Raw genomic sequence first — 55,587 nt, 5'->3', positions numbered from 1 at the left:
ATGACGCCTATTCGTCACAACACCTCGGACAGCGATCCGGTGCTCGACGCGGTCCGCGACTGCGTCCTGGCCGTCGGTGTCCGCCGCACGACCCTGACCGACGTGGCCCGCCGCGCCGGCGTCTCCCGTATGACGCTCTACCGGCGGTGGCCCGACGTGCGCACGCTCGTCGGCGACCTGATGACCCGTGAGTGGGTCTCGGTCGCGGTGCAGGCGATGCCCGAGCGGCACGAGGGCACCAGCACCCGGACACACATGGTCGAGGGGCTGGTGGCGGGCGTGCGCGCTTTCCGCCGTCATCCGCTGTTCGTCAAGATCCTCGACGTCGACCCCGAGCTGCTGCTCCCCTATGTGCTGGACCGCCGGGGCGCGAGTCAGGACGCGCTGCTGGGGCTCATCGCCGGCGCCCTGGAGGAGGGCCACACGGACGGCTCGGTCCGCACCGGCCACATCGTCCGGCAGGCCCGCTCCGTGCTGCTGGTCGTCCAGTCGTTCACCCTCTCGCTGCGCACCATGACCGACGAGGAGGACTCCGGCCTGACCTCCGAGGCCTTCCTCGGGGAGCTGCGGGACATCCTGGAGAGGACCCTCGCCCCATGAGCCCCTCAAGCCCCATGGGCCCCTCAAGCCCCACAAGCAGCCCGGGCCCCGCACCCGCGTCCTCGCTCACCGCGGCGCGGCGCGCCCGCGAACTGGCGGGACTCGCCGCCGGCGGGCAGGTGGACGTCCTTGTCGTCGGCCTCGGCGCCACCGGTGCGGGTGCGGCTCTCGACGCGGCGTCCCGCGGGTTGTCGGTCGCCGCGATCGACGCCCACGACCTGGCCTTCGGCACCTCCCGGTGGAGCTCCAAGCTGATCCACGGGGGTCTGCGCTACCTGGCCTCCGGCCAGTTGGACGTCGCGTACGAGAGCGCGGTGGAGCGCGGCGTGCTGATGGAGCGCACCGCCCCCCATCTCGTCCGCGCCCAGCCCTTCGTGCTGCCGCTGACCCGGCTGGTCTCGCGCGGCCAGGCCGCGCTGGCCTGGTCCGGATTCCGGGCCGGCGACGCGCTGCGCCTGTCGGCGCGGACGGCACGGGCCACGCTCCCGGCACCGCGCAGGCTGTCCGCGGTGGAGACCCGCCATCTCGCGCCCGCCCTGCGCACGGCGGGGCTGCGCGGCGGCCTGTTGTCCTGGGACGGGCAACTCGCCGACGACGCCCGCCTGGTGACCGCGATCGCCCGGACCGCCGCGGCGCACGGGGCGCGTGTCCTGACGCGGGTCCGCGCGGTCTCGCTCAGCGGCTCGGGCGCCGTCGTACGCGACGAACTGACCGGCGAGGAGCACACGATCCGGGCCCGAGCGGTGGTCAACGCCTCCGGCGTGTGGGCGGGCGGCCTGGTCGACGGCGTACGGCTGCGGCCGTCCCGGGGCACGCACCTGGTCCTGCGCTCCGACGGCCTCGGCGGCCTCGGCGGCCTGCCCGCGGGCCTGCACATACCGATCCCCGGCGAATCCAACCGCTTTGTGCTCGTCCTGCCGCAGGGCGACGGACGGGTGTACGTCGGGCTGACCGACGAGCCGGTCGACGGTGCCGTCCCCGACGTGCCGGAGGCGCCCGAGACGGACATCGGCTTCCTGCTCGACGTCCTCGGCACGGCGCTCGACGTCCCCGTCCACCGAGGCGACGTGGTGGGGGCGTTCGCCGGGCTGCGCCCGCTGCTCGACACCTCCGCCGACGGCTCGGGCAGCACCGCCGACATCTCGCGCAGGCACGCGGTGCTCACCTCCCCCGAGGGGGTGGTGACCGTCGTCGGCGGCAAGCTCACCACCTACCGCCGCATGGCCCAGGACGCCGTCGACGCGGCCGTCGCGGCCCGCGGGCTCGGCGCCGGACCCTGCCGCACCACGTCGCTCCCGCTCGTGGGCGCCGCCGCGCCGCACGTGCTCAGCGGCCTGAAGGCCCCGCGCCGCCTGGTGCAGCGCTACGGCACCGAGGCCCCCGCCGTGCACGCCCTCGGTGCCGCCGACCCCGCCCTGCGGGAGCCGGTCGTGCCCGGCCACCCCGTCACGCGCGCCGAACTGGTGTGGGCCGTACACCACGAGGGGGCGCTCGACACCGGCGACCTCCTCGACCGGCGGACCCGCCTAGGGCTCGTCCCGGCCGACCGCGAGACGGCGCTGAAGGCGGCCGAGGAGGCACTGGCGGGGGCGTGAGACCCGGCCGCCAGGATCACGGGGCCACGGCGGGCCCGGGGGTGCGGTCCCCGGCGCGCCAGCCGGCTTCGAGGCGGTCGAGGAGCGTGCGGTACGCGAGGTCCGCGCGCCCCTCGTCGCCGTCGGCGAGGGACGCTACGAGCATGCCGAAAGCGCCGTCCACCAGCATGCGGGCCTCGATACGGGCACGTTCCCCGCTCATTCCGAGGCCCTCGAAGACGGGGGCGAGGAGATCGGCCCACTCGGTGATCACACCGCCCAGGTAGGGGCCGTGCCGCTCGGGCCGCAGCATGGAGGAGGCCATCGACTGGAAGTACAGCGGCAGCAGCGCACGCCGCTCGGGGGCGCGGATCTCCCGCCACAGCGCCTCCGCCAGGCGCCGCGTGCCCGTCGCGTCCCGGGGTGTGCCGACGGCGTCGACGACCTTGCGGAAGCGCAGGATGGGCCGGTCGGCGTCCCGTGCGAGCGCCTCGGCGACCAGGCGTTCCTTGGTCCCGAAGTAGTAGAGGAGCATCCGGTCGCTCGTGCCCAGAGCCCGGGCCATCGGCCGCAGGGACAGGTCCGCCAGGCCGTGCGCGACCACGTACTCCCGTACGCGGTCGAGGAGTTCCCGCCGCTTGGCGGGATCGGGCCGTCGCGACATCACGTCCTCCGATGACCGATTCGTAGGCAATTGTAAGTTTCTTTACCGTAACACCCGCTACATGTATATTCGATAGATGTAGCGAGTGCTACAGCAAAGGTGGCCGGGCTCCCGGCCCTGGCAGCGAAGGGAATGATCACCATGGCCGCCCAGGCCGTCGGCACAGACGAAGGGCGCACCCCCACGTCCTGGCTCGCCAGGCAGCTCAGACTGTGGTCCCGCACCCTGGAGCCCGTGCGCCCCCTGCACGCTCCGGCCGGACGCACCACCGCCCGGCACTCCTCCTGGCCGCTGACACACGAGCTGACCTCCGTCGGCCGCGCCCGGAGGCTGGTCACGGCCCAGGCGGGCGGCTGGGGCCTCGGCGATCTCGCCGACACCCTGGAACTGCTGGTCAGCGAGCTGGTCACCAATGCCCTGCGGCACGCGCGCGGGCCGGTCCGGCTGAACCTGCGCATCCAGGACGCCTTCCTGCGGTGCGAGGTCGAGGACATCAGCCCCCGCACCCCCGTCCGGCGCATCGCCGGCAGCGCGGCGGAGGGCGGACGCGGCATCGACATCCTCGCCCTGCTCAGCGACGCCTGGGGCACCGACCGGACGGCGACCGGCAAGACGACGTGGTTCGAGCTGACGGTGCCCGCCGCCTGACGGACCGGCCCGCCCCGGTGACACCGCACCTACTCACCAGTAGCCTCGGTTCTGTCGTCAGCGGGCGGGAGAGGAGCGGTGAGCATGCCGGACCACAGTGATGTCGAGGCCTTCTACGAGCGGGTGGCGGACGATCGCTTCGTCCCGACCGCCCGCACGCGCGGCCCCTGGGACCCGGCCTGCCAGCACGCCGGGCCGCCCGCGGCCCTGCTCGGCCGCGCGGTGCAGACGCGTCCGGGCGCCCGCGAGGACATGCGCCTGGTACGGATCACCTTCGAGATCCACAGCCCGGTACCGCTGGCCCCGCTCACCGTGACCACCCGCGTGCTGCGCGAGGGCCGCAGCGTGGAGCTGGTCGAGGCCTCCCTGGCTCCGGACGGCGGGGCGGAGATCATGCGGGCGCGGGCCCTGCGCATCCGCATCGCGCCCGGCACCGTACCCGCCGCGCTGGGCGATCCCGGTTCCGCCGCCCCGGAGCCCGCCCCTCCCGGACCCGGACAGGCCCGCCCCGAGCCGTTCTTCCCCGTACCGTGGGACACCGGCTACCACACGGCCATGGAGACCCGCTTCGCCTCCGGTTCCTTCCTCGACCGCGGGCCCGCCACCTGCTGGCTGCGGATGCGCGTCCCGCTCGTCGCGGGAGAGAAGACCGCTCCCCTGGATCGCGTGCTGGTGGCCGCGGACTCCGGCAACGGGGTGAGCAACGTCCTGGACTTCGCCACGCACCTGTTCGTCAACCCCGATCTCACCGTCCATCTCCACCGCCACCCCGTGGGCGAGTGGGTCTGCCTCGACGCCCGCACCACCGTCGACCCCGACGGGGTGGGCATGGCGGAGACCGCCCTCCACGACGAGCAGGGCCCCATCGGGCGCGGTGTGCAGAGCCTGTTCGTCGCCCCGCGCCGCTGAGCGGCGGCGAGGTGGGGCGGGGCGTCGCGGCCCGGCGCCGGCCTCAGCGCAGGAGTTCCCGGACCACCGCCGAGGCGACTGCGGCGTCGAGGGCGCCGACGCCCGTGAGGTCGGCGATCGTCACGGCGGTGTCCGTGCGGTCCGGCGGGGTGAGGAGCAGGGCCCCGAGGGGGACGTCGGCGTCCCGCGGGACCGCGCCCGCGCGGACGGCGTGCGCGAGGTCCCCGTGGTGGAGGCACTGCTCGTGGTCGTCGGTGGCGATGACGCCCGCGCGGGCGAAGAGCGCGGGCGGCAGCTCGTTCTTGTGCGGCATGTCCGCGCCGACGGCGGTGACGTGCGCGCCGGGGCGGACGGCGTCGGCGTCCAGTACCGGCCCGACGGCCGGTGTGGCGGTGACGACGATGTCGGCGCCCGCGGCCTCCGCCGCGGGGGCGGGGGCGGCGCTCAGCCCGTGCCCGGCGAGGTGGTCGCAGAGGGCGGCCGCCCGGCGTTCGTCGCGGCCGTGGACGAGGACCCGGCCGACGGGGCGCAGCATCGCCAGCCACCGCACCTGGAGCCGGGCCTGCTCGCCGGTGCCGAACACCCCGACCGTGCGGGCGTCGGGACGGGCCAGCACGTGGCCTGCGAGCGCCCCCGCGGCGGCGGTGCGCCAGGCCGTGAGGCGTCCGCCGTCGTCGAGGACGGCGCGGACCCGGCCGGTGTGCGCGCTGATGACGCAGACCAGGCCGTGGTTGACGGGTTCGCCGCACTGCGGGTTGCGGTAGAAGCCGGAGGCGATCTTCACGGTGAAGTCGTCGGATCCGTCGATCCAGCCCGTCTTCACATGGCAGTCGCCGTCCGCGGCGGGGAAGTTCAGGTGGGTCGGCGGCGGCACGGTGGTGCGGCCGGCCGCGTGGGCGATCAGCGCGGCGCGGACGGCGTCCAGCACCAGCCCGGGCCGGGCGGCGGCCTCGATCTCCGCCGGACCCAGGACGGGGACGGTCATCGGCGTGCTCGCAGCCAGCCGTCGAAGGCCTCCAGAGCGGGGGCGGGGTCGCGGCGCCCGATGCCGACGCGGAAGCGGTCGGCGGGCGTCTCGGTGAGCTCGGAACGGTAGATGCTCGCGGGCAGCAGCAGGACCCCTGCCTGCTCGACGAGTTCGGTGCAGAAGCGCTCCACGCCCTCGGCGCCGAGGTAGCGGGGGTAGGCGACGCAGCCGCCGTCCGGTGCCCGCCAGGTGAACAGGTCGCCGAACCCGGCGAAGAAGGCGTCGAAGAGCGGGAGGTTGGCGGCGATCAAGGCACGGTTGCGGTCCAGGATCCGGTCGCGGGCCTTGAGGGCGATCCGGGCGAGCACCTCGCTGGGCGCGGAGTTGCAGATGGTGGTGTAGTGCTTGGCGCGCTCCAGGCGCGAGCGCAACCGCGGGTCCCGGCAGGCGATCCAGCCGATCCGCAGCCCGGGCAGGCCGAGCGACTTGGACGTGACGTTCAGCGACAGCGCCCGTTCCGACAGGTCGGCGGCCTGCGGCAGGGTGCGGGCCGGGTCGCGTTCGAGGCCGCGGTAGACCTCGTCACTGAACAGGTGGATGCCGCGCGCGTCGCAGAGTTCGGCCAGGCGCGCGAAGTCGGCGGCGTCGATGACCTTGCCGGTCGGGTTGTTGGGGAAGTTGACGGAGACGACGCGGGTGTTCGGGCGCAACGCCGCCGCCACCCGGTCCACGTCCAGGGCCCAGTCCCGCTCGGGGTCGAGCGGCACGCCCGTCACCTCGCACAGCGAGAGCGGCACGGTCTCGGCCGCCTGGTAGTTGGGGGTGATGACGACCGCGTGGTCGCCGGGGCCGAGGAGCACCTGCATCGCCAGGTAGAGCGCCTCTTCGGCGCCGGCGAAGCAGATCACGTCGTCGGCGCCGGCGCGCTCGTAGGTCGCGGCGATCGCCTCGCGCAGCCCGGGGTCGCCGTAGGTCTGCGTGTAGCCGAGGGAGAGCGTCTCCCAGGCGTGCCGGTCCTCGGCGTCGGCGAGTTCCAGCAACTCGGGGAGGGTCATGGTCTCCGCGTCGGAGGCCGTCAGATGGTGCCGGGCGGTGAACTCCCAGCGGGAGAAGTACGTTTCCAGCCGGAAGTCGGGCAGTCGGCTCACGGGTGCTTCCTCTGTGCTTTGAGATCGGCCAGCAGGGCGTAGACGGTGGAGCGGGACGCCTGCAGGGCGCCGGCCACGACGGGCACCGCGCGGCGCATCGCGAACACCCCGGCCCGGTCGAGTTCCTCGAGGATCGCGAGCCGGTCCTCGCGGCCGAGGCGTTCCACCGGGCAGCCCCGCTCACGGGTGTAGGTGCCGACGGTCCGCTGCACGTGCTCGGTCCAGTCCTGCTCGAACAGCGGCTCGGGGCGCGGCACGGTGGGCGCGGCGAAGGCGGCGAGCACCGAGGCCGCCTGCTCCAGCGGCGTCCGGTCGAGGTTGACGCACAGCACCGCGGAGGGCTCGCCGTCGGCGTCCCGCAGGACCGCGCTGACGGACGAGAGCCTGCGCCCGTCGGCGAGCAGCTTCTCGTACGGCCCGTAGACGTCGTGCGCGGACGGGTCCAGCCCGTCGAGTTCGCCCAGCAGCGAGGGGTCGCCCGCGGTGCGCCGCGTCATCGGGTTCCAGATCCCGAGGACGCTGTCGTCGGCCACGTCGTGCAGGACCACCTCGGCGTACGGGCTCAGCAGCAGGGCCACGGCCTGGCACACCGGGGCCCACTGCCGTACCCGGGGGTCGCTCTCGTCGACTCGCGCCTTCTCCATGACTGGACTTTACGTCCAGGCTGGACGAAAAGTACAGCCCTGCCGTCTAGACTAGGCCGCGTCGAGGTCCTGGTGGATCGCGCGGGAGACGGCCTGGATGGTGGCGATGCCGGAGGCCATCGTCTTGTCGTCGTCGGTGAGGACGGTGATGGTGTAGTCGTGCCCGCCGCCGGTGAAGGCGCCCAGGCTGTGCACACGCCAGCCGTGGGTCGCGCGGGAGAGCCAGCCGTTCTTGACGTGGACGACCGCGGAGTCCGGGGCGCCCGCGGGGGTGCCCCAGCGCTGGGAGGGGACGACCTCGCTCATCAGCTTGAGGGCGTAGGCGCGCGCGTTGTCGCCGAGCACGGCGTTCGGGGTCGTGAGCAGGTCCATCAGCTTCTGCTCGTCCCCGGCGGTGATCTGGGTGAGGCCCCAGGCCCCGGCGCCGCCCGGCGCGGTGTGGTTCATCCCGGCCGCGGCCAGGAAGCCGTCGACCTTGGCGACGCCGAGCTGCTTCCACAGCGCGGTCGTGGCGTCGTTGTCCGACTTCGTGATCATGGCGGTGGCGAGTTCGGCCTCGCGGGATGTGAGGTGGCGGTGGTGCTGCTGCGCGTCCCGCAGGAGGGTCGCCAGGACGGTGACCTTGACCGTGCTGGCGGAGTCGAAGTGCTGGTCCGCGCGCAGTGTGCACGCCGTCCCGGTCGTGCGGTCGTGCAGGGAGACGGCGGTACGGGCGGTGCCGCCCGCCAGCGCCTTCGTGATGTCCCGCTGGAGCTCCGCGGCCAGACCCGGCGCCGCGGAGGCGCAGCTCACCCGGGGCGTCGCGGAGGCCGCCTCCGCCGTCGCTGCTCCCGCGGCCACGGGGACCGCCACGCCTGCGACGACCGCGGCCGCCACGGCTCGCCGGGATATTCGCGTATGACCCATGTCACTCCGTCCATCGGGTTGCTCCAGGCCGGGCTGACTGCCCAGTGTGGGCGGACGGTTGGACAGGGCGGGATGTGATGTCGGCTACGTCCGGCCGGGGCGGCGACGGCTTCGGCGGGCCCGCCGCGGCAAGGCCGGCTGCCGGTCGGAGGGGCACCCGTGCGGACCCCGGGGGCGGCCACGCGGCCGCGGCGGGAGGACGTTCCGCGCGGCCGTCGTGGCGTTCCTCCTTCCCCGATTCCGCGGATCGGAGGGGTGGTTGACGGACGGTCGGCCGCACGGAAGCGGCAGTCGCAGGAGGTTCCCGCCGTCCGTGAGGGCGAGCGCCACCCCGGCCCCCGGCAGTCGTCCCGGGCGGGTCCCCGCACAGGTCCCCGCACCCCTGTCCGAACCATGGCGATATGACCCGAATGTGATGAAGCTCGCACGCCTCCGATTACCTCCGGCGTCATCGACCGGCCCACGGGCGCCCCGGCAGGATCAAGGACGTCGGGCAGAACGGACGCCGGACACCACGACTTCCGGGGAGCAGCCATGACCGCCTACGCCGTCGCCCACCTCCGTCCCGCGCGGCCCCACGAGGAGGTCTTCACCTACATGGAGCGCATCCAGGACACCCTGGACCCCTTCGGCGGCCGCTTCGTCGTCCACGGGGCGACCGTGGAGGTCGTCGAGGGGCAGTGGCCGGGGACGATCGTCCTGATCGAGTTCCCGGACGTCGACCGGGCGCGCGCCTGGTACCGGTCGGACGCCTACCAGGAGATCCTTCCGCTGCGCACCCGCCACCTGGACGGCGAGGTCGTCCTCGTCAGCGGCGTCGGCCCCGGCTACGACGCGACCGGGACCGCCGCACGCCTCAGGGAGGAGGCCGTGCGGACGGGCGCGCTGCCGGCGTGACGGGCCGCACGCCCGCCGGGCTCAGCCGCCCGGACGGCAGCCGGCGGTGTGGGAGGCGGCTTCCCCGGTCGCCCCGGCCGCGTCGCCGGCGCGGATGGCGTCCAGCAGGCGCGCGTGGTCCATGTGGTCCCCGGGGCGCAGCACGGGGGCGCCGAAGTGCTCCTTCAGGGAGTCCCTGACGACCTGGCCCAGGTCGGCATAGAGCTCGGCCAGCACCTCGTTGTGCGAGGCGGCCACCACGGCCAGGTGGAAGGCGCTGTCCGCGTCCACGAACGCGTCCCGGTCGCCCGAGGCCCAGGCGCGTTCCCGCCGGCCCAGCAGCGCGTCGAGCCGGGCGAGGTCCTCCGCCGTGCGGCGTGTCGCGGCCAGGCCGGCCGCGGCCGACTCCAGGGCGCCGCGCACCTCGGCGACGTCCCGCCGCCCGGCCTCCTCGAAGCGGCGCTGCATCACCCCGGCGAGCTCGCTGGTGGCCGCGACGTACGTGCCCGAGCCGTGGCGTATGTCCAGCAGCCCGTTGTGGGCGAGGGCGCGCACGGCCTCACGGACGGTGTTGCGGGCCACGCCCAGCTGCCGGACGAGTTCCGGCTCCGTCGGGATGCGCGAGCCCACCGGCCAGGCCCCGGAGGTGATCTGACGGCGCAGTCCGGACACCACCTGCTCGAAGAGCCCGGAAGGACGGGACACGGGACGTAGACTCATCCCATGATTATACGCCGCAGGGTCCCGGGCCGGTCCGCGGAACGGCGCGATCCCGCCCTGCCGGGCGGCCGCGCGCGCGGCCGCGGCCTGGCGGTGGTGGCGCTGCTGCTGGTGGCGTTCAACCTCCGTCCCGCGGTCACCAGCCTCGGCCCCGTCCTGGCCGAAGCGCGCTCCGCCCTCGGGATGAGCGGTGCCGCGGCCGGGCTGCTCACCTCCGTGCCCGCGCTCTGCTTCGCCCTGGTCGGCGTGGCCGCGCCCCGGCTCTCCCGCCGGTACGGGCCCTCGGCGGTCGTCGCGGCGGGTACGGCCGTGGTCGCCGTGGGACTCGTGCTGCGGCCGCTCGCCGGCGGCACCGTGCTGTTCCTGGCGCTCAGCGCCCTCGCGCTCGCCGGGATCGCCGTGGCCAATGTGCTGCTGCCGGTGGTCGTCAAGCAGCGCTTCCCCGACCAGGTCGGCCGTATGACCGGCCTGTACTCCATGGCGCTCAACCTGGGCGCCGCGGTCGCGGCCGCCGCGACCGTACCGCTGTCCGGGGCGTTCGGCGGCGATTGGCGGTGGGGGCTGGGGGCCTGGGGCGTGGTCGCCGCGCTCGCCGTGCCCCCGTGGATCGTGCTGGCACGCATCCGTACGGCGGACGGGGCGCCGCGGTCCGCGTCCGTGCCGCCGCCCGGCCCCGCGTCGGGGCCGGGGGCCGGCGCCGGGATGACCCGCTCCCGCACCGCCTGGGCGCTCGCCGCGTACTTCGGCCTGCAGGCCGGCGCCGCCTACGTCGTCATCGGCTGGCTGCCCCAGATGTTCCGGGACGCGGGGCTGCCGGCCGGGACGGCAGGCCTCCTGTTCGCCGTCACCTCGCTCCTGGGGGTGCCGCTGTCCTTCGCGCTGTCCGCCCTCGCGGGGCGGCTGCGGCGGCAGAGCGGCATCGCGGTCGCGCTCGGTGTGTTCGGGCTGGCCGGCTACGCGGGGCTGTGGGGGGCACCGGCCGCCGCGCCCTGGGTGTGGGCGGTACTGCTCGGCGTCGCCAACTGCTCGTTCCCGCTCGCCCTGACGATGATCGGGCTGCGCGGCCGGAACAGCGCGACGGTGGTACGGCTCTCGGCCTTCGCCCAGAGCACCGGCTATCTGCTGTCGATCCCCGTCCCGTTCCTGGTCGGCGCGCTCTACGAGCGCACCGACGGCTGGCGGGTCCCCCTGGTCTTCCTGGCCGTCCTGATGGTGGCGCAGCTGGTCGCCGGCGTGCTCGCGGGGCGGGACCGGAGCGTGGGCTGACCGCGTGGGTCACCAGGGCAGAGGGCCGTCCGGACCGAAGAAGGTCCCGGTGGGACCGTCCGGGCCGAGGGTCGCCGGCCGGCGATCACCTCGGCGCCCGGCCCGGCCGTCCCGTCGCCCGGCCCGAACGCGTCCGACCCGGTCGGCCCCGTCCCCGGACGAGTGGAACGCCGGGCTGACGTTGACGATGACGGGCGCCTCGGAGACCGCGTCACCCCGCCGAGGGGGCGCTCCGGGGTACGAAGGGGAGCAGCAGGTGGGAGGGGTGGGCGGGGCCCGAGACGAGGGTGGTCGTGCCGGCGTAGACCTCGGACGGCCGGTCGTCGGGGTCGTTGTGCAGGAAGATGCCGTGCCCCTTCATCGGTACGCCGTAGGTACTGGGCCAGGGGCCGTCGCCGGGCAGTTCGAAGTCGCGTCCCGTGACGGTGAGAGCGACCCTGTGGCCGGCCGGCACCACGACGGAGGTGGGCCAGATCTCCACGTCGAGTGCCACGACCTCGCCCGGGGTGAGCGGCTGGGGCCGGTCGTGCGTGTGCCAGGGCCGGTACGGCAGGCTGCGCTCCGGGTCGGTGGCACGGTGGGAGGCCCTCAGCCAGCCCGCCCCGACCACTCCCGCGGGGTCGAGCCCGCTGACGAAGGTGACGTCCTCGCCGTCCGGGTCGAGCACCCGCAGGGTGAGGAACAGGTCCGCGTCGGTGGTCGTCGACGCGATGTGGAGGCGGGCGGCCGCGGGCCCGGTGATCTCGGCGTCCTCGGGGAACGGCTCGGTGGTGAAGGTCAGTCCGTCGCCGGCCGCGTCGAAGTCGGCGCTCCCCTCCTCGCGGACGGCCACCTCGCCCATCGTCGAGGTGCCCGGGTCCAGATGGAGTTCGGTCCACCGGGTCCTGGCGAGGGGCCACTCCCGCTCCGGGCGCCGCTCGAACGTGCCGTCCACGTGACGGACGTTGAGCTGGACGGGCGGCTGAAGGTCCCAGCCGGTGTCCTCGCCCTTGAGGAAGTGGCCGAAGAAGCGCTTCTGAAGGCCCACGCCGTAGTCGGTGTAGAACTCCGCGAAGTGCTCCAGGCCGTGCACCTCCAGCCACTTTTCCGCCGAGCCCACGCGGGCGTACCCCTCGAAGCCGCCACGGGTGTGCAGGTGGTGGGCCCAGTTGGTGGCCGAGAGGACGGGCACGGTGATCTTCTCCAGCTCCGGTGAGCGCTCCCGGTAGTACGCCTCGTCCAGCGGACGGGAGAGCAGTTCGGCGGGCGCGTCGGTACGCAGTGCCGCCAGTTCCGGTTCCGGGCGCGTGCCGGGGCCCGCCACGAACTCACCCGTGTTCGGGTTGCGCGCGCCGCGCTCGCCGACACCGTGCTGCACCGAAGCGACCTGGACCGGGTACCACACGGAGGTGAAGGTGTTGAGGATCCCCCCGTGGCGGGCGAACTCCCGGTAGAGGTCGCTGGCCCCCTCCCAGGGGCAGATGGCCGCGAGGTGCGGCGGCCGCAGCGCCGCCACCTGCCACTGGTTCACCGCGTAGTACGAGATGCCGAGCAGGCCCACCTTGCCGTTGCTCCACGGCCGGGTGCCCGCCCACTCGATGCAGGCGCGGTAGTCCTCGGTCTCGCGCGGGGAGAAGATGTCGAGCAGGCCCGGCGAGCGGCCCGCGCCGCGCGAGTCCACGCGGACGCACACATACCCTTCCGGCACCCACTTCTCGGGGTCGACGGTCTCCCAGTTCTGGTACCGGTTGGACGAACCGGCGGTCGCGTCCGGGTACTTGGCGGACAGCGGCCCCCACATGCCCGGGTAGCCCTCCTGGAAGGCCAGTCCCTTGGCGTACGGCCCATGGGTCATGATCACGGGATGGCGCCCCTCGGCCACGGGGCGGTAGACGTCCGCCCGGAGCACCACTCCGTCGTCCATCGGGATCGGCACGTCCCAGTCGATGCGCATGCCGTCCCGGACCTCGCTGCTGTGGCTTCCCATCGTGCTCTCCGTTCGTCGACCGGCGTCGGGGTCCCGTCGGCGGACCGGCCACTCCCCGGGCCGACGGGACGGCGGCGCCCACGGCCGGGTGGCGGCTACGGCAGTGCGCGGTGCGCCGCCCCCCGGGGGAGTCAGCGCGACCGTAACACAAGTTCATGCGCAGGCAAACAGTTTCGGACGTGCGTCCGCGCCACCTCGGACCTGACGTCCGGAACCCAGGGTCGCTCACACCCCTCCACCTCTGTGGCCAGAACTTGGAGCACCACAGGGGAGCGCGCGACGTATTGACAGCCCTTCACACGTCACTCATCGTTGCGGCCAGCACGTCACATGTACGTCATACGGACAGTCGTCCGTTCCTGCGTGCGACCCCCTGTCGTCGTCCCCCCAAGGAACCTCACGTGATAGACGGACCCCTTGCGAAGGCCGCTCCCGCCGCGCCTTCCCCCACGCCCCTCACACGCGCCGGTGTCGCCGTCGGCTTCGCGGTGCTGTGCGTCTCGTACATGGTCAACGCCATGGACCGGCAGGTCTTCTACCCGCTGCTGCCGGAGATCCGCGCGGAGTTCGGCTTCTCGCTCGGCCAAGGAGGGCTGCTCGCGACCGGTTTCACGCTCGGCATGGCCCTGGTCGGACTTCCCACGAGCTACCTGATGGACCGGCTCGGCCGCAGAAGCGTCCTCGTGATGAGCGTCGTCGTCTACTCCCTGGGCACCCTGGCGATCCCCTTCGCCGCCGGCTTCGCCGACATGGGCGTCTACCGGCTGCTCTCCGGTGTGGGTGAGGGCATGCAGGCAACCGCCCTGTACGCGGTCATCGGCGCCTACTTCTTCCACCGCCGGGCCGTCGCCGCCGGAGTCGTCGGGGTCGCCTTCGGCGCGGGCGTCTTCCTCGGCCCGCTGATCGGCAACGGCCTCGCCGGCACCTGGGGCGGCTGGCGCGACCCGTTCTACGTGTTCGCGGCAGTCGGCCTGGGGATCGCCCTGCTCGTCACCGCCACCGTCAGCCGCACCATGACCGAAGCGGTCACCGGCTCCGGCCCCGGCGGCGGCACTCCCGCCGACAGCTACGACCACGTGCCGGCCGGCCCGTACAACCGCAACACCCTAGGCATGGGTGTCGTCTGCGCGGTGACCGGGCTGGTGAACTACGGCTTCCTCGGGCTCTACCCGACGTTCCTGCGCGAGCACCTCGGGCTCGGCGCCGGGCAGGCGGCGCTGGCCGTCTCCTGTTTCGGCTTCGGCGCGATGACGGCGCTGCCGGCCGGCTGGCTCGGCGACCGCGTCGATCAGCGGCTCCTGCTGGCCGTCGGATTCGTGGCCACGTCCGGCACCGCGGCGCTCACCTACCAGTACGCCACGTCCGCCCCGGCCCAGTACGCCCTCGCCTTCCTCATGGGCGCCTTCGCCAGCGGCATCCTCTTCACCAACTGCACCACCGCCATGCAGCGTGCGGTGCGCCCCGAACTCGTCGGCCGGGGCTCGGGCCTGTTCATGCTCACGTACTACGTTCCGGCCGCGTTCTCCGGGCTGCTCTTCGCCCGGCTCGTCGACGCGCTCGGCTGGGGCGGCGCCGGCCTCTGGCAGCTGACCGTCCTGCCCCTGCTGGGACTGGCCGGGCTCGCGCTGGTCGACACCTCGAGGATGGTCGTACCGAACCGGGCATCCGCCCGCGGCCGCTAGGTCGTGTCGTCAAACGCCCGCCTGCTCAGTGGCGCCTGGTACGGCACCTCGCTGCGTTGTCGAATCGTCCGAGTAGCCCACTACGAGGACGATCCTCCGCCTTGCGATGCACCGCACCAGACACCGCTGAGCCCGCCCTTCGGGCGGCCGACGCTCGTTTGACGACACGACCTAGCCCGGGACGGCCGGGACGGCCGGGGGCCGGAGTCGAAGGACCCCGGCCCCCGGCGAGGTCACTGTCCGACCCTGCCGTCGACGCACTCGCGCAGCAGGTCGGCGTGGCCGCAGTGGCGGGCGTACTCCTCGACCCTGTGCACCAGCAGTTCCCGGACCGCCATCCCGTCCTTCCCCACGCGCACGCCCGGCTCCGGGTACCGCGCCAGCGCCGCGTCGGTCTCGGCCTGCTCGCGCTCCAGATCGCGGAACGCGGCGTCGACCACGGCCTGGTCGGCCACGGCACCGTCGAAGTCCGCGTCACGCGGGCCGTAGAGCTTCGGCAGGGGTTCGCCGTCGCTGATCCAGTTCCGCCAGTCCCGTTCCACCTCCGCGAGGTGCCTGACCAGGCCGAGCAGCGACATCGTCGACGGCGGGACCGAACGACGCGCCAGTTGCCCGGCGTCCAGGCCCTGGCACTTCATCCGCAGGGTCATGCGGTAGCTCGTCAGGTAGTCGTGGACGGTCGCGAGTTCGCCCTCCGGGCTCGGGCCGTCCGTGTTGCGGGGGTCGTCGTCCGGGTCGACCCACATGTCGGGGTAGACGGTCGCCCGGGTCCATCGCGTGGCTTGATCGGTCATGCCCCGCATGCTGGTCCCTCACGGCCCGGGTGCGCCACCGGGTTTGCCCGGAGCTGCTAGCCGAGGTGCTCGGCGACGCTCTCGAACTGGACGGCCATGCCCGCGAGGGAGCCGGACTCCATGTGGTCCATCACGCGCCTGCGCGCGCTGGCCAGGAGCGAGGGGTAGGCGGCCTCCAGCCGTTCCAGCCCGCCCGGCGTCAGGGTCGCCACGCTGCCCCGCGCGTCCACCTCGTGCCGGCGCTTGGCCACCCAGCCGCGTGCCTTCAGCGAGTCGACCACCCGTGAGATGCGGCTGGCCGAGAGGCGGGTGAGCTCGGCCAGATCGATCATCCGCAGTTCGCGGTCCTTGGCCTCGGACAGGAACATCAGCACCGAGTACTCGGACAGCGTCAGCCCCGTCGACTTCAGAAGGTCGTCATCCAGAGCCTTCGGCAGCGCGGTCATCACACGCTGCAGGGCACGCCAGAAGCGTTCTTCTTCTGCGTCCAGGGGAGCATCCGCCGTCATTGCCATAGCTTAACCCGCCGGTACGGCGCCTACGGCCCCTCGTCGTGCGTCAAGAGCACGGGCTCGGAACCGGCCAATATCTAGTTGAATCATTGACCACTTCCTCACGGCCGGGCCAGGCTGGAAGGCCTCGGAACCCCGCCGTCCCGCCCGTCGTCACGAAGGAGAGTCATGCACGGATTCGGTCACCATCGCGCCGCGGCAGCCGCCGCGGCGACCGCCGCCGGACTTCTGCTGGGGCTGGCCCCCACCTCGGCGTCCGCGACGTCCGGCCCGATCGCCGTGGGCACAGGGGACTCCCGCTGCACCACCGCGGGCAGCCTCTGCGTCTTCGAGACGGAGTGGTTCACGGGACGCACGGCGCTCTACCAGGACGTCGACACCGAGTGCGCGACGGCGCCGTTCGGGATCCTCGCGAACATCAACATGACGGACCGGCCCGTCACGTTCTACAAGAACGCGGACTGCACGGGCTTCTCGACGACCGAGCCCGCGGGGAACCTCCACTCCTGGAAGTCCCTCGGCCCCATGTACAGCTTCCGCGCCTGACCGCCCGCGCGCCCCGCCGACGGCGCGCTTCGGGCGGCCGATCCCCCGCCCCCTCGCGCCGGCCCGCTCAGGGACGCCGCCGGGGGTCGGCGAGGGCCGGTCGTCACCAGGGAAGCGCGCCGTTGCGGTCGAAGTAGCCGCCGGTCGGGCCGTCGGAGCCGACGAGCGCCATGCGGACGATGATCTCGGAGCCCTGCTCGACCGTCTGGAAACCGGTGTTGCCGTTCAGGTCGGTCTTCGTGAAGCCCGGCTCGACCGAGTTGATCCGGAAGCCCGGCAGCGCCTTCGCGTACTGCACGGTGATCATGTTCACCGCCAGCTTCGACGCCGGGTAGTCCATGCCCGGGAACATGTAGGCCGGCTGGTCCGGGTCCGCGACGTGGTGCAGCGAACCCAGACCGCTGCTGACGTTGACGACGACCGGGGAGGCGGACTTCCGGAGCAGCGGCACGAAGGCGTGGAGGACGCGCACGACACCGAAGACGTTGGTGTCGAAGGTCTTCCTCATCTCGTCGGCGGTGGTCTCCACGGTCGGCACGACGCTGTTGTCCGCCCGGCGCACCTCGATGCCGGCGTTGTTGATCAGCACGTCCAGGCCGCCCTGGGCCTCGACCGTCCGCACGGCGGCGGCGACCGAGTCGTCGTCCGTCACGTCGAGCCGCACGAAGGACGCGCCCAGCCGCTCCGCGGCCTGACGGCCCCGCTCGGCGTCACGGGCGCCTATCCACACGGTGTGGCCCTCCGCGATCAGGCGGCGCGCGGTCTCGTAACCCAGGCCCTTGTTGGCTCCCGTGATCAGTGTGGTCGTCATGGTGTCACTCCCGACTCAGGTGTGTTCGTTCTCCGACGCATCCACAGTGCGGCGCGGCGGGGCGCGCAGGGAGTCGTCTCGTTTTCCTGGGACTCGCGGTACCAGCGCCCTTCCGTCGCACGCGCCGCCGGGCTGTGACGCGGTCCACAGGCCGTGCGGGACCGTACCGGACCCCGAGGTCCGGTACGGTCGTATATCCGGACCCCGAGGTCCGGATACTCTCCCCCACGAAGGAGCATCTGTGGCGATCACGCGTGCCCGCGTCAGTGAGGCCCTCCGGGCACTGGTCTTCGAGCCCGAGCCCGGCGTCGCGCTGGACGAGGTCCTCGACCGCTACTACGCGCCCGACTACACCCACCGCAACAACGGCGGCGTCCTGACCCGCGAGCAGTTCGCGGCCATGGTCGCCGGCCTCCGCAGCCGGGTCACCGGCGGCACGCTGACCGTCCTCGACGAGGTCTGCGACGGCACGACCTACGCCGAACGGCACACCTACCGCGTCACCCTGGCGGACGGCTCGGCCCTGCACCGCGAGGTCGCGGTCTTCGGCACCCACGCCGAGGACGGCCGCTTCCGGCACCTGAGCGACGCCGGTTTCGACCTCCCCGCCGACACCCGCTGACGCACCCGACCGCACGACCGCACGACGCAGGAGCGACCATGCCCCGACTGACCGACCCGGACCCGGCGTCCTTCCCCGACGACGTCCGTCGGTACCTCACCACGCTGCCGCCCGACCCCATGGTCAAGATGCTGTCCCACTCGGCCGGCACCGTGAAGCCGTTCGTGGAGCTCGCCCGGGCCCAGGTCACCGCCCTGCGCCTGCCGGCCCGTTCGCGTGAACTCGTCATCCTCGCCGTGGCCGCCTGCACGGAATGCGCCTTCGTCGCGGCCCAGCACGAACCCGTCGCGCAGTCCGCCGGCGTCGACGAGACGACCCTCCGCCTCATCCGGGCGGGCGACCTGGACAACCCCGCCATCGCGCTCCCCGACCGCGCCCTGCTCCGCCTCGCCGCGGAAGTGGTGCGGCACCCGCGCGTCAGCGACGAGGTGTTCGGTCTGGCCCGCTCCTTCCTCAGCGAGCGCGAGTTCGTCGAGGTGCTCCAAGTGGTTGGCTACTACTGGTCGTTCGCCCGGATCGCGACCGTGCTCGACGTCGAGGTGACCAGGGTCTACCGCGACGGCGAGGTCCTGGCCACCCCCGCGGACGCCGGGACGGCGGAGGTGCCGTCGGCGCCGATGCGGTAGCCGACGCCGGGCACCGTGGTGATGAGCCATGGTTCGCCGAGGCGTTTGCGCAGTGCGGAGACCGTGATGCGGACGGCGTTGGTGAAGGGGTCGGCGTTGTCGTCCCAGGCCCGTCCCAGCAGCTCTTCGGCACTGATGACACCGCCTTCCGCGGCGACGAGGACTTCCAGGACGGCGAACTGCTTGCGGGTGAGCGCGACTTGGCGGCCGTCGCGGAAGACCTCCCGGCGGAAGGGGTCCAGGCGCAGGCCCGCGATCTCGCGGACCGGAGGCCGGGCGTGCGCGCGTCTGCGGTCGAGCGCCCTCAGCCGCAGGACGAGCTCCCGCAGCTCGAACGGTTTGGTGAGGTAGTCGTCCGCGCCGAGCCCGAACCCGGAGGCCTTGTCGTCGATCCGGTCGGCGGCGGTGAGCATGAGGATCGGGATGCCGCTGCCGGAGGCGACGATGCGCCGGGCGACCTCGTCGCCGGACGGGCCCGGGATGTCGCGGTCGAGGACCGCGAGGTCGTAGGAGTTGACGCTCAGCAGTTCCAGGGCCGAGTCGCCGTCGCCGGCGATGTCGGCGGCGATCGCCTCCAGCCGCAGACCGTCACGGACGGCCTCGGCCAGATAGGGCTCGTCCTCCACGATCAGTACACGCATGCCCGAAGCCTAGACAGCACGGCGTATCGCCGGCGTATGCAACGGCGGGTGCTCCCCGGACGCGCGACCCGGCCCGCGGACGCGACGGACCGCCGCCGCACGCACGGTCAGCGGATCCCCGAGGCATGCGCGAGCCCCCCGGCTCTGGGCCGAAGGGCTCGCGGAGGGGGCGAGTTGCTACGAAGTGGTGCGGTAGGCCCGGTGGATCGTCTGCCTCAGCGTGTTGCCGTCCGCGTCCGTGAGCACGACGCGCAGCGAGACGGTGCCGGGGCGGGCGGGGTGGCGCAGTTCGAGCCGCCGACGGTCGGCGACCTTGGCGGGCTTCCACGTCCTGCCGCCGTCGTAGGACACGGCGACCGCCAGCTTGCGGGCGGTACGCGCGGTGGCGGCGCCCTCGATCGTGAAGGGAACGGTGAAGGCCCTACCGGCCCTGGCCGTGCTGGCCGCCCCGAGCTTGGGTGTGAAGCGGACCGCCGACAGGGGCAGCCACTTCACGGTGTCCCCGGCCACGTGGCCGGAGCGGAAGGTCCACTCGGCGGTCACCCGGGTGCTGACCGCGGAGAGCGACGCGGCGCGGGAGACGTCGGTGGTGAGCCGGTAGGTGTGCCGCCCGGCAGGGAGGGTGTGCGTCTCGCCGTTCAGGGGCGCGTCCGAGGTGAACACCGCTGTGCCGTCCGCGTACAGCGCGCTCCTGGCCCTGGTGTGGCCGGAGACGCCCACGTGGCCCGCGCCGTCGGAGAACAGCGGCACGTACGCGGCGAACTCGTCGCCGAGGCGGATCGCACCCGAGGCCTCGTCTCCCGCGCTGTAGAGGTGCGGACCGAAGACCCCGACGTTGAACCGCTGCGTGTACGACCTGCCCGCGGTGTAGGACCGGGGAGCGGTGACCGTCTGGCCGCCCTCCCACTGCGGTTCGCCGTCCGCGTCCGGAGCGCCGTACTGGTTGACCCCGTAGTACCACTTCACGCCCGGCAGGACGTACTCGGTGCCGGTGTGCGGCAGGGCGAACCCGTCGGCGTCGAAGTCGAAGAACGACCCGTTGGGCAGCAGGGGCGCGGCCGTGAGGGTCCCGGTCTTGCCCGCGGCGGGCGCGCCGACGGTGAGCTTCAGCTCGGCGAAGTCCTGGCGTCGCGGTTTCGCGGTGAATCCGGAGAGGTCGCCGGTGCGGTTCCACACGGGCCGGTACCGCACGGGGCCATGGCTCCACGTCCCGTTGTACTGCGCGAACGCCTCTCCCGCCGGGAGCCGGGCGCCGAGCTGGCCGACCCTCAGGCCGGCGAAGTCGCCGACGAGGTAGGTGGCCGTGTAGCTCGATCCGTCGATGTCGAGGCCGAAGTTGAAGGTGGCCTCGGTGTGCTTCGCCGCGCGGTCGGGCACGGTGATCCGAACGGGATCGGCCCTGCGCGCGTCCATGACCAGCGTGGTGTCCCGGGTCAGCGCGAACTTCGGGTGCAGCAGCAGGGCCAGATCCCCGTCGCCGGGACCGGCTCCGGTGGCGACGCGGCCTTCCAGGGCGTAGCGGCCCTTGGGGAGCCGCACCGTGAACTCCCCGTCCTCGGGGTCGGAGTAGTCCTTCCAGAGGTCGCCGTCCAGGCCGTACACACCGGTCTGCGAGTCACCGGTGGGCTTGCCCCGCAGGTCCAGGTGCCTGACCGTGAGGTCGTACGACTCGACCTCACGGGTCACGCCGAAGGCGGTCCGCACGGTGGTGTCCGCGTCCGTCGCGGTCACGGAGCCGCCGAAGGTGCCGTCGGCCGTGCCCGCGCGGGTGTCGGCGGTCACGGCGGCGGTCGCCGTGCCGCCCGCCGGGACGGTGAGCCGTTGCGGCGAGACGGTGAACATGCCTTCGGCGGCCGGCTTCCCGTCCTCGACGAAGGCCTCGGCGGCCAGGTCCAGGGTGACCGGCCGGTCGCCGTCGTTGCGGTAGGTGATCTCCTTGGTGACCGGCTCGTCGTCGGCGTGCGGCCACCGGGCGGTGCCGAAGCCCAGCCCGGGGCTGCTCGTCACCCGCCGGCCCATCGCCCGCGCGATATCGGTACGACCCGTGCCCTGGGCGAACGCGGACATACCCGGAGCGGGCGCGGCGGAGCCGGTGAGGACGGCCTTGATCCGCTCGCCGGTCCAGTCCGGGTGCTGCTGGGCGAGGATCGCGGCGGCGCCCGCCACGTGCGGGGTGGCCATCGACGTGCCGCTCATCGACACATAGCCGTCGGCCGCCGGGTCGCCCTCCACACCTTCCGCGGCCTTCGCGGCGACGATGTCCACGCCGGGGGCGGTGAGGTCGGGCTTGAGGGAGCCGTCCGCGGCCGGGCCGTGGCTGGAGAAGTCCGCGATGGCGTCCGCCCGGTCCACCGCTCCCACCGTGAGGGCGGCGGCGGCACTGCCCGGGGTACCGATCGTGCCCGCAGCGGGACCGCTGTTGCCCGCGGCGATGACGAACAGGGTGCCGGAGTCCGCGGACAGCCGGTTCACGGCCTGCTCGACCGGATCCGTCTCCGGGGTGTCCTCGCCGCCGAGGCTGAGGTTGACCACCTTCGCGCCCTGGGCGACGGCCCACTGCATGCCGGCGATGATGTCGGACGGGCTGCCCGATCCGCTGTCGCCGAGGACCTTGCCGCTGATGATCCGGGCGCCGGGCGCGACGCCCTTGTACTTGCCGCCGGATCGGGCCCCGGAGCCCGCGACGGTCGAGGCCACATGTGTGCCGTGACCCACGCGGTCCACCGTGTCGGGTGACTCGGAGAAGTTCTTCTGCGCCTCGACGCGGTCCTTCAGGTCCGGGTGCGTGGCGTCCACCCCCGTGTCCAGGACCGCGACGGTGACGCCCGTGCCGTCGTAGCCGGCCGCCCAGGCCGCTGGGGCGCCGATCTGCGCCGTGCTCCGGTCCAGATACGCCTCGACCTTGCCGTCGAGCCAGATCCTCTCGACCTTCGCCGCGCTGTCGGCGGCCGCCGAACGCGCCCCCGCACCGCTACCGGTGAGCGTCCGCCACAGCGTGGCGGCCTCGGACTTGCGGGCCCGCAGGGCGTCGCCGTTGACGCTGGGCAGGTCCCGGGCGACCCGGGCGCCGGAGGCCGACAGCGAGCGCGCGGCGACGGAGCCGCCCTCGGGGTAGGTGACGATGAGCGGCAGGTCGGGCCGGGAGGCGTCGTCGTAGCCGAGGTCCACCAGCCGCGTCACGTCGAACAGCCGCCGGTCGACGGTGCCGTCCGCGAGCAGCCGCTCGGCGTCGCGTGGCACCGCGAAGGCGTGCCCGCCGGCCGCGCGGGATATGCGGAACGTCATGCCCTCCCGGCCTTCGGCGGCCGAGACGCCGGTGACCTTGCCCGCGCGGTCCACGGTCACCTTGTCGCCGGTGACGAGGGTGACCGTCCGCGCGGGCCCTCCGGAACCGAACCCCGCGCCGAACACCGACCCCGGACGGAGCCCCGGGCGGGACGCGCCCTCGGCCGGGGCGGCCTGGACGTCCACGGCCGCCCCGCCCAGCAGGGCGGTGGCGAGCGCGACTGCCGCCATCGGGCCGAACGCTCCTGCCGGCCTTCGTCTCTTGTGGTTCAAGGCGTGCCTTTCTTCCGTTGCCGGCCCAGCGGCCGGTACTGGTGGGAGGAGTCGCTGTGGACACGTGACCGCACTGCTCGTGCCGGCGGAACGCACGTCGTGGAGGGCCGCACGCCGGCGGCGGGACCGTGGGAACACCCGGTTCGGCACGCGCGGACGTCAGACGACGCGCTTGCGGCCCCGCAGCAAGATGAAGACCGCCAAGCAGGCGGCGAGCGCGAAGAGGACCGAGGCGTCCAGCCACTGCGTGGTGCTCACCTGCGACAGGGGCAGGTAGTCGACGGAGTGGCCCACCACGTCCTTCTGCCGGAAGCAGACCTCGGCGGCCTTCGCGGAGGGCTCGTGAATGCAGGTGCTCAGAGGCAGAGTGTGTCCGGAGCCCGTCAGGTACGACTGGTCCACCTCCAGACCGCCCGCAGGAACGGCAGGAGCGGAACCGCCATGCCCCGAACGGCTCACGATCCTCACCGGTTCCGCGAAGTCCAGGCGGTGCATGGCCCAGACCACCTCGACGACGACCGCGAAGAAGAAGGTCACGACCATGGAGAGCAGGGTGCGGCGCAGGACCATGCCGATCGCGACGCCGCCCAGGACGGTGAAGACGGTGAGCGCGACGGGCACCGGCCCGGTGTTGGTGAAGACCGTCAGGTCCCAGCCCGTCCTCCCGTCCTGTTCCGTCAGCGGCGTCCACCACGCGTCGCACACGAGGGAGAGGGCGACCGTGCTCACGACGACCACGGGGACGGTGACGCCGATCTTGGCGGCGAGCCAGCGGGCGGGGGTCGCGGCCTGGGAGGTGACGAGCTTGGCCGTGCCGCTCTCCAGGTCACCGGCGAGCAGCGGGGCGCCGAGGAACACGCCGGCGATGACGGGCACAAGGAGCAGGCCCAGACCGGCCTTGAGGGTCTCGGCCTGATACGGCTGTATGCCCTCCATCCACGTGTCGGGTGAGGAGTGGGGCCAGCCCTTCGCGGTGAGGTGGTCGAGCAGGCCGGCGCGCTGGTAGAGCATCCACGCCACGGCGAGGGCCGTCAGGGCCAGCATCGTCCAGAAGGCGGCGCGGTGCTGGCGCCAGACGAGCCAGGTCATGCCGCTCAGACGGGGGCGGCGGGTGCCGCGCTCGGCGACCGGCGGCGCGGACGGCGCGGACGGGGTCGTGGCCACGTTGCTCATGCCGCCGCCCCCCGCGGGCCGTACGAACGGCCCGGGATCTGCGCCACGGGACTGATCAGCGGTGGCGCCTCGGGCGAACGCAGATAGGCGAGCAACAGTTCCTCCAACTGCGGGCTGTGGGACAGCCACTGGCCGCTCACCGGGCCGTCCGGCCGGATCAGGGCGGTCGCCTGGCGCCCGCTGGTGCGGTACTCCACGACGGTGTGCCGGGCCAGTTCCGCGGGCACCCCCGAACCCTCGCCGTCGGTGGCGCCCTGCAGCAGCACGTGGGCGCTGCGGATCTCGTCCACGTCCCCGGCGATGCGCAGGCCGCCGGTGGAGATGACCAGCAGGAAGTCGCACACGCTCTCCAACTCGCTGAGCATGTGCGAGGACATCAGCACCGTGGTGCCGTGCTCGGCGGCCTCCGCCATCAACGTGCTCATCATCTCGTGGCGCACCAGCGGGTCCAGATCGGACATCGGCTCGTCGAGCAGCAACAGGTCGGGCCGCTTGCCGAAGGCCAGCGCGAAGGCGACCCGGGTGCGCTGACCGCCCGAAAGGGTGCCGATCCTCGCGTGCAGGGGCACGTTGCCCGCGCGGACGATCTGCTCGGCGGCCCGCTGGTCCCAGCCCGGGTTCAGCTCACGGCCCAGACGCAGCGTCTCGGCCACCGTGAAACGCCTGAACAACGGCTTCTCCTGGGCCAGGAACGCCGTACGGCGCCCCGCCTCCGCCGACTGCGGCACCGCCCCGAACACCGTCAAGGTGCCCTCCGTCGGCTCCAGCAGATTCGCCGCGATCGACATCAGCGTCGTCTTGCCCGCACCGTTGGGACCCACCAGCCCGCAGATCCGCCCCGCCGGCAACCGGAACGAACAGTCCCGCAGCGCCCAGCCCCGACGGTACTTCCGCCCCACCCCATGAGCCTCGATCGCCGACTCCTCCAAAGGACCGCCCATGTCCATGGGGTCTCTTCCGTACGCGGCGCCCATGACGGCGTCACTCACTGGTGCTCCTTGATTGCCGGGCCTTGTCGGTTGCTTGTACGGCCGTCGCACTGACGGCACGCCCCCTTTGGGGCGGGTCGACCGGCCCGACGTGCGCGGGCGCCGATCCCCACCGAGGGTGTCCCCTTCGTGACGAGCAGATTAGGAGGCCCGCTCGCCGCCGCGCCTCGGGAGGAAGGCCGATCTCCGGCGCCCCTCTACGACTTTCGGCCGAGGGCCGGCCGGGGCGCTCGGCAGTGGCGGCGACGTCCCGGCACGACCGCGGGGTCCTCGGCGCACTGCTTCACGGTCGTGTCTTCATGCCGCCTTCACCGATGTGTCCCCGCCGGGCGGACGGCCGGTCGTGGCGGCAGGCCGGAAGACCGCCGGATCCGGGTTCATCAGCTCGTCACCCGCGCCGAGGACGGCGACCTCGAGGGCCGTCTGCGCGTAGACCCGGGCCGAGTGCAGCAGCCGGTGCAGCAAAGGGGACATCGCAAGCCTCCTGTGACGGTGGAAGGTGAGCCCGCCGTGCCCCGTGTGCGAGGACCGCCGTGGCGGCCCGGATGAGGACGCCCGCGAGCCTGTTCCACGAGGGGGAGCTCTTGACGGCCACGCTACGAGGGCCCCGTGCTCGGACGCTTCGGGCAGAAGTCCGAACCGTGGTGCGGCCGCTCCGCCTTTCGGCCGAGCGCCGATCCGCCGGTATCGGCGGTGGGCCGCGCGGCTTTCCGCGCCGTGCCCTCCGCGGCTACCGCTTCCGCGGCCGGAAGTCCCTCCCCGGCCATCCCGCGTCCGGCCGCGGGTGGTCCGCACCGCGCGCGGCGATTCCGTCCGTGTTGACAATTCAGGGCTGCGGAATCAAATCTTGCCGAGATTTTCATGCCAACGGCGCCGCGGAGAGGTGACTCGTGAATCGTGCGACTCCACCGAAGGCGCGGCGCCGGCAGTCCGCTGGGAAGGCAGTGCGACAACCGTGTTCCCCTGACAGGCAAAGCGCCGCACGGTCGATCGATCGATGGCCGGCAACCTTGATTCGGCATCACCACGGGGTGGACGAGGATTGTGCGGAACGTCGCACCCCTGTCCCGAAACAAGCCCTTCCCGCACTCCGGGACCCCAAGGGCGTCACGTATTTCACACCACGATCACCGGCGCGTCGGGCCGACGGCGTCGAGACGCCGGGTGCCACTCGTGATCCCGGACAACAGCGGCCCCACGGGCGAAGACGAGGCGGCCGCACACCGCCCGCCGACAGACGGACGGCGGGCGGCCATCACCTCACCCACACAGGATTCGATGCTTCCACAGCACGCGGAACCCGCGCATCGGAAAAACGACCTACTACTCCGGGCGTAGGCCCTGATCGCCGATTTGGAGCCGGGTCGGAGAAATAGACCCCGGTCGTTTCTCGTGATAGAAATCCGGTCGGACCCAGGTCCCGTCGCACAGCCCCACGTGTTCGGAGTTCCGCTCCATGACCACTCGGATTTCCTTCCCCACCACATACTTTCGAGGATTTCGGGATCACGCCTCCCGGCGATCCGAACGGCATCCGGTCCAGGACACCGGCATCGACGGGCACGGGTCTGAAGTCCCTTGACTCCAGTTGCCGGTACGTGAATTCGGATGCCGAGGACATACCGCGTTTCCGGCCGGGGACGGTTCCCCGTCCGCTTATCCCTCCCCCCGGCACTCCTCTCGTGCCACCGGCGACCAGCGTGCGATCCGGCCCCGCGCTGACCCTGTCCGCCGGGGTGGACGACGTCTTCCCGCAGGGGCCGGCACCTGGAGATCTTCGTGCCCGACTACGGCCATGACGTGCAGTTCGGATCCTTTGTCACACCGTCGAACCGCGACCCGGAGGCGGTCGTCGACCTCGCCCTGCTCGCCGAGCGGGTCGGGCTGGACCTCGTCTCGTACCAGGACCATCCGTACCAGAACGGCTTCCTCGACACCTGGACGCTGATGTCCTGGGTCGCCGCCCGGACGACGTCGATCCGTCTGGCGACCAATGTCGCCAACGTGCCGCTGCGCCCCCCTGCCGTCCTGGCCCGTGCCGCCGCCAGTCTCGACCTCCTCTCCGGCGGACGCGTCGAACTCGGCCTGGGCGCCGGAGGCTTCCGTGAGGCCATCGTGGCGATGGGCGGTCCGGACCGCACGATCGGCGAGAGCGTCAGCGCGCTCGGCGAGGCCATAGACGTGATACGCGGACTCTGGGACGAGGCCGACCGCTCCGCGCTGCGCATCCCGGGCACGTACTACACCGTCGACGGCGCCAAGCGGGGCCCCGCCCCCGCGCACGAGATGGGCATCTGGCTGGGCGCGTACAAGCCGCGCATGCTCCGCCTGACAGGCGCCAAGGCGGACGGCTGGATACCCACCCTCAACTACATCAGCTCCCCGGACCTGTTCGAGAGCAACAAGATCATCGACGAGGCGGCCGCCGAGAACGGCCGCGACCCGCGCGAGATCCGGCGGGTGCTCAACATCTTCGGCGGTATCGGCCGGGGAACCGGCCCCTGGCAGGGCCCGGTGGACGACTGGGTCGAGCGCATGCTGCCGCTGATCCTCGAGCACGGCTTCGACACGATCATCCTCGGCTCCGACAACCCGTCCGACATCATCACCTTCGGTGAGGAGGTCGCTCCCGCCGTTCGCGAGGCCGTAGCCGCCGAACGGGCCGCCACGGGAACCCCCACCGGGCGGGTGCGGACCGCGGCCGCCCTCGCCAGGCGGGTCCCGGGCATCGACTACGAGGCCGTTCCCGCTGCGCTCGCCTCGGGTGCCGTGGAGCCGGGTGACCGCGCCTACGCGCGCGTGCGCTCCACCTACTTCACCGCCGGCGCGCCCGGCCTGGTGCTGCGCCCCTCGAACACGGCCGAGACAGCCGCCGCCCTCGCCTACGCACGCGCCCAGGACGTGCCGCTCGCGGTCCGCAGTGGCGGTCACGGCATCAGCGGCACCTCCACCAACGACGGCGGCGTCGTGATCCACCTCGGGTCGCTGAACGGCGTCGAGGTGATCGACCGGGAACGGCGCCTGGTCCGGGTGGGGGCCGGCGCCCGCTGGGGTGACGTCGCCCAGAAGCTCGCACCCTTCGAACTGGCCATCAGCTCCGGCGACTTCGGCGACGTGGGCGTCGGCGGACTGGCGACGGCCGGCGGTGTGGGCTTCCTGTCGCGCTCGTACGGTCTGACCATCGACCATGTGCGGGGCGCCGAAGTGGTGCTCGCCGACGGGCGGATCGTGCGCGCCGACGCGGATACCCACCCCGACCTGTTCTGGGCGCTGCGCGGCGCCGGCGCCGGTATGGGCATCGTCACCTCGTTCGACATCGAAGCGGCAGGCATCGGCAAGGTGATCCACGCCCGCTTCGCCCACGAGGTGAAGAACCTCGACACCTTCCTGCAGGCCTGGGGCGAGCTGACGGAGAACAGCCCCCGCGAGCTGACGCCGTTCCTCGTCGTGGCAGACCAGGGCGGCCGCAGGATCGCCCAGACGACGGTCGTCTGGGCCGACGAGGACACCGGCCGCGCGATCGAGGCGCTGGAGGCGTTCCTGAACCTCGCCCCCGTCCTCGACCAGCAGGCCGCCGTCGTACCGTACGCCGGGGTCGTGACCCCGCAGAACACTCCGCACGACGGGCACGGGGGCCCGAACTTCCGGTCCGCGCTCGTCGAGCATCTGGACAGCCGCACGACGGGCATCATCGAACGGATGTTCCGGAAGGGCGAGACGGGCTACTTCCAGATCCGCACAGTGGGTGGGGCTGTCAACGACACGCCGGCCGACGCCATGGCCTACGCCCACCGGACGCAGAACTTCTCCCTGGCGGTCGTGCCCCGCCGCGGCGCCGCCGACCTCAGGAGCTGGGACGAGATCGACTTCGACGGCCTCTACCCGAGCTTCGAGAGCCACAACCAGGAGTCGGTGCTGACCAAGGCGTTCCCGCCCGCCACCCTGGAGCGCCTGCGCAGGGTCAAGGCGGCCTACGACCCGGACAACGTCTTCCGCGGCAACTTCACCATCGCGCCCGCCACGGACGCGTGACCCGCGGGACACGGCCGGCCTCGCTCGCACCGCGGGCCGGCCGTGAGCCGCGACACTCCTGGCACTCGCGACACAGTTGCGTACGCACGCAATTTGCGACACCATGGGTGCCGGCGTCAGCACCGCGCGCTCCACCGGCCGGCGCTCCCGGAGCGCCCCGTGCGCCTCGCACGGGAGCACACGTCCGGGCGCCGCATCGCGCGGCCAGAAAGGCAGCAGCATGGAATTCGGCATCTTCTCGGTCAGCGACGTCACTCGCGACCCCGTCACGGGCCACACCCCCAGCGAAGCGGAACGCATCGACGCGATCGTGCGCATCGCCAAGCGGGCGGACGAGGTCGGCCTGGACGTCTTCGCCATCGGCGAGCACCACAACCCGCCCTTCTTCTCGTCTTCGCCGCCTACGCTGCTCGGGCACCTCGCGGCCATGACCGAGCGCATCGTGCTGAGCACCTCGGTCACCCTCATCACCACCAACGACCCGGTGCGCATCGCCGAGGAGTACGCGATGCTCCAGCACCTGGCCAAGGGACGCGTCGACCTGATGGTCGGCCGCGGCAACACCGTCCAGGTCTACCCCTGGTTCGGCCAGGACATCCGCAAGGGGCTCCACCTCGCGCTGGAGAACTACAACCTGCTGCACCGCCTGTGGCGGGAGGACGTCGTCGACTGGGAGGGCGAGTCCCGCTCCGGGCTGCAGGGCTTCACCTCGACTCCCCGACCGCTCGACGACGTCCCGCCATTCGTCTGGCACGGCTCCATCCGCACCCCGGAGATCGCCGAGCAGGCCGCCTACTACGGCAACGGCTTCTTCGCCAACAACGTCCTCGCGCCCTACGGGCACTTCGACCGCCTCATCAATTTCTACCGCGACCGTTTCGCCCACTACGGCCACGGCACGCCCGAGCAGGCGATCGTCGGCCTCGGGGGCCATGCCTTCATCGCCGGGAACTCGCAGGACGCGGTCAAGAGGTTCCGCCCCTACTTCGACGCGTTCCCGATGTTCAGCGGCACCTCGCTCGAGGACTACATGGAGGCCACACCTCTGTCGGTGGGCAGCCCCCAACTGGTGATCGACAAGACCATGGACTTCCGGGAACGCTTCGGCGACTACCAGCGCCAGCTGTGGAACATCGACCTCCTCGGGCTTCCCGTCGAGACCGCGCTGGAGCAGGTCGAACTCCTCGGCACCGAGGTCGTGCCCGTGCTCCGCAAGGAGATGGCGGCGGTCCGCCGTCCCGGCGTACCCGCGACACCGACCCACGCGAGCCTGGTCGAGGCGAAGTACGGCGACGCCGAGCCCCGCCGGCCGCGCCCCAACGCCAACCGGGGCGACAACGTCACCGGCACGTCGCCGTACGAGGACAGCGACCCGGCGTTCCCGGCCCGCTACCCGAGGATCGGCTGAACCATGACCGACCGCACTCCCCCTCAGCACGGTCCCGAACGACCGGCCGGCGCACCGCTCGCTCTCGCGGTGATCAGCGGCGGCACCGGCAACCCCTCGTCGTCACGGCTGCTGGCCGACCGCCTCACGGAGAAGACGGCGGAACTCATCCGCGGCCGGGGACGGGACGTCACGATCGACAACGTCGAACTCGCGCCGATCGCCGTCGACATCGCACAGGCCGTCGTCACCGGCTTCCCCGGCGAACGGCTCAGGACGGTGATCCGGCGACTGGCGGCGGCGGACGGGCTGATCACCGTCTCGCCCGTCTACACCGCGGGTGTCAGCGGGCTGTTCAAGTCCTTCTTCGACATCCTCGACAACGACCTCCTCGTCGCCAAGCCGGCACTGCCGGCCGCCACGGCCGGCAGTGCCCGCCACGCGCTGGTCGTCGACGGGCAACTGCGCCCCATGCTTGCCTTCCTGCGGGCGCTCGCGGTGCCCACCTCGGTGTTCGCCGCACCGGAGGACTGGGGCTCCTCCGCGCTCGGCGAGCGCATCGGACGCGCCGCCACCGAACTCACGGCCCTGATGACCACCGGCGTCGGCGCCGCCATCGCCGGTGACGCGTGGTCCGGCTACCAGCATCGCTTCGGCGGGGAGGCGACCCGGGCCGAACGGACGGCGGCCGACGTCGACTTCGAATCCCCGTTGATGCGGCTCGCCGCCGGCGGTTCCCCGTCGCGGCGGGACTCCGGGGCCTGAACGGCGCCACCACCGCGACCCCCTACCTAATGGCGTATTGACTTCGAAACCATCCGGTGAATCGATGAAAGGAACATCCATGAGCACTCCCCGCACGGCGCGGATCATGGGGCGCAATGTCGACGTCTCCAAGGCCACGCCGGATGTGGTGCGGTTCCTCGCCTCCTACTTCGAGGCGAAGTCGGGCGACGACGTGGACGCCCTGATGGCCCACTTCCTGCCCGAGTCGGTCACCTACGTCGACGCGACGGTCGGCTGGGCCTTCCGGGACTGGCAGACCCTGTACGACAAGTTCGCGGAGCTGCTGGAGGCATGGCCCGCGGAGGCCGTCGCCTACCCGACGCGGATCGTCGGCGACTTCGACAGCGCGGTGGTCTTCTTCACCGACTCCCCGGAGATGTTCGGCCATGAGCTCCGGGCGGCCGGGACGGTCGACTTCCGCGACGGCAGGATCGTCCGCTGGGTCGACACCTGGGACGGACGCTCCCTGACCGTCGAGGCCACCGAGGGCATGCGCGTCCCGGAGGACGTCTACCCCGGGGAGTTCGCCGAGGCCGAGGTCGGCGAGAACGCCTCCCCCGTCCTGCGGGAGGCCGCCGGCGCGTTCGCCGCCGCACTGGCGGCGGGCGACGCGCTCGCGGCGTCGTCCCTGCTCCACCAGGACGTCGTCTTCGAGGACACGTCCCTGCACACCCTGCTCGAGGGGCGGATCCAGACCCACGCCTTCCTCGACCACAACCTGACCCGGCTGGCCTACGGTCCGCAGTCCGCCCTGCGCCACGTGGTGGGCAGCGCCGAGGGCGGCGCCTACGAGTGGAGCAGCGGGGGCCGCGTTCCGGTGGGCGTGACCGCACTCGAACTGGACGAGGACGGGGCGATCACCCGTGTGACGGTCAAGTGGGACACCTCACTGACCCCGAAGGCCACGCTGCACGAGGCCAAGGGCTCGACCATCAGGCACTGACGGGCCCACCGGGGCGACCCGGTGTCCGGCGGGGACGCGAGGACCTGCGCGGTGGAGTTCCGGGACTCCACCGCGCAGGTCCTCGCCGTCCCGGCGATCGGCGCCGCCGCTCGTGGCCGGAGCGGCGCCCGGGTCCCCGAGGCGGGAGGCCGCTACCGTTCCGCGAGGCCGGAGCGCCACGCCCACAGGGCGATCTCCACGCGGTTGCGGGCGGAGAGCTTGGTCTGGATGTTGCCCAGGTGGGTCTTGACCGTTCCCAGGGACACGAAGAGCGCGGTCGCTATCTCCGCGTTGGTCAGGCCCTCGGCGACGAGGCGGGCGACGTCGGTCTCGCGCGAGGAGAGGCCCGATCCCACGGGGGCGGCGGTCCGCGGCGACCGCAGGCCCTTCAGCAGGCGGATCGTGATCGCCGGGCTGACCAGTGCCTCTCCGGAATACGCCGCGCGCACCGCCTCGGTCAGCAGGGCCGGTCCTGAGTCCTTGAGAAGGAACCCGCAGGCGCCGTTGTTCAGCGCCTCGTGCACGTACTCGTCGTCGTCGAAGGTGGTGACGACGACGACCTTCGGGGAGCCCGCGGAGCCGGGGTGGTTCAGTTCGCGCAGGGCCTGCAGGCCGTCCATGCGCGGCATGCGGATGTCCATGAGGACGACGTCGGGCGCGAGCGCGCGGACCATCTCCAGCGCCTGGACACCGTCCTTGGCCTCCCCGACCACCTCGATGTCGTCCTCGGCGCCGAGGATCAGCGAGAATCCGGTGCGGACCATGGTCTGGTCGTCGGCCAGCAGGACACGGATGGTCATCAAGCACCTCTGGTCGGTATGTGCGCCTGTACGGTCCAGCCTTCCGGGACCCTCGGGCCGGCGGTGAAGGAGCCGCCGAGCGCCGCCGTCCGCTCGTGCAGGCCCTTGAGCCCGTAGCCGCCGTCCGGCGAGTGGCCGCCGCCCTGGCCGCGGCCGTCGTTGGAGACCTCGACCGTCACCGCCGCGGGCCGGCCGTGGCAGCGGACGAGGATGTCGAGTGTCCGGGCGTCGCCTGCGTGCTTGCGCACATTGGTGAGCGACTCCATGACCACCCGGTGCACGGCCGACTGGACGTCGATGGGGACCGCGTCGGCCTCGCCCTCGATGCTCAGCCGCACCTTCAGGCCGCTGTCGGAGGTGAAGTGACCGGCGAGGGCCGCGATCTCCGCGATCGTACCCGGGGGCGAGAGCCTGGCGTGGGCGTCGGGCTCCCGCAGCAGGGTGACCATGCGGCGGATGGCGGTCATCGCCTCGTCACCGGCCGCCTCGATGCGTTCCAGAGCGGGAAGCACGGCCTGCGGCTTGCTCGCGGCCACGGTCTGCGCGGCCTGGGCCAGCACGACCATGCCGGTGACGTGGTGGGCGACGTAATCGTGGAGATCGGACGCGATACCCGTCCGCTGGGCCTGCTGGGCGGCGATCATCTGCCGGTGGCGGTTGGTCTGGAACATGCGCAGGTACAGTCCCGCCGCACTGGCGATGACCCCGCCGAGCGCGATGACCAGCGCGAGGACCACCGCCGCTTTGGCGTTCCCCAGCCGGGTGGGGAGGAGCACCAGACCCGCCAGCAGGAGCGGGACCGCGAAGCCGGCGCGTACGGGTTCGGCCCGCCACGCGGCCAGCCCGATGAGAACGAGGCCCACGACGGCGACGGTGAACCCGAAGGGCACGACGATGCCATAGCCGACGGTCGGCATGGTGAGTGCCACCAGCACCAGGAAAGCACCCAGGAGCAGGGCCCCGGTGCCCAGCGTCGCCGCCTTCAGACGCGGCATGACCACGGCGACGGCGATCGCCAGCAGGACCACGAGCGGCTGGACCGCGTTCAGGGCCACGTCCAGGGTCGCCAGGACCAGCAGCACCACGGCGGCGGCCAGCCAGCCGACGCCCCGCAGGAACCGCTCGAAGGGGCCGTCAGCGCTGTTCCTCACGTTCCCGCCTTCTCCGTTTCCGCTCACCGACCGGGCGAAAGCCGCTCCGGGCGTCCTGTCCAGTGTCACCGATCCGCCTCGGAGGACCGGGGTCCGCTCTTCCGGGCCGGGGACGGACCGGGAGGGCGGCCGGGGTCGACGGGGTCCGCTCCCGAGCCCAGGACCACCACGTCGAGGACGGCCTGGGCGTAGACCCGGGCGGTGCGCAGCAGGCGGTGCACCGGGGGTTCCCCGGGAGTGCCGCCGTGGTGGGCCGGCGGACGGGCCGGGTCGGCGTCGCCGACGCGGTGCTGCCCGGTCACCGTCCCACCTGCCCTGCGGTCGCGGCGGCGGTCGCACCGGCGGCGAGGGCACCCCGCACGAGTTCGCCGAGCAGCGCGGGGTACGTCAGTCCCCGGTGCGCGAACATCTTGGGGACCTGGGACTGCGCGGTCATGCCCGGCATGGTGTTCACCTCGTTGAGGACGGGACCGTCGGGGGTGAGGAAGAAGTCGCAGCGGGCCACTCCGCGGCAGCCCAGCGCCGTGAAGAGGGCGAGGGAGGCCTCGACGAGCCCGTCGTGCTCCTGTGCGGCCAGCGGAGCGGGGATCAGGAACCTGGCCCCGCCGTCGTACTTCTGCTCGGTGTCGAAGAGGCGTCCGTCGTCGAGGAGGATCTCCAGGGGCGGCCCGACCACCAGGCGGCCGTCCGCGCGCTGCAGCACGGCGAGGTCCACCTCGCGGCCGGCCACCAGATCCTCGACCAGCACCCGGTCGTCGATCCGGAGCGCGGCGGCGATCGCCGGGGCGAGCTCCGCCTCCTCGGTGACGAGGGACACGCCGTGGCTGGACCCCGCGGCGACGGGCTTGACGACGACCGGGCGGTCGAAGCGCACCCGGTCGGCGCTCTCGGCGGTGACCAGGTAACCGGGGGCGACGGCGATGCCCACCGCCTCGGCCACCAGCTTGGTCGCCCACTTGTCCATGGCCAGGGCGCCGGCCCGGACTCCCGCACCGACGTACGGCAGATCCGCGAGGTCCAGCAGCGCCGCCAGGGTGCCGTCCTCGCCCATCGGGCCGTGCATCACCGGGAAGACCACGTCGCAGCCCGCCAGTACGCCGAGCGCCGCGGACATGCTCGCCGCGGAGGAGCCCGCCAGTGGCTGTCCGGCGGCGTCCCGCCACACCCCGTCCCGTCCGATGGTGAGGCCCACGACGTCGTGGGCGGCCGGATCGAGCGCCGAGCGGACGGACGCGGCGGACGCCAGGGAGACCTCGTGCTCGGCGCTGCGGCCGCCGCCGATGACGGCCACACGGATGCGGGCGGCGTTCCGGGGGGCGGTCACGCGGCCACCCCCGAGTCGTGCACGGTGCGGCGCAGCCGGGCGCCCAGGCCGGTGACGATCTCGTGCTCTATGGTCCCGGACCACCGGGCCCAGTCCTGGACGGTGGGCTCGCCGGCGTCGCCCGTCCCGAAGACGGTGGCGATGTCGCCGGGTGCGGCCGGGCGATCGCCGCAGTCCACGATCACCTGGTCCATGGAGACGCGTCCCACCACGGGGCGGCGGCGACCGGCGAGGAGCACCTCCGCGCGGCCGGACGCCCCGCGGGGAAGGCCGTCCGCGTACCCGACCGCCAGCTGGGCCAGGTGGGTACGCCGCGCGGCGGTCCACGTGTGCCCGTATCCGGCCCGGGTGCCGGCCGGTACGGTGCGGGCCGACACCACGGGCGCGGTCAGCGTCAGTGCGGGGCGCAGCCGTGTCGTGCGCGTCGGGTCGATGCCGTAGAGACCGGCGCCGACGCGGCTGAGGTCGAAGCGGGTCCGCGGGTCGGTGAGGGTCGCCGAGGTCGCGGCCAGATGGCGGACGCCCGGCCGCAGCCCGGCGCGTACCGCGACGGCCGACGCCGTGCGGAACAGTTCGAGTGCGCGGTCGGTGCACGCGTCCCCCGGGGTGTCCGCACAGCCGAGGTGGCCCATGACACCCGTCACCCGGACCAGGCCGCCCCGCTCCGCCTCCCGGGCCTGCCGGCACAGGTCGCCCCACTGCGCGGGGTCGGCACCGTCACGCGCCATCCCGGTGTCCAGGTGCAGGTGCACCGTGGCGGTCCGTCCCGTCCGCGACGCGGCACGGACCACCGCGGCCAGGTGCTCGCGACCGGGTACGGCGACCGAGACGTCGGCCCGCAGGGCCTCCTCGAAGGCGGCGTCCACCGGATTGAGCCAGCTCAGGATCGGTGCGCGCAGTCCCGCCTGCCGCAGCGACATCGCCTCCTCGACGGAGGTGACGCCGAGCGAGCTCGCGCCCGCGCCCAGTGCCGCCCGGGCGGTCTCGACCGCACCGTGTCCAAAGCCGTCGGCCTTGACCACCGCCATCAGGCGAGTCGCGCGGGCGGCGAGGAGGCGGGTGTTCGCGGCGACCGCCGCCAGGTCCAGCCGCAGTTCCGGGCCCGCCGCGCGGCCGGGTGGGCGGGGCGGGTCGGTGAGGCGGGCGGCGGGAGCGGTCAGTGGTGCGCAAGGCATGGGAAGCCCTTCGGGGTGTCGCGGTCGGGCCGGTGCCGCGGGGACCGGGCGGACACGGGGCGTCACCGTGGTGAGGGTGGGTCGCAGCCGGCGCCGGAGTGGGTACCGGAGGCCTGGATCGACGGCCGCGGCGATGCTGCCCGCGGGTCCGGTACGTGGCGTGGTGCTCATGGCAAGCACGCTACGAAGCCCGCGTGGCGATCCGCTTCGGGCGGAAGTCAGACCTGTTCACGGTGCGCTGCGACTTTCGGCCGATGCCGGCCTCAGCCCTGGTGACGAGCCTCCGGGCGACCGCCCGCGGGCGCCCCGGCGACCTCCGGCCGCACGACGGGACGCCCGCCGCGGGGGGTCTCACCCGCGGCGGGCGTCGTCAGCCGGGCGGCGCCGGGCGGCGCCGGGCGGCGCCGGGCGGCGCCGGGCGGCGCCGGGCGGCGCCGGGCGGCGCCGGGCGGCGCCGGGCGGCGCCGGGCGGCGCCGGGCGGCGCCGTGTCTCACGCGGGCAGGGCGAAGAGCCGGTACTCGGAGACCGTCGTGAAACCGAGGCCGCGGTAGAGGGGCTCGCCCGCGGGGCTGGCCATGAGGGCCGCGAAGTCCATCCCGCGGTCGCGTCCGGCGCGGAGTGCGGCCGCCGTCAGGACGGTGCCGATGCCGCGGCGACGGTGGGTCTCGGAGACGTGGACGAGGAAGATCCCCGCATGGCCGTGCGCCGCGATGACCACGGTCGTGCCGACGATGCGGCCGTCGAGCACCGCGGCGAGGCGCACGACGTCCGCGTTGTCCGAGCGCTGCGCCTCGATGCGCGCCATGTCGTCCTCCAGGCCCGGCGGGATGCCCATGGAGGTGCTGTAGGTGCGGACGAACTCCGCAAGGCGCGCGGGCTCCTGGACCGTCTCGATCCGCAGCCCGTCCGCAGGTTCCCCGGCTTCGGCCGGCCGGTCCAGCGGCCGGACCATCACCGGGACGGAACCCAGTTCCACCAGCCCGTGCCGGACGAGTTCGGCCGGTGTGCCGTCGGGACTGTCCGGGCCCACCCACCACCACCAGGGGAGGTCGGCGAGCCGGGCCCGGGCCTTCGCGGCGGCCTGCCCGACACCCTGCAGCGAGGGCGTGCGGACCACGCCGTTGAACTGCGGGGTCGCGAGTCCGCTGCGGTAGTAGTCGAGTTCCCCCTCGCCGCGTTCCTCCGCGCCCCATCCGAGCAGGTACTGGCGGAAGTTGGCGGTCACCCGGGCGAGGTCCACGCCCTGCCCGGGGCTCGTCGCCGATCCACCGTCCGGCGCAGGCGTCACCGTCGGAATTCGTGTGTCTGTCATCCTCGTTGCTTTCGCTGTCCGGGCGCCGCCTACCGGCGCGCCCGGAGTCGTCGTACGTCGCGGGACCGGAGTGCCGCGCTCACCGTTCCGTCGTGGCCCGACGGTCCCGGTTCTCCCCCACCGCGGTGCGGCCGGAGGCGCTGAGATTGCCGAGCATCTGCAGGAGTTCCGCGTTGCGGCTGCCCGGCTCGGGGTGGAACACCACCAGGATGAGTCCGCCGCTCCCGGCGATGGTCAGCTTGTTCGACCGCAGCTCCAGGTCGCCGACCTGGGGGTGCCGCAGTCGGGAGACCTGGCCCGTGTGGGGCGTGACGTCGTGGCGCGCCCACAGCTCGCGGAAGCGGTCGCTGCGGAGGGAGAGTTCGCCGACCAGTTCGGTCAGCCGGGGGTCGTCCACGTCGGGCCCGGCCAGGGCGCGCAGGGTGGCCACGCCTTTGCGGGTCATCAGCTCCCAGTCGATGCGCCGTTCGCGTTCCGACGGGTCGAGGAACGCGGCGGCCAGCAGGTTCACACCCGGGGCGTAGTGGGGCGACAGGGCCGACGCCAGGTCGTTGGCGGCGAGGACGTCGAAGAACCGGTTCTGCACCCAGGCGGGGTTGCCGTTCCATCCGTCGATCAGCTCGCGGATGCTCTGTGGCACCTGTTCGGACCGCGGTGCGCGACCGCGGGACCGCGTCCGGGCGGACGCGTGGGTCCCCTGAGCCCGCGTCAGACCGCTCATGTGGTCGGCGGCGGCCTGGTCGAGGGTCAGCGCCCGCGCGATCGCGTTGAGCACCTGCGGTGACGGATTGCGATCGCGTCCCTGTTCCAGCCGGAGGTAGTAGTCCGTGCTGATCCCGGCGAGCATCGCGACCTCTTCCCGTCGCAGACCCTCGACCCGCCGCGTCCCACTGATGCCGATGCCGACGTCCTCCGGCCGAACCAGGCGCCTGCGAGCCCGCAGGAACTCACCCAGCGCATTCGAAGCGTCCATGCCCTCGACCGTAACCAACTCTGCCCGCAGGTGAGTGGCCCCCTTGGTACCAGGCACAACCGGACGCCGGTCCGCGCGGGTCGTCCGCCCCGAGGTGGCCGAGCGGTGACCGTCCGTACGACCGGACCCGCTCAGGTCGGGCGCGAGCGGGTGGCTCTCGGTAGCCTGAGTGGTGGTACGGCCATGAGGCGGCCCTGCCGCGGGACCAGCGACGGCAGCCGTCTCGCCGGCGCCCGGGCGATCCCCCCGGGCTTTGGGGATCGTCACCTTGCGTGACAGGACTGAGTATGGGCAAACCCTCACAGACCCCTTCCGGACACCGCTTCCCGGGGGCGTCCCGCGACGAGGACGTCGCCGGCTTTGTCCTGGACGGCGACGGCGTCGTCTCCGCGTGGAGTGCCGCGGCCGAGCGGCTCCTCGGCTTCCGCCCCGCGGACGTCATCGGGCGGCCCCCGGCCGCGCTGTGGCCGCAGGCGTTCGCCGGCCCCTCGGGCGACGACCGCGCACGAGGAGCCGATCCGGGACACCACCGTGCCGTCCTGACCCGCCGTGACGGCGGCCTCGCGGACGTCGTCCTCCACACGTCGCGGCTGCTCGAGCCGGGCGGGCACGAGGGCGTCGGCACCATGGTCGTCGCGGTCCCGGCGCCCCCGCCGGCCGCCGCGGAGGGCCAGGCGATCCTGGAGGCCCTCTTCACCCAGGCGCCCATCGGCATCGCCGTGTACGACCGGGACCTGCGCTTCGTGCGGATCAACGCGGCGCTGGAGCGCATCCACGGGTTCCCCGAGGAGAAGGCCCTCGGCCGGTCCGTCGCCGAGGTCCTCCCGGGCCTGGACGCCATGGCGATCGAGCGCCGCCTCAAAGGGGTCCTGGACAGCGGCCGGCCGGTCGTCAACGCCGTCCACCAGGGGCGCACCGCGGCCGATCCGGACCGGGAGCACGTCTGGCACGTCTCCTCGGTCGTCCTGACCGCGCCGGACGGCGACGTCCTCGGCGTCACCGATCTGATCATCGACATCACCGACCGCCACCGGACGCGGGAACGCCTGGCGCTCCTGGACGAGGCCGCCATGCTCATCGGCACCACGCTGGACGTGCGGCGCACGGCGGAGGAACTCGTGGACGTACTCGTGCCCCGGCTCGCCGACGTGGCGACGATCGACCTCCTCGACGACGTCGTGGAGGGCGCGGAGCCGGAGCCGATGCGCCACGGACCCGTCGCGGTGCGATCCCTCGCCCGCACCGCCGTCGACCCGGAGATCATCAGCCGGATCCGCCGGCCCGGGGAACTGCAGAACTACCCACCGGACTCGCCGCACGTGCTGAGCCTCGCCGACGGCAGGCCGCGGCTGATCCCCGTGCTCGACCCGGATGCCGACTGGCTGTGCGACACCGCCGACGAGCGGATGAAGGCGATGGTCACGTACGGGATCGACTCCCTGATCCTCGTCCCGCTGCGCGCGCGGGACGCGACCTTGGGCCTGGTCCACCTGTACCGGGGACGCACGCGGGAACCCTTCGAACCCGACGACCTCGTCCTCGCCCAGGACATCGTCGCGCGCGCCGCGGTCTGCCTGGACAACGCACGCCGCTACACCAACGAGCACATGGCCGCCCTCACCCTCCACGCGAGCATGCTGCCGCGCAGCGTCCCCGACCAGAGCGCGGTCGAGGTGGCGCAGCACTACCGGCCGTCGCGGGTGCACGCGGGGGTGAGCGGTGACTGGTTCGACGTGATCCCGCTGTCGGGAGCCCGCGTCGCCCTGGTGGTGGGCGCGGTGCCGGGGACGGGTTTCCAGGCGGCCGCGTGCATGGGGCACATCTGCTCCGCGATCCGTACCCTGGCCCAAGTAGACCTGACGCCGGACGAGTTGCTCGGCCAGATCGACGACATGGTGCCGCGGCTGCTGGAGCGCGAACACTCCACCGGGTCCGCGCCGGTGGTGGAGGGGCTGAAGGGCTCGACCTGTCTGTACGCCGTCTACGACCCCGTCTCACGGCGGTGCGTGATGGCGAGTGCCGGGCATCCGCCGCCCGCCGTCGTCGGCCGGGCCGGCGACGTGGTGATCCCCGACGTGCCGATCAACAGCCCGCTCGGTCAGGGGGACCCGGTGTTCGAGCCCCTGGAGCTGGAACTCGCAGAGGGCAGCACCCTGGTGTTCTCCAGCCACAGCCTCCAGCGCCCCACGGACACCTGCGAGACCCTCGCCGCCCGGCTCAGTTCCGTCGTCGCCGACCGGGGCCGCCCGATCGAGGAGGCCTGCCGCGCCATCTCGGACCTGGTCGCCGCCCATCTCACGATGGAGGACGGACTGGCCCTGCTCCTCGCCCGGCCGCGCCCCCTCGACCCGGGGAAGCTGGCCACGTGGACCGTGCCGCCGCTCCCGGCGGCCGTCGGGGACATGCGCTCACTGGTGCTGCGGCAGCTCGACCAGTGGGGACTGGAACACCTGTCCTTCTCCACCGCACTCATCGTCAGCGAGCTGATCACCAACGCCATCCGCCACGGGCACGGCCCGATCCGGCTGCGGCTGATCCTGGACCGTACGCTCATCTGCGAGGTCAGCGACTCGGCGAGCACGTCGCCGCACATCCGCCGGGCGGCCACCACCGACGAGGGCGGACGCGGGCTGTTCCTGGTGGCGCAGTGCTCGCGCCGCTGGGGCACCCGGTACGCCCTGGCCGGCAAGACCATCTGGGCGGAGCAGACCCTGGAACCCGACCGGGCCGCCTGACGCGGCGGTCAGCGGGCTCCGGCGCGCGAGGGCGGCAGCAGTTCGGTGGCGAACCTCAGGAACTGCGACAGCGGCGCGCCCGCGGCGACCAGGGAGGCCGGGCGCAGGGGGAGCCCGTCCGGCCCCTCCTCGCAGCAGGCCGAGTAGGCCTCGCGCACGACGTGCGCCGCTCTGTCGACCCGCTCCGCCAGGTGCTCGTCCCCGCCCTCGGGTGCCTTCCTCAACCAGCCGTACAGGGCGTCGCGTTCCCGTTCCAGCAGCGCCGCGAGGTGCGTCGTCGTGCCTTCCGCGAGCAGCCGCCGGGCGGAACCGAAGGCCGTCCCCGCCGCCGCGGCCCACGCGAAGGGGGCGTCCGCGCTCCGCAGCGGGGTACCGCCGGCCGAACTCGTCAGCCCGTCCGGTACGAACAGCTCACGCAGCCGGTAGCCGTCGACTCCCTCGGCGCCCTGGGTACGGCGTACGACGAACACCATCCGGCCGCGCTCGACCAGGGCGGGCAGCGCCACCCACCGGGCGTCACGGGCGGTCCGCGCGAGCCGCCACTCCCCCGAGAGCACGTGGCCCCCGTCGGCCGGCCGGGCCCAGGGCACCGTCCGCGGGTCGTCGTCGGCGGGTTCGGCCCCGGGCAGCGGCGCGGCCCAGTGGTAGCGGCTCACGAAGTCGGCCCACGCCGCGCCCGGCCGGGCGTGACCCAGTGCCTCGCAGGCAGTGAAGACCTCGTCCAGGGGCGTACCGGGCGCTGGGAGGTGCGCCGGCGCGGCGGGTTCCCGGGGGGCCGTTCCCCTGCCGGCGTCGGCGAGCGCGAGGTGTCCCTGGGAGTGCATGGGGGGAGTCCTTCCGAATGACGTTCCCGGGAGCCGCGTGGAGACGCCGCCATCCTGGGGGCGGCGCACGCACCGGTCCGCGGTCGCCGGGGTCCTGAGGCGAGGACGGCCTCTCCCGGGCCGAGCGGCAGACGCCGCCCTCGGGCCGGGTGCGGGCGGAACGCCCGGTGCGGTCCAGGTCCTCTCCTGGGTGCTCTCCACTGTGCACGGTCACCGTCCCCGGTGGCAGTGCCCTGGCGGTCCTGGGAGCGGGAGGACCAGTCACCAGGGCGTCAGGCGTGAGCACGGCCCGGGCACGGCCGGACAAGGCCCCGGCGCGCCCCGGGCACGGCGGCCCGCACTGCCGCGCGGTCCGGGCGCGATCCTTCAGGAGGGGGTTCCGCCCCGCCTGCCCTGCGCGCGTCCCGCTTCCGCGGCGGGCACGCGTGTGGACGGGTCGGCGGGGTTCCTGCCGATGGCCGCGCGGGAGGCGTCGTCGGGCTCGATCACGGTGACCTCGCTGCCGCCGGCCCGCAACTCGTCGACGGCCGCCCGCAGAGGCTTCTCGCAGGGGAACAGTTCCCGCTGCCCCAGGGGCGCGACGACCAGGACGCGCGAAGCGCCGGCCGCCAGATCGGCGCTGGTGTTGGAGCGGACGGCGCCGTCGACGTACCGGTGGCCCCCGATCGTCACGGGCGGCCACAGACCCGGCAACGGGGCGACGAACCAGGCTCACGCCGGAGGCGTTGTCGAAGACCCGCGTCGCGCCGCTCCCGGTGTCGACGGCGACGAGCTTCAACGTCATGTCGGTCGGCCAGTCGTGGACGGGGAGCCGTGAAGCGATCACGGCGCGGCGCGCGGCCTCGGGCACCGTGTCGGCCGCCAGCGCGAACCTGCCCAGGGCGCGCCGCACCTCCGGGAACGAATCCGCGCCTTCCAGCGCGGCCTCGAGGTTCCGGCCGAACGTCTCGAGGTCGACGTCCCCCATGATCTCGGCCGCCTGCATCCGGGGGTCGGTCTGCCGGGCGTACAGCTCGGGCAGGCCGAGTCCGCCGCCCAGTTGCGCGGCCACGGTCGCGCCCGCCGAGGTGCCGATGACCGTGCCGGCCTTCGACACGTCGCCGCCCGCCTCGGCGAGTCCGGTGAGCAGACCGGTCGTCCACGCGATTCCGGCGATGCCTCCGCCGCCCAGGACCAGGGCTTCCGTCATGTCCCGCACTCCCTGTCGATGCCGTGCACCGCCCTTCCGCCGGCGGCCCGAACCCCCACTGCACCCGCGCGGACCACGGCGCCGGAAGGCCCCCTTCCTCCTGGGACCGGCAGGGCCACGGGCCGGGCGCCGGAGAGGCGGTGGGTGGTCCCGGCCGCTCCCAGGATCGACAGGGCCTTCACCCCGGGCGTGGGAGCCAGCAGGGTGGGTGGGACCTACGACCTCATCGCGGCCGTCCGACGTGGGCAACCGCGGTGTCCGGCCTGCCTTCCGAGGCGAACGAAGGGTTTCCATGAAGATCGGGTTTGCGCTTCCGTACCTGCACCACGTGGCCCACCAGGTCGACCGGACGGCGGAGTTCGCCCGGGAGGCCGAGAAGGCCGGTGCGGCGAGCCTGTGGGCGGGAGACCGGCACTTCGCCGCCGTCGACCCCACGATCGGGGCGACGGGACCCGGCACCACGATCCCGGTGGAGTACCGGACCGCGGCGGACCCCTTCGTCCTGCTCGGCGTGGCGGCCGCCGCCACCGAGCGGGTGCGGCTGGGCACCAACGTCCTCATCGCGCCGATCTACGCGCCCGCGCACCTGGCCCGCAGCCTGACCACGATCGACCGGATCAGCGGCGGCCGGCTCATCCCCGGCTTCGGCGTGGGCTGGTCGCCGGAGGAGTTCACCGCGGCGAACGCGGACTTCACCAAGCGCGGCGCCCGGACGGACGAGATGCTCGACGCGCTCGAACTGCTCTGGACCCAGGACCCGGTGGAGTACCACGGACACCACCTGGAGCTTCCGCTGCAGCACTCGCCGCTGAAGCCCGTCCAGAAGCCCCGGCCGCCCTTCTACTTCGGAGCGCCGAGCGGGGCCCCCGCGGCGCTCCGGCGCATCGGGGAACGTGCGGACGGCTGGCTGCCCGCGTGCCTCGTCCCCGACTACGTGGACGCCGAGACGGTGCTGGCACAGCGCGCCCTCATCAACGAGTTCGCCAGTGCGGCGGGACGGGACCCCTCGCTGCTGGACACCGTGATGCGGGTCAACGTCGTGGAGGGGACCCCGTCGGGCCGGGTCGCCGACGCCATCAAGTCGCTCTCCGCCGAGACGGGCATCGAGCACTTCATGGTGGAGTCGATGTCCCTGCCCCACGTCGACGCCGTGCTGGACCTGGTCACGGAGCTGCTGATGCTCGTCGGGCGCGGCTGACCACCCGCCCGTCACGCTGCGCGATTCACCCGTTCGGCGGCGCTTTGGTCGCCGTCGCGGGGCGATCGGCGTCCCATGAGCGTGACCGCATCCGCGTTCGAGTGGGAGGTCGCCGATGTACGACATGCGTGCCGAACCCATGGCGTCGGAAACCGGGTCCGCCCGGTTGTGGCATGTTCTGCGGCTCGACGGAAGCGCCCTCTGCGGCCGCGCGCTCGCCGCGCGGCCCCTCGCGGCTTCCGACGACGACTGCCGCGACGAGTACTGCACCCCCTGCATGACGGCGGTGGCCGCGGCCGCGTCCCGCCGCGGCGGGCTCCGCCCCATGACCTGAATCCGCCCTCCGGCCGGCAGGGTTGGACCTGCCAGCTTCCCCATGAGGGTTTAATTGCGTACGCACGCACTTACCGATCCAGCGAAACGGACCCCCCGGTCCGATACCATGGGCCACGGCAATCACGGGGCTGCGCCCCGCCCCGACCCCAGACAGGCCGTCCGTCCCATGAGCCCTTCGCACTCCCCCGGCCCGGACCGGCCGACGACCGCGTCACCGCGACGGGCGGACGCCCGCCGCAACCACGACCGCGTGGTCGCGGCCGCGGTGGACGTCTTCCGCGAGCACGGCACCCTGGCCACCGTCCCCCAGATCGCGGCGCGGGCCCAGGTCGGCAAGGCGACGGTCTACCGCAGCTTCCCCACCAAGGAGGACCTGCTGGAGACGGTCACCCGGCTGAGCCTGGCGGAGCTGGAGCGGCGCACCGCGGCGGCCCGGGCCCGGCCCGGCCCGGACGATGCCTTCCGGTGCCACGTCCTCGCGCTCTTCGACGTCCTGGCCCGCGACCGCCTGCTCGCCGAACGGCTGGCGGACGCGGCCTCCCCGGCCGCCGTGTCGGTCCTGGAGTCGCTGACCGACGCCATGGAGACCGCACGGGCGGCGGGGGCGCTGCGCGAGGACACCACCGCGCTGGATCTGCGCGTGCTCCTCTGCGGCACGGCCCTCCAGTTGGTGCGGCTCAAGGAACCCGATCCGTCGGTCTGGCACCGCTACGCGGAGATGGTGCTGCGGGCCTTCGGCCGCTGACCGCAGCGGAAGGGTTCTCCTCGGCGTCCGGCGTACGCAGGCTGCCGCGGACCTGCTCCAGGAAGCGACGCGCGGCCGGCCCGGCCGCATGCCCCTTGGGCGAGACGAGGTCGACGCGGCGCAGCAGCGTGATCCCGGCCAGGGGGACGAGCCGGAGCGCCTCGGCGGGGCGCGGGCTCGACGGGAAGTCGAGGCCCTCCGGAACCAGCGCGACGCCCACTCCGGCGGCGACCAGGTCGAGGACCAGGGGCCATTCGTCGGCCTCGCACACGGTGCGGCGCACGAGCCCGGCGTCCTGGAAGGCCTGGTCGACCTGGACGCGGATCGCCCAGTCGGACGGGGTGTCCACGAAGCGCTCGCCGGCGAGCCGGTCGAGGGTGACCTCCCGCTCGGCCGCGAGCGGATGGCCGGGCGCGCACGCCATCACGATCGGTTCCGCGACCAGGCGCACGACGTCGAGACCCGTGCTGTGCGCGGGGACCACCGGCACCAGGGCGCAGTCGAGTTCGCCGTCCGCGACCATCTCCAGCATCCGCACCGCGGGCAACTGCCGGACGGTGACGTCGACGCCGGGGTGCTCAAGCGCGAACCGCGCGACCCACGAGCTGAACGGCAGGGTGTGGCCGATCGTGTGCATCGCGCCGATGCGCAGCCGCCCCGTCAGGACGCCGTTCACGTCGCGTACGGCCTGCCGGGCGGCCTCCGCGGCGTCGAGGGCCTGCCGGGCCGCGGGGACCAGGGCCTCGCCCGCGGGCGTCAGCCGCACCGGGCGCGTACCCCGGACGAAGAGCAGCGCCCCGACGTCCTTCTCCAGTGCGCGCACCGAGGAGGACAGGCCCGACTGGACGATCAGCTCCCGGGCGGCGGCCCGCGTGAAGCTGCGCTCCTCGGCGAGGGCGAGGAAGTGGCGCAGGTGACGGAGTTCCACGGGCCCATCATCTCACGCAGAGATGGAATCCATCTCCAGCACATCCCCCAGAGCTGACGTGGTCTCGCGCCCGACGGGTGTTGTGGACCTACGCGGCAGGCGTGCACCGCCCGCCGCTCCTGGATCGAGCACAGAGAGAAGAACATGACCGCGTCCATCACCACGTCCGCGCTCGCGAGCACGCACCGAAGCCGGCACGCCGGCGGCTTCTGGTTCGTCGCCGCGGCGTTCCTGTCCCTCATGGCCTTCGGTACCGTGCCCACCCCGCTCTGGCCGCTCTACCAGGCGCGGGACCACTTCGGGCCGACGGCGGTCACCGTGGCCTTCGCGGTCATGGTCCTCGGTGCGGCACTCGGCTTCGGCCTGCTGGGCCATCTCTCCGACCGCCTCGGCCGCCGCCGGATCATCGTCCCGGCGCTGCTCGTCGGCATCGTCGCGGCCGCCGTCCTCGCCGCGTGGCCGGACCTCCCCGGACTCATCGTCGGCCGGATCATCACGGGGGTCTCGGTGGGCCTGATGGCGTCCACGGCCAGCGCGTACCTCAGCGACCTGTACGAGGTGGCCCGTCCCGAGCGCGCCGGGTCGCACGTGCCCTCGCTCGTGGCGAGCGTCGCCAACCTGGGCGGACTGGCCCTCGGTCCGCTGATCTCCGGGGCACTCGCCCAGTGGGCCCCCGCTCCCCTGACCACCAGTTACCTCGTGTTCGCGGGCGTCCTCGCGGTGCTGCTCGTGCTGTTGCTCGCCACTCCCGAAACCGTCGACACCGCGCTCGGGGCCGGCGAGCGGCCCACCCGCTTCGCGCTGCGCCCGGGTCACGGAAGGGTGTTCGCCGCGGCGGCGGGCCTGGGCTTCTTCGCCTTCGCCCTGATGGGCCTGTTCTCCTCGCTGGGCGCCGTCATGGTCCGCGGCCGGCTCGGCATCACCTCGACGTTCGTCGTGGGGCTGGCGCCGTTCACCGCGTTCGCGGCCTCCGCGGCGGCCCAGCTCGCGCTGGGCGCACTCGCGCAGCGGCGGCAACTCGTCATCGGCACCGCGGCGTTCCCCGTCGGCATGGTCCTCACGGCCCTGGCGATCCACCGCCCGGCGCTCGGCTTCTTCCTCTTCGCCGTGGCCGTCGCCGGCGCGGGCGCGGGCCTGGTGTTCAGGGCCGCGGTCGCCCAGACCGCCGCCGCGGCCGCGCCGGCCTCACGCGCCGGTGTGCTCGCGGTCTTCTTCGTCATCGCCTATCTCGGCATGGGCCTGCCGTCCGTGGCGTTCAGCCTGGTGATCCGGCACGCCGCGCTGGTGCCCACCATGATCGGCTTCGCGGCCGTCCTGTCGGCCGGCACGGTCCTCGCCGTCGTCACCTCCCTGCGTGGAGCGGCGGCCACCCGCTGACCGCGAGCGCCCGGCCCCGGACCCCGGGTGGCCGTCCGGGGCCTGACACCGCCGCGGGAAGTGGCTAGCCTGCGCGGGTGATCCGCGCCGCCACGCCCACCGCGACCCGCCGCGGCCTGCTCGCCGCGGGCGGCGGGGCGGTCGCGGCGCTGGTGGCCGGGTGCGGCGGCGAGCCGGGGCCGGCGACACGGCTCAGATTCGCGACGGGGGCGGTGGGCGGGCCGTACAACGCCTTCGGGCGGGCCCTCGCGCAGGCCGCGGGGGCGGACGGACGGCGACTGGAGGTCGTACCGCTGGCGACCGCGGCGAGCGTGGACAACCTGCGCAGGCTGGACGCCGGTTCGGCGGAGCTCGCGCTGACGATGGCGGACGCCGCCGAGGACGCCGTGCTGGGGCGTGAGCTGTTCCCGCGGCGGGTCGAGGTGACCGCGCTGGCCCGGGTGTACGTCAACCACACGCACGTCGTGGTGCCGGCCCGGGGACCCGTCCGCGCGCTGGGGCAGCTCGCCGGGCGTCCTGTCGCCGCGGGCGCCTCCGGGTCGGGCGCGCAGATCGTCGCGGAGCGGCTGCTGCGGGCGGCCGGGCTGACCGGCTCCCGGGCGGTGCGGGCGCGGCGGATGGAAGCGGCGGAGTCCGCCGTGGCGCTGCGCGACGGGGAGGTCGACGCGCTGATCTGGTCCGGAGGGGTGCCGACACCACTGCTGGCCGACCTCGCCCGGGAGATGCCGCTGCGTTTCCTGGCCCTGGACGGTCACGTGGCGGGACTGCGCGCCGCGTACGGTCCGGTGTACTCCGCGGTGACGATCCCGGCGGGAGCCTACGGGCTGCGCGAGCCGGTCGGCACGCTCGGGGTGAGCAACTACCTCGCGGCCAGGGCCGACGTACCGGAAGACGCGGTGCGCGAGCTGCTGGCCCTGGTGTTCGACCGCCGGCGTGTGCTGCTGGCGGAGGTGACGGCGGGCGCGCGCCTGGAACCGCGGTTCGCGATCTCCACCGGAAGTGTGCCGCTGCACCCTGGGGCGGCGGCGTACTACCGCTCGGTGTTCGGCTGAGCGGCGGGCAGGCGGAGCTCGAAGCGCAGCCCGTGCGGCGCGGCGGCCCGCACGGTGAGACTGCCGCCGCTGCCGCGCGCGATCTCGTCGGCGATGGCGAGGCCCAGACCGCTGCCGGGCGTGTTCTGGTGCCCGGGCGCGCGCCCGAAGCGCCGCAGCAGAAGGGGAAGTTGCTCCGGCGGGACGCCCGGCCCGTCGTCGCCGACGAGCACCAGCACTTCGCCCTCGCGGCGGCCGGCGTGGACGTCGACCCGGCTCCCGGGCGGCACGAACTTGGCGGCGTTGTCGAGGAGCGCGTCAAGGACGCGGCCGACGGCGTCGGGCAGGGCCCGGGTGCGCAGTCCGTGCTGCACGTCCGCGGTGAGGCGGAGCCGCGCGGCGGTGAACACCGGTTCCCAGGCGGCGCAGCGTCCCCGTACCGCCGTGGAGACGTCCTCGTCGGCGAGGGGGGCGGCGCCCGCTTCGACGCGGGCCAGGGCCAGCAGCCCGTCGAGGAGTTCCTCCAGCCGCTCGGCCTCGTCGAGCGCACGGGCGTGCTCGGCACGACCGGGGGCGGAGGTCAGGTGCGGCTCGACGTTCTCCAGTTGCAGGACGAGGGTGGCGAGGGGGTTGCGGAGCTGGTGGGAGGCGTCGGCGACGAAGTCGCGCTGGCGGCCGATGGAGTCCGCCACGGCCTCGGCCATGGAGTTGAAGTGGCGCCGCAGCCGTCGCAGTTCGGGCGGCCCGCTGTCGGAGGCGGCACGGGCCCGGAGGCTGCCGGAGGCGATCCCCTCGACGGCGCGGTCCAGGTCGATCACGGGGCGCAGCAGCCAGCGGGCGATCCCCGCGGCGACGAGGGCCGCGGCGGTGAACGCGGCGAGCGCGCCCACGGCGATCAGCCACCAGCGCACGGTGACGTCGTGGCGGGCAGCGGCGGTGGGCACGGTCAGCAGGACGGTGCCGCTGACGCGTTCGTCGCGGCCGACCGGTTCCGCGACGACGACGCTGTGCGGCCCCCAGGGGCGCAGTGTCGGCAGCCGGTCGGTGGACCGCCCGGTCAGGGCACGGCTGCACGCCTCCGCGAGCGCGCCCGCGGGCGTGCGGTGGCCCGAGCGGGCGAGGGTGCTCCCGGCCGTGTCGGTGATCGTCACACCGGCTCCGTACAGCTGCGCGTAGCGGCGGATCTCGGCTGACAGCTCCGCGCGGTCCGCGGCGGTGCGCGCCCGATCGGCCAGGTCGGCGAAGCGGACGGCCTCGGCGCGGCGCTGCAGCAGCAGGTGCTCGGTGCGTTCGCGGGCGTACGCGTCGGCGAGGGGCAGCGACAGCAGGAGGGCGGCGGCGCCCATCAGGGCCGTGAGGACGGCCAGCAGGCGGCGCCTCACCGGCCGTCCCCGAGCCGGTAGCCGAAGCCGCGGACGGTGCGGATGAGGGCGGGCCGGCCGGTCTTGGCCCGGATGCCGGCGACGTGGACGTCGAGCGAGCGGGACGCGGCGAGGAAGGCGTCGCCCCAGATCCGGTCGAGGATCTCCTCGCGGGAGTGGGCCTCCCCGGGCCGGGCGGCGAGATGGGCCAGAACGTCGAACTCCCGCCGGGTCAGCCGCACTTCCCCGCCGGCCACGGTGACGGTGCGACCGACCGGGTCGATCTCGGTGTCGCCGACGGTGACCGGCGCACCGGGCGGCGCGGGTCGGTCGCCCCCTGCCGCCGCCGGTCCGCTGCGGCGGCGCACGGTGTCGATCCGGGCGATCAGCTCCGCCATGCGGAAGGGCTTCACCACGTAGTCGTCGGCCCCGGCGCGCAGCCCCTGGACGATGTCGCGTTCCTCGCAGCGGGCGGTGACGACGATGAGCGGGACGCCGCAGACGGTGCGCAGCCGCCGCAGCAGCTCCAGCCCGTCCAGGTCCGGGAGTCCGAGGTCGAGCAGGACGAACTCCGCCTCGTGCACGAACCGCAGGGCGTCCAGGGCCCGGCCGACGCGGCGCACGGTGTGCCCGCGCTGGGCCAGGGCCGTGCCGAGGGCGTGGGCCATCCGGTCGTCGTCCTCGACGAGAAGCGCGTGCATCCGAGGTGTCCTTGCTGCGTGACGGGGAGGTTCCGGCGCCGTCGACGGCGGGCCTCCGGAGATTCGGAAAAGATCGCGAAGCCTGTCAACCATTCCTCGCCGGACGGTGGTTTGAAGAGGTGGAGGGGGTACGTGCGTCCCCCGTCCGTTCCACTGACAGTCTGCACGGCCGCTCAACCGGCGGGGACCCGGCGCGACCCGGGTCCCCGCCGACCCCGGGCGCGCCGTCGCCCCATCAGGCGGCGCCGCCCCGCCAACGGTCATCCGTTCCCGGATCAGAAAGTCCAGCATGCGTATCAAGAACGCGGGCCTCGTGCTCGCCTGCTGCACCGCGGTGGCCGCCCTGGCCGCCTCCCCCGCCGGCGCGGCCACGTCCACCCTGCCCAGCCCCTCCGTCAGTGCGGTCCTCGACGTCCAGAAGCAGGCCATGGCGAACGGCGCCCCGGGGGCGCTGACCCGTATCGACTCGGGCAGTTCGAGCTACCGCATCGCGTCCGGGCAGGCGGACACCGTCGCCCGCACGGCGATGGACGCGGACCGGCGGTTCCGGGTCGGCAGCGTCAGCAAGAGCTTCACCACGGTGGTGCTGATGCAACTGGCCGCCGAGGGCCGGATCGACCTCGACGCCCCGGCGAACACCTACCTGCCCCAGCCGCTGCCCGACGACCGCATCACCGTGCGGCACCTGCTCTCCCACCGCAGCGGCCTGTGGGACTACACCAACGACATGTTCTACTACACCGTCCCGGGCTTCGAAGCGGTACGGAACAAGGTCTTCACCTACCAGGAACTCATCGACCTCTCCACCGCCCACCAGCCCACCAACGCACCCGGCGCGGCCTACAGCTACTCCAACACCAACTTCGTGGTCCTCGGCGCACTCATCGAGAACATCACCGGCGTGCCGATGGCCACCCACTACCAGCAGCGGATCCTCACCCCGCTGAACCTGCGGAACACCACCTACGTCCACCCGCAGACCACCATCTCCGGCTCCTACGCCCACGGCTACCTGCGCCAGGACGACACCACCCTGCCCCTGGTGGACTCCACCGAGCAGACCGTCTCCTGGGCACAGTCCGCCGGCGCCGTCATCTCCAACGCCGCCGACCTGAACCGGTTCTTCTCCGCCCTGGTCACCGGCAAGCTCGTGCCCGCCGCGCAGCTCCAGCAGATGATGACCATGGTCCCGGTCAACGCCGACGGCACCCAGTCCTACGGACTGGGCCTGCGGGCCAGGAAACTGTCCTGCGGCGTGACCGTCTACGGCCACACCGGCACCGTCCAGGGCTTCTACACCTACGCGTTCACCACCGCCGACGGCAAGCGCAGCATGACGTCCATGGCGAACACCTCCAACAACGGCACCGTCAACACCATCCTCGGCGGCACCCTGGAAGCCGCGTTCTGCGGCACCACCACCGCCAAGGCCACCACACTCAAGACCACCGAAGGCGAGACCTTCACCGAGGACATCGCCCCCCAGATCGTCCGCCGCTGACGCGGCATCACGCGCCCTGGATCCCGGCCCCGCGGCCGGGATCCAGGGGCCCGCGCACCGCGACGCGAGCCCTTCACGGCCGGGGTCGCAGTTGTACCGGAACACGCAGGCGGCCCCGGCGAAGACCGGCGCCATGAAGTACACGGGAAGCGCCCGGTGGCCTGTATTCAGCTTCCCGTGCACGGCGAGGACCACACTGCTCGCGACGGGGATCCGCAAGCACCTCAGCGCCAGAGATGATCTCGCGTTCGTGCACCGGACGCTACGGCGCGCCGCGCCGGGGTTCCATCCCTCCCCGGTGAAGGGTGGCTCAAGCGCAGTGCCGCCGCACCGCACGCCGACCGACACCCGGAGTGACGCCTCCGCGGAGTTCCGTGGTCAAGGGGAGTCCTGGGCCTGCCCCTGCGGATAATCCGCAGTCTTTCTTCTGTACGCCACAAAACTCCATGAAACGATTTACCGTGCCTGTGTCGGAGTTTCCGGCCACCCCGAGGGCCGCGAAGCAGGCTGCTCGGGGCGCCTGCTTGATTCGGCTCAACCGGCGCGGTGGCATCGTGATCAAGGCATTCCGTACGGACGTCCTCCCACCACATGAGAGGGAGGAGTACTGGACAGACGCAGTCCACCAGGCGGTCACCCGGCTGGAGATCCGGCCCCACCCGGACGGCACCGTGGGCGGCGCCCTGTGGTCGGTGGAGGTCGGATCCATCCATGTGGGCCATGTCGAGGCGGGCCCCCAGCGAATGACCCGGACCCGCGGCATCATCGCGAACGACGCCGGCAACGCGCTCATCGTGAGCCTGCAGGAAGCCGGCAGCAGTGTCGTGGCCCAGGACGCACGGGAGACGCTCCTCGCCTCGGGGGAACTGGTCCTGCTCGACTCGCGGCGGCCCTTCCTGCGGAACTTCCCGGTAGGTTTCCGCCAGAACATCGCCGCCGTCCCACTGGAGTTGCTGGACGTTCCCGACTCGTTTCTGGCCCGGGTCACCGGCCGGACATACCCTCCCACGCACTACATCGGGGGAATCCTGGCCTCGTTCGTGAGCAGGCTCGCCGCGGCGGCGGAATCCAGCGCCTGCATGTCGGACACCCATCAGTACCTGCAGCGGGGGCTGATCGACGTGCTCACCGCGCTGGTGGCGCACGAGGGACGGCTCGACGCGGATGTCACGCCGACCGCCGAGGAGACACTGCGGCTGCTCATCCGCGACTACATCAGAACCCACCTGAACCGGCCGGACCTGTCGCCGTCCATGATCGCGGCCGCACACCACATGTCGGTGCGCTATCTGCACAAGCTGTTCCAAGGCGAGGACATGACCATCGGCCGTTGGATCCAGCACCAGCGCCTGGAGGCCAGCCGAGAGGACCTCGCGCGTCCCGATCTGGCCGGGTTGACGGTCGAGGCGATCGCGCAGCGAAGGGGTTTCGCCAGCCCCGCGCACTTCAGCCGGATCTTCCGGGCCGCCTACGGCATGTCCCCGGTCACGTGGCGCCGCATGGCCGGTGGCTGACCCGCGGGTCCGGCGTCCCCCGGCCGGCCGGGACCCGCCGGGCGGGGCAGTCGCGCCTGAACGCCGTCTCCGTGGCGAGCCAGCGCGATCATCGCGAGATCGTCGGCCGGCAGGGCCCCGCAATGGGCGACGACGTCGTCGAGGATCTCCCCGAGGATGTCGTGCAGGCGCTGTTCACAGCAACGGCGCGCATCGCGCCACGTCCACGTGGCGGCACGTTCGAGGAGCGGGAACCATCCGCCGGTGGAGTCACGGGCCTCCAGCAGACCGTCGGTATACAGCAACAGCGTGTCGTCCGGGCCGAGTTCAAAGGCGCTCTCGTGGGCGCCGACGTCACACAGCGGACTCAGCCCGAGCGGCGGACAGGACGTGCCCGGCAGGAAGGCCGGCTCGCCCGAACGCGCCCGAACCGGCGGCGGGTGGCCGAAGTTGACCATGCGGGCCACGCACTCGCCGTCCGGGACCTCCAGGACCAGTAGCGTCGCGAAGCGTTCGTCCGCGTCGGAGCTCGGGTGGTCGTCCGCCTCGGCCAGGTACCGGAGGAAACTCTCCTCCAGGCGGGCGGACAACTCGGCCAGCGAGACGGGCTGCGGCGCCCACTCGCGGAAGGCGCCGAGGATGGCGATGACGTCGAGGAACGAGGGCAGCCCCCGCCCCCGTACGTCGCCGATGATCACGCGGGTCGCCGCGTCGGCCCGGGCGACCGCGTAGAGGTCCCCGCCGACCCGGGCCCGTCCCCCACAGGCACGGTAGACGGAGGCGAGGTTCAGGCCGCCGATCCGCGAGGGGAGCGGTCGCAGCAGAACCCGTTGCACGCCGTCGGAGACGGCACGGGCGCCCGCCGCCTGTCGGTGGTACCGCCGGAGCAGCCGGCCGCAGGCCACCGCCGCCGCCGGCGCCGCGACGAGTTGCAGCACACAACAGACGACCTCCACGTGCCGGTACAACGCGACAGCCGCGCAGACCACCGGAGTCCCCAGCAAGACCCCTGCGACGAGAACGAGCTGCGCCGGCGACCTTTCCTCCAACCGTTCAAGATCGGTCATGCCGCTCTCTCCCTTCCCTCGCACCCCGTGCCGCCGGGTGGGGGCGGCGGCCTCCGGGGTCGATTGCCCGACCGTAGGTGCGGCACCGTCGCGGATCTTGCGCGAGGGCGCATGGGATCTTGACCGATGGCGCAGCTCCGGACCGGTCGCGGGACAACTGCCGGCGGGCGAGGAGAGGGGCGCGCGCACATGACGCGTCCCCGATCGGTGCCGGTGCGTGGCGGCTCGTGCGCGTGCCGGTGAGCGGCCGGGCCGGGGCGATCGGGGACGCGCGGATCACATCGCCGGAGGTGTGCGGGCTCCGTCAGGCCTGTGGCACCACGCCCTCGGCCGGGGACCGGGCGGGCCGCGGCGCGGCACGGTCGTCGGCCGCCT

The 55,587-nt window shown here is 73.2% G+C and carries 51 protein-coding genes (1 of these 51 only partly in view); 22 read left to right on the top strand and 29 right to left on the bottom strand.

Features of this window, described 5'->3' with window-relative positions:
- Together OIE69_RS38360 and OIE69_RS38355 are read left to right on the top strand one after the other, a co-directional pair.
- Positions 1-600: a TetR/AcrR family transcriptional regulator gene (locus OIE69_RS38360; protein ID WP_326579612.1), complete on the top strand. Its 600-nt coding sequence runs from the start codon at positions 1-3 to the stop codon at positions 598-600.
- Positions 601-614: 14 nt separating this feature from the next.
- On the top strand, positions 615-2,195 hold the full coding sequence (locus OIE69_RS38355) for a glycerol-3-phosphate dehydrogenase/oxidase (RefSeq protein WP_326581535.1): 1,581 nt from the start codon (positions 615-617) through the stop codon (positions 2,193-2,195).
- A gap of 16 nt (positions 2,196-2,211) precedes the next feature.
- Here the strand turns inward: OIE69_RS38355 and OIE69_RS38350 are convergent, their stop codons facing one another.
- Complete coding sequence (locus OIE69_RS38350; protein ID WP_326579610.1) at positions 2,212-2,838, bottom strand: TetR/AcrR family transcriptional regulator; 627 nt, start codon at positions 2,836-2,838, stop codon at positions 2,212-2,214.
- A gap of 141 nt (positions 2,839-2,979) precedes the next feature.
- On the opposite strand from OIE69_RS38350, the gene OIE69_RS38345 reads away from it, so the two are divergent.
- Both OIE69_RS38345 and OIE69_RS38340 read left to right on the top strand, forming a co-directional pair.
- The gene (locus OIE69_RS38345) at positions 2,980-3,486 is read left to right on the top strand and encodes an ATP-binding protein (protein WP_326579608.1); all 507 of its coding nucleotides are present in this window, start codon (positions 2,980-2,982) and stop codon (positions 3,484-3,486) included.
- Positions 3,487-3,570: 84 nt separating this feature from the next.
- On the top strand, positions 3,571-4,395 hold the full coding sequence (locus OIE69_RS38340; RefSeq protein WP_326579607.1) for a thioesterase family protein: 825 nt from the start codon (positions 3,571-3,573) through the stop codon (positions 4,393-4,395).
- A gap of 43 nt (positions 4,396-4,438) precedes the next feature.
- On the opposite strand, the gene OIE69_RS38335 is transcribed toward OIE69_RS38340, so the two are convergent.
- The 4 genes from OIE69_RS38335 to OIE69_RS38320 are packed head-to-tail and all read right to left on the bottom strand — an operon-like array spanning position 4,439 to position 8,060.
- Entirely contained in the window at positions 4,439-5,380 is a 942-nt protein-coding gene (locus tag OIE69_RS38335; RefSeq protein WP_326579606.1) for an ornithine cyclodeaminase family protein, read from the bottom strand.
- On the bottom strand, positions 5,377-6,510 hold the full coding sequence (locus OIE69_RS38330) for a pyridoxal phosphate-dependent aminotransferase (RefSeq protein ID WP_326579604.1): 1,134 nt from the start codon (positions 6,508-6,510) through the stop codon (positions 5,377-5,379). The genes OIE69_RS38335 and OIE69_RS38330 overlap by 4 nt, the downstream gene beginning before the upstream one ends.
- Positions 6,507-7,154, bottom strand: coding sequence for a helix-turn-helix transcriptional regulator (locus tag OIE69_RS38325; protein WP_326579602.1), 648 nt, complete (start codon positions 7,152-7,154; stop codon positions 6,507-6,509). The genes OIE69_RS38330 and OIE69_RS38325 overlap by 4 nt, the downstream gene beginning before the upstream one ends.
- Before the next feature lie 51 nt (positions 7,155-7,205).
- Positions 7,206-8,060, bottom strand: a complete 855-nt coding sequence (locus tag OIE69_RS38320) for a serine hydrolase (RefSeq protein WP_326579600.1) — start codon at positions 8,058-8,060, stop codon at positions 7,206-7,208.
- A gap of 534 nt (positions 8,061-8,594) precedes the next feature.
- On the opposite strand from OIE69_RS38320, the gene OIE69_RS38315 reads away from it, so the two are divergent.
- Positions 8,595-8,957, top strand: a complete 363-nt coding sequence (locus OIE69_RS38315) for a DUF1330 domain-containing protein (protein ID WP_326579598.1) — start codon at positions 8,595-8,597, stop codon at positions 8,955-8,957.
- 21 nt (positions 8,958-8,978) lie between these two features.
- Here OIE69_RS38315 and OIE69_RS38310 read toward each other — a convergent pair whose 3' ends face one another.
- Positions 8,979-9,656, bottom strand: a complete 678-nt coding sequence (locus OIE69_RS38310) for a FadR/GntR family transcriptional regulator (RefSeq protein WP_326579597.1) — start codon at positions 9,654-9,656, stop codon at positions 8,979-8,981.
- A 3-nt stretch (positions 9,657-9,659) separates the two neighbouring features.
- Here OIE69_RS38310 and OIE69_RS38305 point away from each other — a divergent pair, with 3 nt between their 5' ends.
- The gene (locus OIE69_RS38305) at positions 9,660-10,922 is read left to right on the top strand and encodes an MFS transporter (RefSeq protein ID WP_326579595.1); all 1,263 of its coding nucleotides are present in this window, start codon (positions 9,660-9,662) and stop codon (positions 10,920-10,922) included.
- Positions 10,923-11,133: 211 nt separating this feature from the next.
- Here the strand turns inward: OIE69_RS38305 and OIE69_RS38300 are convergent, their stop codons facing one another.
- On the bottom strand, positions 11,134-12,888 hold the full coding sequence (locus OIE69_RS38300) for a CocE/NonD family hydrolase (RefSeq protein ID WP_326579593.1): 1,755 nt from the start codon (positions 12,886-12,888) through the stop codon (positions 11,134-11,136).
- A 401-nt stretch (positions 12,889-13,289) separates the two neighbouring features.
- Between OIE69_RS38300 and OIE69_RS38295 the strand changes: the two genes are divergently transcribed.
- Positions 13,290-14,570 carry an MFS transporter gene (locus OIE69_RS38295; protein ID WP_326579591.1) on the top strand — a complete coding sequence of 427 codons (1,281 nt, stop codon included), beginning with the start codon at positions 13,290-13,292 and terminating at the stop codon, positions 14,568-14,570.
- 233 nt (positions 14,571-14,803) lie between these two features.
- Here the strand turns inward: OIE69_RS38295 and OIE69_RS38290 are convergent, their stop codons facing one another.
- On the bottom strand, positions 14,804-15,364 hold the full coding sequence (locus tag OIE69_RS38290; RefSeq protein WP_326579589.1) for a DinB family protein: 561 nt from the start codon (positions 15,362-15,364) through the stop codon (positions 14,804-14,806).
- A gap of 56 nt (positions 15,365-15,420) precedes the next feature.
- Positions 15,421-15,873: a MarR family winged helix-turn-helix transcriptional regulator gene (locus tag OIE69_RS38285; RefSeq protein ID WP_037731435.1), complete on the bottom strand. Its 453-nt coding sequence runs from the start codon at positions 15,871-15,873 to the stop codon at positions 15,421-15,423.
- Positions 15,874-16,044: 171 nt separating this feature from the next.
- On the opposite strand from OIE69_RS38285, the gene OIE69_RS38280 reads away from it, so the two are divergent.
- The gene (locus tag OIE69_RS38280) at positions 16,045-16,422 is read left to right on the top strand and encodes a hypothetical protein (RefSeq protein ID WP_326579585.1); all 378 of its coding nucleotides are present in this window, start codon (positions 16,045-16,047) and stop codon (positions 16,420-16,422) included.
- A 103-nt stretch (positions 16,423-16,525) separates the two neighbouring features.
- Here OIE69_RS38280 and OIE69_RS38275 read toward each other — a convergent pair whose 3' ends face one another.
- Entirely contained in the window at positions 16,526-17,233 is a 708-nt protein-coding gene (locus OIE69_RS38275; RefSeq protein ID WP_326579583.1) for an SDR family oxidoreductase, read from the bottom strand.
- 241 nt (positions 17,234-17,474) lie between these two features.
- Here OIE69_RS38275 and OIE69_RS38270 point away from each other — a divergent pair, with 241 nt between their 5' ends.
- Positions 17,475-17,855: a nuclear transport factor 2 family protein gene (locus OIE69_RS38270; RefSeq protein ID WP_326579581.1), complete on the top strand. Its 381-nt coding sequence runs from the start codon at positions 17,475-17,477 to the stop codon at positions 17,853-17,855.
- 38 nt (positions 17,856-17,893) lie between these two features.
- Positions 17,894-18,481, top strand: coding sequence for a carboxymuconolactone decarboxylase family protein (locus OIE69_RS38265; RefSeq protein ID WP_326579579.1), 588 nt, complete (start codon positions 17,894-17,896; stop codon positions 18,479-18,481).
- Here the strand turns inward: OIE69_RS38265 and OIE69_RS38260 are convergent.
- The 5 genes from OIE69_RS38260 to OIE69_RS38240 form a co-directional block, all read right to left on the bottom strand.
- Positions 18,406-19,122 (bottom strand): response regulator transcription factor, encoded by a 717-nt coding sequence (locus OIE69_RS38260; protein WP_326579577.1) that lies wholly within the window; start codon positions 19,120-19,122, stop codon positions 18,406-18,408. The genes OIE69_RS38265 and OIE69_RS38260 overlap by 76 nt on opposite strands.
- A 177-nt stretch (positions 19,123-19,299) precedes the next feature.
- Complete coding sequence (locus OIE69_RS38255; protein WP_326579575.1) at positions 19,300-22,638, bottom strand: S8 family serine peptidase; 3,339 nt, start codon at positions 22,636-22,638, stop codon at positions 19,300-19,302.
- A gap of 201 nt (positions 22,639-22,839) precedes the next feature.
- A complete protein-coding gene (locus tag OIE69_RS38250; protein WP_326579573.1) occupies positions 22,840-23,853 on the bottom strand; it encodes an ABC transporter in 1,014 nt (337 codons plus the stop codon).
- Positions 23,850-24,800 carry an ABC transporter ATP-binding protein gene (locus OIE69_RS38245; protein ID WP_326581534.1) on the bottom strand — a complete coding sequence of 317 codons (951 nt, stop codon included), beginning with the start codon at positions 24,798-24,800 and terminating at the stop codon, positions 23,850-23,852. Before OIE69_RS38245 ends, OIE69_RS38250 begins: the two co-directional genes overlap by 4 nt.
- A 339-nt stretch (positions 24,801-25,139) precedes the next feature.
- A complete protein-coding gene (locus OIE69_RS38240; RefSeq protein WP_326579571.1) occupies positions 25,140-25,316 on the bottom strand; it encodes a hypothetical protein in 177 nt (58 codons plus the stop codon).
- A gap of 1,305 nt (positions 25,317-26,621) precedes the next feature.
- Here OIE69_RS38240 and OIE69_RS38235 point away from each other — a divergent pair.
- The 4 genes from OIE69_RS38235 (at position 26,622) to OIE69_RS38220 (ending at position 31,990) form a co-directional block, all read left to right on the top strand.
- Entirely contained in the window at positions 26,622-28,874 is a 2,253-nt protein-coding gene (locus OIE69_RS38235; RefSeq protein WP_326579569.1) for an LLM class flavin-dependent oxidoreductase, read from the top strand.
- Between the two features lie 220 nt (positions 28,875-29,094).
- Positions 29,095-30,282 carry a CE1758 family FMN-dependent luciferase-like monooxygenase gene (locus OIE69_RS38230; RefSeq protein ID WP_326579567.1) on the top strand — a complete coding sequence of 396 codons (1,188 nt, stop codon included), beginning with the start codon at positions 29,095-29,097 and terminating at the stop codon, positions 30,280-30,282.
- A 3-nt stretch (positions 30,283-30,285) separates the two neighbouring features.
- A complete protein-coding gene (locus OIE69_RS38225; RefSeq protein WP_326579566.1) occupies positions 30,286-31,026 on the top strand; it encodes a CE1759 family FMN reductase in 741 nt (246 codons plus the stop codon).
- 79 nt (positions 31,027-31,105) lie between these two features.
- The gene (locus OIE69_RS38220) at positions 31,106-31,990 is read left to right on the top strand and encodes a hypothetical protein (RefSeq protein WP_326579565.1); all 885 of its coding nucleotides are present in this window, start codon (positions 31,106-31,108) and stop codon (positions 31,988-31,990) included.
- A gap of 152 nt (positions 31,991-32,142) precedes the next feature.
- Here OIE69_RS38220 and OIE69_RS38215 read toward each other — a convergent pair whose 3' ends face one another.
- The 7 genes from OIE69_RS38215 to OIE69_RS38185 all read right to left on the bottom strand — a co-directional run bounded on the left by OIE69_RS38215 (position 32,143) and on the right by OIE69_RS38185 (position 38,726).
- Positions 32,143-32,790: a response regulator transcription factor gene (locus OIE69_RS38215; RefSeq protein ID WP_326579564.1), complete on the bottom strand. Its 648-nt coding sequence runs from the start codon at positions 32,788-32,790 to the stop codon at positions 32,143-32,145.
- The gene (locus OIE69_RS38210) at positions 32,790-33,941 is read right to left on the bottom strand and encodes a sensor histidine kinase (RefSeq protein ID WP_326579563.1); all 1,152 of its coding nucleotides are present in this window, start codon (positions 33,939-33,941) and stop codon (positions 32,790-32,792) included. Before OIE69_RS38210 ends, OIE69_RS38215 begins: the two co-directional genes overlap by 1 nt.
- 65 nt (positions 33,942-34,006) lie before the next feature.
- Positions 34,007-34,243: a hypothetical protein gene (locus OIE69_RS38205; protein WP_326579562.1), complete on the bottom strand. Its 237-nt coding sequence runs from the start codon at positions 34,241-34,243 to the stop codon at positions 34,007-34,009.
- Entirely contained in the window at positions 34,240-35,265 is a 1,026-nt protein-coding gene (locus OIE69_RS38200; RefSeq protein ID WP_326579561.1) for a D-alanine--D-alanine ligase family protein, read from the bottom strand. Before OIE69_RS38200 ends, OIE69_RS38205 begins: the two co-directional genes overlap by 4 nt.
- Complete coding sequence (gene alr / locus OIE69_RS38195) at positions 35,262-36,440, bottom strand: alanine racemase (protein WP_326579560.1); 1,179 nt, start codon at positions 36,438-36,440, stop codon at positions 35,262-35,264. The genes OIE69_RS38200 and alr overlap by 4 nt, the downstream gene beginning before the upstream one ends.
- A 491-nt stretch (positions 36,441-36,931) precedes the next feature.
- Positions 36,932-37,753, bottom strand: coding sequence for a GNAT family N-acetyltransferase (locus tag OIE69_RS38190; protein ID WP_326579559.1), 822 nt, complete (start codon positions 37,751-37,753; stop codon positions 36,932-36,934).
- A gap of 79 nt (positions 37,754-37,832) precedes the next feature.
- The gene (locus OIE69_RS38185; protein WP_326579558.1) at positions 37,833-38,726 is read right to left on the bottom strand and encodes a helix-turn-helix domain-containing protein; all 894 of its coding nucleotides are present in this window, start codon (positions 38,724-38,726) and stop codon (positions 37,833-37,835) included.
- 287 nt (positions 38,727-39,013) lie between these two features.
- Between OIE69_RS38185 and OIE69_RS38180 the strand changes: the two genes are divergently transcribed.
- Positions 39,014-41,461, top strand: coding sequence for a SpoIIE family protein phosphatase (locus OIE69_RS38180; protein WP_326579557.1), 2,448 nt, complete (start codon positions 39,014-39,016; stop codon positions 41,459-41,461).
- 8 nt (positions 41,462-41,469) lie between these two features.
- On the opposite strand, the gene OIE69_RS38175 is transcribed toward OIE69_RS38180, so the two are convergent.
- Together OIE69_RS38175 and OIE69_RS38170 are read right to left on the bottom strand one after the other, a co-directional pair.
- The gene (locus OIE69_RS38175; protein WP_326579556.1) at positions 41,470-42,285 is read right to left on the bottom strand and encodes a hypothetical protein; all 816 of its coding nucleotides are present in this window, start codon (positions 42,283-42,285) and stop codon (positions 41,470-41,472) included.
- Positions 42,286-42,651: 366 nt separating this feature from the next.
- A complete protein-coding gene (locus OIE69_RS38170) occupies positions 42,652-42,957 on the bottom strand; it encodes a hypothetical protein (RefSeq protein ID WP_326579555.1) in 306 nt (101 codons plus the stop codon).
- Positions 42,958-43,766: 809 nt separating this feature from the next.
- Here OIE69_RS38170 and OIE69_RS38165 point away from each other — a divergent pair.
- The 3 genes from OIE69_RS38165 (at position 43,767) to OIE69_RS38155 (ending at position 45,753) form a co-directional block, all read left to right on the top strand.
- Positions 43,767-44,672 carry a TIGR03619 family F420-dependent LLM class oxidoreductase gene (locus tag OIE69_RS38165; RefSeq protein ID WP_326579554.1) on the top strand — a complete coding sequence of 302 codons (906 nt, stop codon included), beginning with the start codon at positions 43,767-43,769 and terminating at the stop codon, positions 44,670-44,672.
- A gap of 115 nt (positions 44,673-44,787) precedes the next feature.
- Positions 44,788-45,006, top strand: a complete 219-nt coding sequence (locus OIE69_RS38160; RefSeq protein ID WP_326579553.1) for a hypothetical protein — start codon at positions 44,788-44,790, stop codon at positions 45,004-45,006.
- A gap of 168 nt (positions 45,007-45,174) precedes the next feature.
- On the top strand, positions 45,175-45,753 hold the full coding sequence (locus tag OIE69_RS38155; RefSeq protein WP_326579552.1) for a TetR/AcrR family transcriptional regulator: 579 nt from the start codon (positions 45,175-45,177) through the stop codon (positions 45,751-45,753).
- On the opposite strand, the gene OIE69_RS38150 is transcribed toward OIE69_RS38155, so the two are convergent.
- A complete protein-coding gene (locus OIE69_RS38150) occupies positions 45,686-46,681 on the bottom strand; it encodes a LysR family transcriptional regulator (protein ID WP_326579551.1) in 996 nt (331 codons plus the stop codon). The genes OIE69_RS38155 and OIE69_RS38150 overlap by 68 nt on opposite strands.
- Positions 46,682-46,825: 144 nt before the next feature.
- Between OIE69_RS38150 and OIE69_RS38145 the strand changes: the two genes are divergently transcribed.
- Together OIE69_RS38145 and OIE69_RS38140 are read left to right on the top strand one after the other, a co-directional pair.
- Positions 46,826-48,058 carry an MFS transporter gene (locus OIE69_RS38145; RefSeq protein ID WP_326579550.1) on the top strand — a complete coding sequence of 411 codons (1,233 nt, stop codon included), beginning with the start codon at positions 46,826-46,828 and terminating at the stop codon, positions 48,056-48,058.
- 77 nt (positions 48,059-48,135) lie between these two features.
- The gene (locus OIE69_RS38140) at positions 48,136-49,110 is read left to right on the top strand and encodes a TAXI family TRAP transporter solute-binding subunit (protein WP_326579549.1); all 975 of its coding nucleotides are present in this window, start codon (positions 48,136-48,138) and stop codon (positions 49,108-49,110) included.
- On the opposite strand, the gene OIE69_RS38135 is transcribed toward OIE69_RS38140, so the two are convergent.
- Together OIE69_RS38135 and OIE69_RS38130 are read right to left on the bottom strand one after the other, a co-directional pair.
- Positions 49,089-50,471, bottom strand: a complete 1,383-nt coding sequence (locus OIE69_RS38135; RefSeq protein WP_326579548.1) for a HAMP domain-containing sensor histidine kinase — start codon at positions 50,469-50,471, stop codon at positions 49,089-49,091. The two genes, OIE69_RS38140 and OIE69_RS38135, sit on opposite strands and share 22 nt — an antisense overlap.
- Positions 50,468-51,151, bottom strand: coding sequence for a response regulator transcription factor (locus OIE69_RS38130; RefSeq protein WP_326579547.1), 684 nt, complete (start codon positions 51,149-51,151; stop codon positions 50,468-50,470). The genes OIE69_RS38135 and OIE69_RS38130 overlap by 4 nt, the downstream gene beginning before the upstream one ends.
- 289 nt (positions 51,152-51,440) lie before the next feature.
- Here OIE69_RS38130 and OIE69_RS38125 point away from each other — a divergent pair, with 289 nt between their 5' ends.
- Positions 51,441-52,652, top strand: a complete 1,212-nt coding sequence (locus tag OIE69_RS38125; RefSeq protein ID WP_326579546.1) for a serine hydrolase domain-containing protein — start codon at positions 51,441-51,443, stop codon at positions 52,650-52,652.
- 554 nt (positions 52,653-53,206) lie between these two features.
- Positions 53,207-54,166: a helix-turn-helix domain-containing protein gene (locus tag OIE69_RS38120; RefSeq protein WP_326579545.1), complete on the top strand. Its 960-nt coding sequence runs from the start codon at positions 53,207-53,209 to the stop codon at positions 54,164-54,166.
- On the opposite strand, the gene OIE69_RS38115 is transcribed toward OIE69_RS38120, so the two are convergent.
- Together OIE69_RS38115 and OIE69_RS38110 are read right to left on the bottom strand one after the other, a co-directional pair.
- Positions 54,121-55,212 (bottom strand): PP2C family protein-serine/threonine phosphatase, encoded by a 1,092-nt coding sequence (locus OIE69_RS38115; RefSeq protein WP_326579544.1) that lies wholly within the window; start codon positions 55,210-55,212, stop codon positions 54,121-54,123. The two genes, OIE69_RS38120 and OIE69_RS38115, sit on opposite strands and share 46 nt — an antisense overlap.
- 304 nt (positions 55,213-55,516) lie before the next feature.
- Positions 55,517-55,587, bottom strand: partial view of an MFS transporter gene (locus OIE69_RS38110; RefSeq protein ID WP_326581533.1) — the 3' end only. It continues 1,294 nt past the right edge of the window; 71 of the gene's 1,365 nt are visible here — the last part of the coding sequence; the start codon falls outside the window, past its right edge — the gene reads right to left on this strand; it ends in the stop codon at positions 55,517-55,519.

It is taken from the genome of Actinacidiphila glaucinigra, assembly GCF_035918135.1.
GTDB classification, from domain to species: Bacteria; Actinomycetota; Actinomycetes; order Streptomycetales; family Streptomycetaceae; genus Actinacidiphila; species Actinacidiphila glaucinigra.
Note: the sequence above shows the minus strand (reverse complement) of the source record. Positions and strands in the feature narration are given on the sequence as shown.

What these genes read in the sequence shown, in the direction of transcription:
- OIE69_RS38360 (WP_326579612.1), top strand. Translation starts at nt 1, where the DNA reads ATGACGCCTATTCGTCACAACACCTCGGACAGCGATCCGGTGCTCGAC.
- OIE69_RS38355 (WP_326581535.1), top strand. Translation starts at nt 615, where the DNA reads ATGGGCCCCTCAAGCCCCACAAGCAGCCCGGGCCCCGCACCCGCGTCC.
- OIE69_RS38350 (WP_326579610.1), bottom strand. Translation starts at nt 2,838, where the DNA reads ATGTCGCGACGGCCCGATCCCGCCAAGCGGCGGGAACTCCTCGACCGC.
- OIE69_RS38345 (WP_326579608.1), top strand. Translation starts at nt 2,980, where the DNA reads ATGGCCGCCCAGGCCGTCGGCACAGACGAAGGGCGCACCCCCACGTCC.
- OIE69_RS38340 (WP_326579607.1), top strand. Translation starts at nt 3,571, where the DNA reads ATGCCGGACCACAGTGATGTCGAGGCCTTCTACGAGCGGGTGGCGGAC.
- OIE69_RS38335 (WP_326579606.1), bottom strand. Translation starts at nt 5,380, where the DNA reads ATGACCGTCCCCGTCCTGGGTCCGGCGGAGATCGAGGCCGCCGCCCGG.
- OIE69_RS38325 (WP_326579602.1), bottom strand. Translation starts at nt 7,154, where the DNA reads ATGGAGAAGGCGCGAGTCGACGAGAGCGACCCCCGGGTACGGCAGTGG.
- OIE69_RS38320 (WP_326579600.1), bottom strand. Translation starts at nt 8,060, where the DNA reads ATGGGTCATACGCGAATATCCCGGCGAGCCGTGGCGGCCGCGGTCGTC.
- OIE69_RS38315 (WP_326579598.1), top strand. Translation starts at nt 8,595, where the DNA reads ATGACCGCCTACGCCGTCGCCCACCTCCGTCCCGCGCGGCCCCACGAG.
- OIE69_RS38310 (WP_326579597.1), bottom strand. Translation starts at nt 9,656, where the DNA reads ATGAGTCTACGTCCCGTGTCCCGTCCTTCCGGGCTCTTCGAGCAGGTG.
- OIE69_RS38305 (WP_326579595.1), top strand. Translation starts at nt 9,660, where the DNA reads ATGATTATACGCCGCAGGGTCCCGGGCCGGTCCGCGGAACGGCGCGAT.
- OIE69_RS38300 (WP_326579593.1), bottom strand. Translation starts at nt 12,888, where the DNA reads ATGGGAAGCCACAGCAGCGAGGTCCGGGACGGCATGCGCATCGACTGG.
- OIE69_RS38290 (WP_326579589.1), bottom strand. Translation starts at nt 15,364, where the DNA reads ATGACCGATCAAGCCACGCGATGGACCCGGGCGACCGTCTACCCCGAC.
- OIE69_RS38285 (WP_037731435.1), bottom strand. Translation starts at nt 15,873, where the DNA reads ATGACGGCGGATGCTCCCCTGGACGCAGAAGAAGAACGCTTCTGGCGT.
- OIE69_RS38280 (WP_326579585.1), top strand. Translation starts at nt 16,045, where the DNA reads ATGCACGGATTCGGTCACCATCGCGCCGCGGCAGCCGCCGCGGCGACC.
- OIE69_RS38275 (WP_326579583.1), bottom strand. Translation starts at nt 17,233, where the DNA reads ATGACGACCACACTGATCACGGGAGCCAACAAGGGCCTGGGTTACGAG.
- OIE69_RS38265 (WP_326579579.1), top strand. Translation starts at nt 17,894, where the DNA reads ATGCCCCGACTGACCGACCCGGACCCGGCGTCCTTCCCCGACGACGTC.
- OIE69_RS38260 (WP_326579577.1), bottom strand. Translation starts at nt 19,122, where the DNA reads ATGCGTGTACTGATCGTGGAGGACGAGCCCTATCTGGCCGAGGCCGTC.
- OIE69_RS38255 (WP_326579575.1), bottom strand. Translation starts at nt 22,638, where the DNA reads ATGGCGGCAGTCGCGCTCGCCACCGCCCTGCTGGGCGGGGCGGCCGTG.
- OIE69_RS38250 (WP_326579573.1), bottom strand. Translation starts at nt 23,853, where the DNA reads ATGAGCAACGTGGCCACGACCCCGTCCGCGCCGTCCGCGCCGCCGGTC.
- OIE69_RS38245 (WP_326581534.1), bottom strand. Translation starts at nt 24,800, where the DNA reads ATGGACATGGGCGGTCCTTTGGAGGAGTCGGCGATCGAGGCTCATGGG.
- OIE69_RS38240 (WP_326579571.1), bottom strand. Translation starts at nt 25,316, where the DNA reads ATGTCCCCTTTGCTGCACCGGCTGCTGCACTCGGCCCGGGTCTACGCG.
- OIE69_RS38230 (WP_326579567.1), top strand. Translation starts at nt 29,095, where the DNA reads ATGGAATTCGGCATCTTCTCGGTCAGCGACGTCACTCGCGACCCCGTC.
- OIE69_RS38225 (WP_326579566.1), top strand. Translation starts at nt 30,286, where the DNA reads ATGACCGACCGCACTCCCCCTCAGCACGGTCCCGAACGACCGGCCGGC.
- OIE69_RS38220 (WP_326579565.1), top strand. Translation starts at nt 31,106, where the DNA reads ATGAGCACTCCCCGCACGGCGCGGATCATGGGGCGCAATGTCGACGTC.
- OIE69_RS38215 (WP_326579564.1), bottom strand. Translation starts at nt 32,790, where the DNA reads ATGACCATCCGTGTCCTGCTGGCCGACGACCAGACCATGGTCCGCACC.
- alr (WP_326579560.1), bottom strand. Translation starts at nt 36,440, where the DNA reads ATGCCTTGCGCACCACTGACCGCTCCCGCCGCCCGCCTCACCGACCCG.
- OIE69_RS38190 (WP_326579559.1), bottom strand. Translation starts at nt 37,753, where the DNA reads ATGACAGACACACGAATTCCGACGGTGACGCCTGCGCCGGACGGTGGA.
- OIE69_RS38185 (WP_326579558.1), bottom strand. Translation starts at nt 38,726, where the DNA reads ATGGACGCTTCGAATGCGCTGGGTGAGTTCCTGCGGGCTCGCAGGCGC.
- OIE69_RS38180 (WP_326579557.1), top strand. Translation starts at nt 39,014, where the DNA reads ATGGGCAAACCCTCACAGACCCCTTCCGGACACCGCTTCCCGGGGGCG.
- OIE69_RS38175 (WP_326579556.1), bottom strand. Translation starts at nt 42,285, where the DNA reads ATGCACTCCCAGGGACACCTCGCGCTCGCCGACGCCGGCAGGGGAACG.
- OIE69_RS38165 (WP_326579554.1), top strand. Translation starts at nt 43,767, where the DNA reads ATGAAGATCGGGTTTGCGCTTCCGTACCTGCACCACGTGGCCCACCAG.
- OIE69_RS38160 (WP_326579553.1), top strand. Translation starts at nt 44,788, where the DNA reads ATGTACGACATGCGTGCCGAACCCATGGCGTCGGAAACCGGGTCCGCC.
- OIE69_RS38155 (WP_326579552.1), top strand. Translation starts at nt 45,175, where the DNA reads ATGAGCCCTTCGCACTCCCCCGGCCCGGACCGGCCGACGACCGCGTCA.
- OIE69_RS38145 (WP_326579550.1), top strand. Translation starts at nt 46,826, where the DNA reads ATGACCGCGTCCATCACCACGTCCGCGCTCGCGAGCACGCACCGAAGC.
- OIE69_RS38130 (WP_326579547.1), bottom strand. Translation starts at nt 51,151, where the DNA reads ATGCACGCGCTTCTCGTCGAGGACGACGACCGGATGGCCCACGCCCTC.
- OIE69_RS38125 (WP_326579546.1), top strand. Translation starts at nt 51,441, where the DNA reads ATGCGTATCAAGAACGCGGGCCTCGTGCTCGCCTGCTGCACCGCGGTG.
- OIE69_RS38115 (WP_326579544.1), bottom strand. Translation starts at nt 55,212, where the DNA reads ATGACCGATCTTGAACGGTTGGAGGAAAGGTCGCCGGCGCAGCTCGTT.